Below are 55,067 nucleotides of genomic sequence, written 5' to 3'. Positions count from 1 at the left end.
CTCGTGCTCGCCGTCACGGTGCTGCTCGTCTTCGCGACCGACGCCCTCTTCGCGGGCGGCGGCGGGGTGTTCTCGACGATCGTGTTCTTCGTGCTGCTCCTCGGCACGCTGGTCTCCCCCGCGCTGAGCGCCAACGCGATCAACGGGGAACGCGACTCGGGAACGCTCGCGACCACGCAGGTGACGCTCGTCTCCACGACGCAGATCGTGCTCGGCAAGTGGCTCGCCGCCTGGATCACCGCGCTGGCGTTCCTCGCGGCGGCGGTGCCGTTCCTCGCGTTCGCCGTGGCCCTCGGCGAGGTTCCGGCGGCGACCATCGTCGTCGCGACGCTCGTCACGGCCGTCGAACTCGGCGTGGTGGCCGCGATCGGCGTCGGCCTGTCCGGCGTGCTCACCCGACCGCTGTTCTCGGTGGCGGTGACCTACCTCGTCGTGGCGGCGCTCTCGATCGGCACGCTCATCGCGTTCGGGCTGGGCGGCGCGGCGGTCCAGTCCGAGGTGCGCGCCACCAACCGGTCCGTCGACTGGGCGGCGGTCGAGCGCGACGGGGTGCCCCCGGGCGAGGAGGCGCCCTGCCTCCCGTCCGAGACGTACACCTACCCCACGCCGCGATTCGACTACGTCTGGGGCTTCCTCGCCGCGAACCCGTACGTCGTGGTCGCCGACGCGGCCCCCGGCAGCTTCGACGACCAGGGCAACCCGAACGACGTGTTCGGCTGGATCGCGACGGGTGTGCGCCAGGCGCAGCACGCACCCGAACTCGAGATCGAATACGACGAGTGCGCGGCCTGGACCCCGTCCGGTTCGATCGCGCCCGACGACGACTGGGAGCGGCCGCAGCAGGTCTACGACCGCTCGGTGCCGTCCTGGTTCGTCGGCCTCGGCATCCACCTGCTCCTCGCTGCGGGCGCGCTCGCCTGGGCCGTGCAGCGCACCCGCACCCCCGCCCAGCGCCTCGCGCGCGGCAGCCGGATCGCCTGACCGGGAGCGCCCGTCACGCCTCGGCAGCGCGCACGTCGTCCTGCAGCGAGCGGATGGCGCCGCGCAGCGCCCGCTCGGCGTCGAGGCCCTGCGCGCGGGCGGACGCGACGAGCGCGAGGAGCGTGTCGCCGAGTTCCGCCTCCGTGGTCGGTGCGGTCGCTGCATCCGTCGGCTCACGGCTCACGCCCACCTTCTCGGCCTTGCCGAGCAGCTTCTGCGCGAGCGCGAGTGCGGGCATGCCCTGCGGCACGCCGTCGAGGACGCTCGTCCGGTGCGGCTTCTCACCGGCCTTGAGCTCGTCCCAGAACGCGACCACGTCGGCGGCCGTCTCGGCCTCGCGGTCGCCGAAGACGTGCGGATGCCGCGCGACCATCTTCGCCGTCATGTGCCGGGCCACGTCGTCGATGTCGTAGTCCTCGCCCGGGGTGTGCGTCGCGAGGTCCGCGTGGAAGAGCACCTGGTAGAGCACGTCGCCGAGCTCCTCGATCATCTCCTCGCGCGAGCCGGACTCGATCGCGTCGATGAGCTCCCAGCACTCCTCGACGAGGTACTGCACGAGCGACTCGTGGGTCTGCTCCGCATCCCACGGGCAGCCGCCGGGACCGCGGAGCCGTCCGACCATCGCGACGAGCTCGAGCAGTCCGTCTCCGGACGCGGGGGCCTGCGTCATCCGTCGTCACCTTCCCGTCCGCGTATTGCGGCTCCTCCCAGCGAGCGTAATCGCGGCCCGATAGACTCGATACCCGGGGTGCCGGGAAGTCTGGTCGGCCGACGCGATGCGTCGTTCACGTCCCCGCGCGCCCGCCCGGTCGCGCTCGTCTTCCCCAGAGGTGCCATGAACATCCTCCGCTCCGAGCGCGTCTCCGCGTCGCTCCTGCTGTCCGCCGCCGTGCTCGGCCTGCTGCTGGCGAACCTCGCGTTCGGCCCGGCGCTGATCGACCTGAAGCACGCCTACCTGCAGGTGCCCTTCACTCCCCTGAAGCTCTCGGTCGGACACTGGATCAGCGACGGCCTCCTCGCGATCTTCTTCTTCATCGTCGCGATCGAGCTGCGCCGCGAGCTCGTCATCGGCGAGCTCAACAGCCTCTCGAAGGCCGCGCTGCCTGCCATCGCCGCGATCGGCGGCGTCGCCGTCCCCGCGGGGGTGTTCCTCGTCTTCGCCGGCAACGGGCCGACCTCCGACGGCTGGCCGATCCCCACGGCGACCGACATCGCGTTCGCGCTCGGCGTGCTGGCGATGTTCGGCCGGTTCATCCCGACCCGGGTGCGCGTCTTCCTGCTCGCGCTGGCCGTGCTCGACGACCTCATCGCCATCCTGCTGATCGCCTTCTTCTTCACCGCCGACGCCGACCTCACGTGGCTCGGGTTCGCCGCCATCACCGTGACGCTCTTCGGCATGACCAGCCGGCTCCTCCGCCCGCGGTCGCCGTACGTGCTCGCGCGCCGGGCGCAGTGGCCCGTGATCGTCGCGCTGGTCGTCCTCGGCGTGCTCACGTGGAGCTTCGTCTACCTCTCGGGCGTGCACGCCACCATCGCGGGCGTGATGCTGGGCCTCGTGATGTCGCGGCGTCCCGCCGGCCGGGTCATGCACGAACTCGAGCCGTGGTCGAACGGCGTGGTGCTGCCGCTCTTCGCGTTCTCCGCCGCGCTCGTCGCGGTGCCGCAGGTGCGTCCGAGCGAGCTCGACCCGGCGTTCTGGGGCATCCTCGTCGGCCTGCCCGTCGGCAAGATCGTGGGCGTCACGATCGTCGGCGGCATCGCGACCTGGTTCGTCGGCCGCCGCAAGGGCATCACGCCGTTGACCTGGGCCGACATCGCGACCGTCGGCGCCCTCGCCGGCATCGGCTTCACGGTGTCGCTGCTCATGAACGAGCTCGCGTTCCGCGAGTACCCCGACGTGATCGACCAGGGCACCGTGGCCGTGCTGCTGGGCTCCGGCGCGGCGATGATCGTCTCCGCCGTGCTCGTCACCCTCCGGTCGCGGCACTACCGCCGGCTCGGCGAGCAGAAGGGCGTCGGCGGCGCGATGTCGCGCAACGCCGCTCCGCCGATGGAGGAGGCCGACCGGACCTGACGACGACGGGGGCGGATGCTGCGGCATCCGCCCCCGTCTCGCTGCGGGCCCGCGGGACTCAGCCGGCCGTCGCCGCCGCGCCGTCGGCGACCGGCTGCTCGACCGGGAAGATCACGCCGATGAGGTTCGAGACCCACTCGATGAGGTCGGCATCGCCCGGAGCCTCGCCGCCGGGCGTCGGGAACGGCACGAGGATGACGTCGTTCTGCGCGAACAGCTTCGCGCCCGGGTACATGCGCTCCAGCCGCACACGTCGCGAGTCGGGGAGCCGGGCCGGCGCGATGCGCAGCTTCGAGCCGGTCGCGATGACGTCGGAGAGTCCCGCGAGCTGGGCCTTGCGCCGCAGGCGCGAGATCGCCACGAGGTGCTCGACCGCCTGGGGCGGCTCGCCGTAGCGGTCGACGAGTTCCTCGACCACGAGGTCGATCTGGTCCTCCTTGGCCGCCGGCCCGCTCGCGGCCGACAGCTTCTGGTAGGCCTCGAGCCGCAGCCGCTCGCTGTCGACGTAGTCCTCGGGGATGTGCGCGTCGACGGGCAGTTCGAGCCGGAGCTCGGTCTGCCCCTCGGCGACCTCGCCGCGGAACGCGCTCACTGCCTCGCCGATCATGCGCAGGTACAGGTCGAACCCGACGCCGGCGATGTGCCCGGCCTGTTCCGCGCCGAGGAGGTTGCCGGCGCCGCGGATCTCGAGGTCCTTCAGGGCGACCTGCATGCCGCTGCCGAGCTCGTTGTTGGCCGCGATCGTCTCGAGGCGGTCGTGGGCCGTCTCGGAGAGGGGCTTGGCCGGGTCGTAGAGGAAGTACGCGTACGCGCGCTCGCGCCCGCGCCCCACGCGGCCCCGGAGCTGGTGCAGCTGGCTCAGGCCGTACTTGTCGGCGCGATCGATGATGATCGTGTTCGCGTTGGCGATGTCGAGGCCCGTCTCGATGATCGTCGTCGAGACGAGCACGTCGAACCTGCGCTCCCAGAAGTCGACGACGATCTGCTCGAGCACGTGTTCGTTGAGCTGTCCGTGCGCGACCGCGATGCGCGCCTCGGGCACGAGCTCGGCCAGCTGCGCGGCGACCCGGTTGATGGACGAGACGCGGTTGTGCACGAAGAACACCTGGCCCTCGCGGAGCATCTCGCGACGGATCGCGGCGGCGACCTGCTGGTCGGAGTAGGGCCCGACGTAGGTGAGAATCGGGTGGCGGTCCTCCGGCGGCGTCGCGAGCGTGGACATCTCCCGGATGCCGGTCACGGCCATCTCGAGCGTGCGCGGGATCGGCGTGGCGCTCATCGCGAGGATGTCGACGTTGGTCTTGAGCTTCTTCAGCTGGTCCTTGTGCTCGACGCCGAACCGCTGCTCCTCGTCGATGACGAGCAGCCCCAGATCCTTGAACTTCACCTGCTCGGTGAGGATCCGGTGGGTGCCGATGACCATGTCGACGGTGCCGTCGGCGAGGCCGGCGACGGTCTCGCGCACCTCCTTGTCGGTCTGGAACCGGCTGAGGGCCCGCACGTGGACCGGGAACCCGGCGAAGCGCTCGGAGAACGTCTCGAGGTGCTGCTTGACGAGCAGGGTGGTCGGCACGAGCATCGCGACCTGCTTGCCGTCCTGGATCGCCTTGAACGCCGCGCGGACGGCGACCTCGGTCTTGCCGAACCCGACGTCGCCGGCCAGCAGTCGGTCCATCGGGATGGGCCGCTGCATGTCGGCCTTGACCTCGTCGATCGTCTGCAGCTGGTCGGGCGTCTCGGCGTAGGGGAACGCCTCCTCGAGCTCGTGCTGCCAGGGGGTGTCGGGCCCGAACGCGTGCCCCTTGGCCGCCATGCGAGCCGAGTAGAGCTTGACGAGCTCGACGGCGATGTCGCGGACGGCCCTCCGGGCGCGGCTCTTGGCCTGCGCCCAGTCGCTGCCGCCCATCTTCGACAGCGAGGGCGCCTCGCCGCCGACGTACCGCGAGAGCAGGTCGAGCTGGTCCATGGGCACGTAGAGCCGGTCGCCGGCCTGGCCGCGCTTGGACGGGGCGTACTCGAGCACGACGTACTCGCGCACCGACTTGGGCGCCTGCTGGATGCCGGCCGTGCGACTCGGTCCGGTCGGTCGCGTGCCCGTGGCGACCTCGCGCTGCACGAGCTCGACGAACCGGCCGATGCCGTGCGTGGAGTGCACGACGTGGTCGCCCGGCTTCAGCTGCAGGGGGTCGACGACGTTGCGGCGACGGCTGGCGAGCTTCTTGACCTGCCGGGTGTCGTAGCCGGCCGACCGACCGTAGAACTCGGCTTCGGCGATCAGCCCGACCTTCGCCTCGGGCACCTCGAAGCCGGCCGAGGCCTGGGCCTGCACGAGGAACGCGACGCCGGGTTCGAGCTCGGCGGGCACCTCGTCGACGAGGCGGCCGGCGAGCCCGTGCTCGGCCAGCACGTCCCGGGCGCGCTCGACGAGACCGTGCCCGGCGGCGGCGACCACGAGGCTCCAGCCGTCGCGGAGGCGCTCGCCGACGTGGGCGACGGCGCCCTCGACGTTGCCCTGGAAGCTCGGTACGCTCGCCGCCGCGATGCGGACGTACGCGCCGTCCGGACCGCCGGACGCCTCGCCGATCGCCTCGGCGGCGTCGCCCTGGTCGAAGCTCGAGAAGGTCCACCAGGCCCGCCGCGGGTCGGGCTCGCCCGGTGCGCTGTGCAGCGCCGACTCGCGGAGCTCGCTCAGCGTGAGGAAGTCGCCGGCCTCGAGGTCGATCGGCGCGGCGGCGCCGGCGGTCGCGGCGTTCCATGCTGCGGCGAGGAACTCCCGGTTCGTCTCGGCGAGGTTCACGGCCCGGGAGGCGACGCGCTCGGGCGCGACGACGGCCACGGCGGCGCCCGCCGGGAGGTAGGTCGTCACCGGCACCAGCCGGTCGAGCAGCGCCGGCGCGAGCGACTCCATGCCCTCGACCGGGATGCCCTCGGCGACCTTCTCGAGGATGCCCGAGAGGTTGGGGAACTCATGGACCATCTCGCGTGCCCGCTGGCGCACGGGTTCGGTGAGGAGCAGCTCGCGGCTCGGCGGGAGCTCGACGCGCTCGACCTTCTCGGGGAGCGACCGCTGGTCGGCGACGGAGAAGGCCCGCAGTTCCTCGACCTCGTCGCCGAAGAAGTCGACCCGCACCGGGTGGTCGGCGGTCGGCGGGAACACGTCGAGGATGCCGCCGCGCACCGCGAACTCGCCGCGACGCGACACCATGTCGACGCGCGCGTACGCGAGGTCCACGAGGCGCAACGCGATCCGGGACAGGTCGTACCCGCGCGCGCCCCGGGCGAGCACGATCGGCTCGAGGTCGCCGAGGTTGTCGGCGACCGGCTGCAGCGCGGCGCGCACCGAGGCGACGACGACGAGCGGATGGCGCGCGCCCTCCGCCTCCCACGTGCGCAGCCGGCGCAGGGCGTGCAGGCGTCGGCCGACGGTCTCGGCGGACGGACTCAGCCGTTCGTGCGGCAGCGTCTCCCAGGCGGGGAACTCGAGGAGCTCGCCGTGCTCGAGGTACGGCTCGAGCGACGCGCGCAGGGCCTCGCCCTCGCGGCTGGTCGCCGTCACGGCGAACAGGGCCGGCGCGAGCCCGGCCTCGCGGCGACGCTCGAGCAGCGCGGCGAGCATCGGCGCAGCGAGGCCCGCGGGCGCGGAGAAGTCCGCGTTCCGCTCGGCCTCCGCGAGGGCTCGTTCGATCGTGGAGGCGCGCGAAAGCGCCGTGTTCAAGCCCTGCAGGATCACCGGAGCAGTCTACGCGCGCCCCCTGACAGCCCTCCGATGTCGCAGCGCGCCGATAGCATGGTCGCCGTTCCCGACCGGAAGGACCCGCATGATCATCGCCGCCGCCGACGGATCCGCCCTCGGCAACCCCGGTCCGGCCGGGTGGTCGTGGTACGTCGATGACGGATGCTGGGCCGCGGGCGGGTGGCCGCACGGCACCAACAACCAGGGCGAGCTCACGGCCGTCCTCGAGTTGTTCCGGGCCACGGCGCACCTCGACGAGGAACTGCTCGTGCAGTGCGACAGCCAGTACGTGATCAACGCGCTGACGAAGTGGATGCCGAACTGGAAGCGCAAGGGCTGGCGCAAGGCCGACGGCTCCCCCGTGCTGAACCTCGAGCTCATGCAGTCGCTCGACGAGGCGCTGCGCGGCCGCCGCTACCGGTTCGAATGGGTTCGCGGGCACGCCGGGCACCCGATGAACGAGGCCGCGGACGAGCGTGCGCGCGCGGTCGCGATCGCCTACCAGCGGGGTGGCGACATCCCCACGGGCCCCGGCTGGACGGGGGCGTGCGAACCCGCCGTCGATGCGATCGTCTCCCCCGGGACGATCGACCTCCCGGACGCCGCCGACGCCGACGCGGGCGCGGGCGAGGTGCCCGCCGACGCGGCGCTGTTCGACTTCGACGACCCCACCGCCGACTGGACCACGCTCTCGCTCGAGCTCACGACCGAGGAGCACACGCGGCTCGTCGAGCGCGCCCGCGCCGCCGGCGTCTCACCGGAGGAGTTCCTCCGCGGCCTGATCTAGCGGCTCAGGCCGGCGAGTGGAAGCGCTGCTGCGCGGCCACGAGCCCGTCGGTGACGATCGACTCCACGGCGTCCGCGGCATCCGCCAGCAGGTTCGGCAGCGCCTCGCGCTCGGCCCCGGCGAAGTCGCGGAGCACGTAGTCGGCGGCGTCCATGCGACCCGGGGGTCGGCCGATCCCGACGCGCACGCGCGTGAACTCGGGCGATCCCGCGGCCTTCTGGATGTCGCGCAGCCCGTTGTGGCCGCCGTGGCCGCCGCCGCGCTTCAGCCGCACGGTGTCGAACGGGATGTCGAGCTCGTCGTGCACCACGATGAGCCGGTCGATCGGCAGCGAGTAGAACTTCAGCAGCGCCGAGACCGGCCCGCCCGAGGTGTTCATGTAGCTGTTGGGCTTGGCGAGGACGAGCTTGGGGCGCCCCGGGCCGAGGAACCCCTCGGCGACGCGCGACGGCGTCTTGTGGCTCTTGAACGTCGCGCCGATGCGCGACGCGAGCTCGTCGGCGACCATCTGGCCGACGTTGTGGCGGTTGCCCGCGTACTGGGCGCCGGGGTTGCCGAGGCCGACCACGAGCCAGGTGTTGTCGGACACGACCTCGTCCTTCCGGCGGTGCAGGAGGCGGTCGAGCAGGTTCACGGATGCCTCCGGAGCGGGGGTGGTGGGAACGGCGGAGGGCCTGCGGCCCGCGTCCGAGCGTACCCGGATGCGGCGCCGCAGGCCCTCACGTCGAATCGATCGATCGGGATGCGGTCGACTACTCGGTCGACTCGCCCTCGGTCGCGGCCTCCTCGACGGCGCCCTCGGCCTCGGAGACCTCGCCCTCGGTCTCCTCGCCCTCGGCGGTCTCCTCGCCGAGGTCGACCTTCTGCGGCACGTGCACGTTGATGACCAGCGTCTCGGGGTCGCTGATGAGGGTCGCGCCCTTGGGCAGCTCGACCTCGTTCGCGAGCACCTTGGTGCCGTCCTCGAGGCCCTCGACCGAGACGGTGATGTTCTCGGGGATGTGCGTCGCCTCGACCTCGAGCAGGAGGGTGACGGCGTCGAGGTCGGCGATCGTGCCGGAGGCGGGCTCGCCCTCGACGTGCACGGGGACCTCGACCTGGACCTTCTCGCCGCGCTTGATGACGACGAGGTCGATGTGCTCGATGAGCTGGCGCACCGGGTCCTTCTGGACGTCCTTCACGAGCGCGAGCTGGCTCTTGCCGCCGATCTGGAGGTCGAGCACCGCGTTGGCCTTGCGGATGAGCAGCGCGACCTCGTGGCCCGGCAGCGTCAGGTGGCGGGGGTCGGTGCCGTGGCCGTAGAGCACGGCGGGGATCTTGTCGGCGGCGCGGATCTTGCGCGCCGCGCCCTTGCCGAACGACTCGCGCGGCTCGGCGACGATCTTGTTGTCTTCGTCCATGGTGATGGCTCCTAGCGGGCTCGCGGCCCAGAGTGGGGTTTCTGATGTCGTCTCGAACGCCCGGCACTGCGCGTACGCAGCCAGCGTGAGGAACAGCCGTGAGTCTCGTTCCACCGCGTCGATCACGGATGCCGCACCGGGCGGGCCCGGCTCCGGCGGCATCCCTCGCCGAAGTTCAATCGCCCAGTCTACCGGATGCCGCGGTCGGGGCTGCGCGCGCCGATATCCTCGACCCATGAGCTCCCGCCTGCACGACCTCGTGGTCGACACCCTCGGCCGCCGCGTGGTGCAGGGCGAACTCGCCGAGGGCACGACGATGCTCGCGGAGGAGCTCGAGCGCGAGTTCGGCGTCTCGCGCTCGGTCGTCCGCGAGGCGGTCCGCGCGCTGCAGTCGCTGGGGCTCGTCGAGTCCGCCAAGCGCGTCGGCATCCGCGTGCTGCCGATGGCCCGCTGGAACGTGTTCGACGCCTCGGTGATCCGCTGGCGGCTCGCCGCGGACGCGCACGGCGTCCAGCTGCGCTCCCTCACCGAGCTGCGCGCCGCCGTGGAGCCGGCCGCGGCCGAACTGGCGGCCCGCTTCGGTCCGGATGGACTCGCGGCGGAGCTCATCGCGATCGCGGGCCGCATGCGCGCGGTGGGCCGGGCGGGCGATCTGGCGACGTTCCTCGACCTCGACATCCGCTTCCACGCGCTCGTGCTCGCGGCATCCGGCAACGAGATGTTCGCCAAGCTCGAGGGGGTCATCGCCGAGGTGCTGCGCGGCCGGACCGAGCACGGGCTCATGCCCGACCACCCGCACGAAGAGGCGCTGCAGCTGCACGTCGACGTGGCCGACGCGATCCTCGGACGGCGACCCGATGAGGCCCGCGAGGCCATGGACCGCATCATGCGCCGAACGGTCGACGAGGTCGAGTCCGTGTGGGCGGGCCGGCCGCGCGTCCACCTCGCGTAGCCGGCCCGCCGGTCGGGTCACGAGAAGCGGAGCAGCACCTTGCCGCTCGTGGCGGCATCCGTCGCGGTCTCGAACGCCGCGAGGGCGTCGGCCGCGTCGAACTCGTGGGTGACGATCGGGTCGACGACGAGCGAGCCGTCGGCGAGCGCCGCGACGACCTCGTCGATCTCGTCGTTGAAGCGGAACGAACCGACGAGTTCGAGCTCGCGCGTGATCGCGAGCGAGACGGGCACCGGCTGGTCGCCCGTGGGCAGGAGCCCGACCATCACGACGCGACCGCCTCGGGCGGTGCCGCGGATGGCCGAGCCCAGGCCGAGCGGGTTGCCGGACGTCTCGAAGGCGACGTCCGCCTCGACGGCGGCGATCGCGTCGGCGTCCCGGGCGTCGACCGTCCGAGTCGCTCCCGCCTCGCGCGCGATCCGCAGCGGCAGGTCGTGCACGTCGACCGCGACGATCTCGGCGGCGCCGGCCCGGCGCAGCACGGCGACCGTGAGGGCGCCGATCGGCCCGCTGCCCACCACGAGCGCGCGACGCCCCCGCACCTCGCCGGCGCGGCCCACCGCGTGCCACGCCACGCTCGCGGGCTCCACCAGGGCGGCGTCGCGCAGTGCGAGCCCCGCCGGGAGCGCCCGAAGCATCCGCGCCGGGAGCACCGCATGGCGTGCGAAGGCGCCGTCGGTGTGCGGCACCCGGGCGGCGCTGCCGAGGTAGGTGCACCCCGGCGAGAGGTTCGGGCGATCGGCCGGGTACCGCGCGCCGTCGCCGGGCCCGGGGGTGGCCGGGTGCACGGCGACGGGCGTGCCCGCGGCGGGACCGGTCCCGTCGGCGGCCGCGCGGACGACGGTGCCCACGACCTCGTGGCCGAGCACCATCGGGTTCCGGAGGATCGACTCGCCCGCCGCGCCGTGGCGCCAGTAGTGCAGGTCGGACCCGCACACGCCCCCGTAGGCGATCTCGACCACGGCGTCTCCCGGTCCCGGCGCGGGGACCGGGACCGGTTCGACGCGGAGGTCGCCGGCGCCGTGGGCCACCACGCCCAGCGTGGTCTCGGGGATCTGCTGCTCGTTCATCCGTTCCCTTCCGTCCGTCGCCGTCACACGACCGCGGTCATGCCGCCGTCGACGAAGACCACCTGGCCGTTGACGTAGTCCGACCCGTCCGAGGCGAGCCACACGGCCGGCCCGATCAGGTCCTGGGTGGTCCCCCACCGGTGCGCGGACGTGCGCCCCGTGATCCAGGCGTTGAAGTCGGCGTCGTCGACGAGGTTCTGCGTCATCTGCGTGTGGATGTACCCGGGCGCGATCGCGTTCACCTGCAGCCCGTGCGCGGCCCACTCGGCCGTCATCGCGCGGGTGAGGTTGCGGATGCCGCCCTTGGAGGCGGTGTACGCGCTGATGGTCGGCCGCGCGAGATCGGCCTGCACCGAGGCGACGTTGATGATCTTGCCCCGCCCGCGGGGGATCATGCGGCGGGCCGCCTCGCGACCGACGAGGAAGGCGCTCGTGAGATTGGTGCGGATCACCCGGTCCCAGTCCGCGGGGTCGAGTTCGAGCATCGGGACGCGGTGCTGGACTCCGGCGTTGTTCACGAGGATCCGCAGTTCACCCACGTCGCGCTCGACGCGCGCGATGCCGTCGGCGGCGGCCGCTGCATCCGTCACGTCGAAGGCGACGGATGCCACGCGCCCCGCACCGTACCGGTCGGCGAACGCCTCGTGCGCCGCCCGGAGCCGGTCGGGGTCGACGCCGTGCAGGACGATCGTGGCGCCCGCGTCGGCGAGCCCCGCCGCGATGGCGCGGCCGATGCCGCGGCTCGAGCCGGTGACGAGCGCGACGCGCCCGGTGAGGTCGAAGAGGTCCACGGCCGCCCTCCTAGAAGCCGCTCGCGAGCAGGTAGATCGTGAGGGACAGCGCGAACCCGATGATGCCGACGAGCGCCTGGCCGACCGTCCAGGTCTTCAGCGTGGTCTTGGTGTCCATGCCGAAGAACCGCGAGACCAGCCAGAAGCCGGAGTCGTTGACGTGGCCGGCGAACACGGAGCCGGCGGCGAGGCTCAGCACGATCGCGGCGAGCTCGACCGGGTTGTAGGCGGCGTTGTCGAGGACCACGGGCTGCACGAGCGCGGCGGCGGTCGTGAGCGCGACGGTGGCCGAGCCCTGGGCGAGGCGCACGACGGCGGCGATCACGAACCCGGCGACGATGACCGGCAGCCCGATCGCGTCGAGGGACTCCGCGATGGCGTTGCCGATGCCGCTCGCCCGGAGCACGCCGCCGAACATGCCGCCGGCGCCGGTGATGAGGATGATCGAGCAGACCGGGCCGAGGGCGCTGTCGACGACCGTCTCGACGAGGCTGCGCGGCTTGCGGTTGCGCCAACCGAGCAGCCACATGGCGAACAGGACGGTGATGAGCAGCGCGATGGGCGTCTCGCCGAGCAGGCGGAGGATCTGGACCCACGTGTCCTCGAGCGAGACGAGGCCCGCGGTGGCCGCCATGTTGAGGCCGGTGTTGAGGAAGATCAGGCCGAGGGGCAGGAGCAGCAGGAAGAGGATCGTGCCGAGCTTCGGGGTGGATCGGAACTCCTGCTCGGGCGAGTCCGCCGGGGCGTCGAGGATCATCGGCACGGGCAGGTCGATGCGCCGCCCGAGGAACCGGCCGAAGAGGTAGCCGACGACGTACCAGGTGGGGATCGCGACGACGAGGCCGAGGACCAGCACAAGGCCCACGTCGGCGCCGAGCAGGCCGGTCGCGGCCACCGGGCCCGGGTGCGGCGGGACGAAGATGTGCATGACCGAGAACGCCGTCGCGGCCGGGAACGCGTAGAGCAGCAGCGACCCGCCGAGGCGCCGGGCGACGGTGAAGATGATCGGCAGCATGACCACGAGGCCCGCGTCGAAGAAGATCGGGAAGCCGAACATGAGCGACGCGATCGACAGCGCGAGCGGGGCCCGCTTCTCACCGAACCGGGCGATGAGCGCGTTGGTGAGCACCTCGGCGCCGCCCGAGACCTCGAGCATCCGGCCGAGCATGGCGCCGAGGCCGACGAGGAGTGCGACGCTCGCGAGCGTGCCGCCGAATCCCGTGAGGAGGGTGGGCACGAGCTGGCCGGCGGGGATGCCGGTGGCGATGGCGGTGAGCACGCTCACGATCACCAGGGCGATGAACGCGTGGATGCGGAACTTCATGATGAGCAGCAGCAGCGCGGCGATCGCCGCGGCCGCCACCGCGAGGAGGCCCGGCGTGCCGAGCGTCCAGTTGAGGTCGAGGTCGGTCATCTTCGTCCTTGTTCGAGAGTGGTGGTCGGGGTCGGGTGGTGCTGGGTGGTTCGCGGGCGACCTGCGGCGTCAGCCGTGGTCCGGGGCGCCCTCGTCCAGGACGCCGAGCGCGTCGCGGACATCCGCGACGATCTCGGCGGGGTCGTGGCGGACGTCGACGCGGATGCCGCGCTCGTCCTCCTCGAGGGGCTCGAGCGCGTCGAACTGCGACGCGAGCAGGCTCACGGGCATGTACTCGTGGGTGCGCCCGAGCTGACGGTCCGCGATGAGGTCGGGGTCGCCGACGAGGTGCACGAAGACCGTCGAGGGCGCGTAGGCGACGAGCTGGTCGCGGTACCGACGCCGGAGCGCCGAGCAGGCGACGACGATCGGGCGGCCTTCCGCCAGCTCCGCGCCGATGCGCAGCGCGATGATCTCGAGCCAGGGCGCGCGGTCCTCGTCGTCGAGCGGCTGGCCGGCGGCCATCTTCGCCTTGTTGGCGCTGGGGTGCAGGTCGTCGCCGTCGATGAACTCGACGCCGAAGGCCGCCGCCAGCGCGGCGCCGATGGTCGACTTCCCCGATCCGGAGACGCCCATCACGATGATGGGAGTGCGAAGTGCCATGGTGCTGCTCCTCAGACGCGTCATTACATCTGATTCCAACACCCGACTCGCGGGTTTAAATCAGATTTATTGCAGGTACGATAGCACAGCGTCGGCGCGGACGGTCACGGGGACTCCCGACGACACACGGGGCGGGCGTGTCCTACGCTTGACCCGATCCCCCGACGGAGCGAGGCGCCGCTGCGCGGCGCGAGGAGGAATGATGGCGGAGACCACGGGCACGGCGAACATCGGCGTCGTCGGACTCGCAGTGATGGGGTCGAACCTGGCCCGCAACCTGGCGAGTCGCGAGGGCAACACGGTGGCCGTGTTCAACCGCTCCCCGGAGCGCACGCGCACCCTCACCACCGAGCACCCCGAGGCCGGGTTCGTCGCCGCCGAGGGCTACGACGAGTTCGTCGCCTCGCTCGCGAAGCCCCGCACCGCGATCATCATGGTCCAGGCCGGCCGGGGCACCGACGCGGTGATCTCCGAGCTCGTCAAGCGGTTCGAGCCGGGCGACATCATCGTCGACGGCGGCAACGCGAACTTCCACGACACCATCCGTCGCGAGGCCGAGATCGCGCCGACCGGCATCCACTTCGTCGGCGCCGGGATCTCCGGCGGCGAGGAGGGCGCGCTGAACGGCCCGTCGATCATGCCCGGCGGCTCGGCCGAGTCGTACGAGACGCTCGGCCCGATCCTCGCGTCGATCGCCGCGGTCGCCGAGGGCGAGCCGTGCGTCACCCATGTCGGCACCGACGGCGCCGGCCACTTCGTCAAGATGGTCCACAACGGCATCGAGTACGCCGACATGCAGCTCATCGCCGAGGCGTACGACCTCATCCGACAGGGCACCGGCAAGTCCCCCGCCGAGATCGCCGACATCTTCGCCGAGTGGAACACCGGCGAGCTCGAGAGCTACCTCATCGAGATCACCGCCGAGGTGCTCCGGCAGACGGATGCCGCGACCGGCCAGCCGCTCGTCGACGTCATCCTCGACGAGGCCGGCGCGAAGGGCACCGGCGCCTGGACCGTGCAGAACGCGCTCGACCTGGGCGTGCCCGTGTCGGGCATCGCCGAGGCCGTGTTCGCCCGCAGCCTCTCGTCCAAGCGGGCGCAGCGCGACGCCGCCGCCGACCTGCCCGGCCCCTCGGGCGAGTGGACCGTCGCCCCGGAGGACGCCGACGCCTTCGTCGAGGACGTGCGCCGCGCCCTCTACGCGTCGAAGATCATCGCCTACTCCCAGGGCTTCGACGAGATCGTCGCGGGCGCCGAGCAGTTCGGCTGGGACGTCAAGAAGGGCGAGATCGCGAAGATCTGGCGCGCGGGCTGCATCATCCGCGCACGCTTCCTCAACCGCATCGCCGAGGCCTACGCCGAGGTCCCGGGCCTCGTCGCCCTCGTGACCGCGCCGTACTTCCGCGACGCCGTCGCCGGCGCGCAGGACAGCTGGCGCCGCGTCGTGCAGGTCGCCGCCGGCGCCGGCATCCCCACGCCCGCCTTCTCGTCGTCGCTCGCGTACTACGACGGCCTCCGCGCCCCGCGCCTCCCCGCCGCACTCGTGCAGGGCCAGCGCGACTTCTTCGGCGCCCACACCTACAAGCGCGTCGACAAGCCCGGCGTGTTCCACACGCTCTGGTCGGGCGACCGCTCGGAGATCGAGACCACGCCCTCGTCGCACTGAGCGTCGGGCACGGGTGAGACGGAGCGGATGATGCCGAGGCCGTCGTGGCAGCAGGAGGGGCAGGACCCCGACTACCGGTTCACGCTGGCCAACGAGCGCACGTTCCTCGCCTGGATCCGGACCGCGCTCGCCCTGCTCGCGGGCGGTGTGCTGCTGCACCAGTTCGCCGTCGGGCTCGAACCGCGGGTGGTGCTTGTCATCGTCGCGGTCGGGCTCGGGCTCGTCTCCACCGCGCTCAGCGTCGTCGCGTACACCCGGTGGCGCGCGAACGAGATCGCCATGCGGCACGGACGGCCGCTCCCCTACGGCTGGGCGCTGCCCGTGCTCGCCGCCACGAGCCTCCTGACGGCAGCGGTGCTCACGGTCGTCCTGATCGTGTCGTGAGGCCGCCGAGGTGAGCGCCTACCGCGTGCCGGCGACCGGCGACCCCGGCCTCCAGCCGGAGCGGACCGCGCTCGCCTGGGGCCGGACCTCGCTCGCGATCGCCGTGAACGCGCTGCTGTCGCTGCGCACCGGGCTCGTGCTCGGCGAGCCGTCGCTGGTCGCCATCGGGGCGCTGCTGTTCGCCGCCGCCGGCGGCGCGGTCGCGATCGGCGCCGTGCGGCGCGTGCAGCTCTCCGGCGCCGAGCTGACGATCACCCCGCCCGCCTGGGCGCTGCCCGGCGTCGCTGCGGCGACCGTCCTCGCGAGCGTGGGCGGCATCGCCTCGGTGCTCGTGGAAGGATCGGCGTGATGGACGATTCGCATCCCGAACTCGACGACGACGGCTGGCGCGACGACCGACCGGTGCGCACCGAGCGGCGCCGCCGCGCGCTCCGGATCGTCGTGCTCGTCGCGCTCGCGGGCATGCTGCTCCCCCTCGTCCTCTCGGCGTACGGCGTCGCCCGCGCCGCCGCCGAGCGCGCGTGCGCCGTCTACGCGCTCGACTACAGCGTCAACGCGAGCTCGAGCGTCGGCTTCGACCTGTTCGCCGAGGGCGGCCCGGGCTGGCTCTGCTTCGCCGAGGTCGGCGCGGGCGACCGCGGCATCCTGCTCGGCAACCTCGGCCTCATGCCGGCCGCCCCGCGCCCCGCAGCGCCCGGACGCGACGCGTAGCGCCCTCGGGCGTCCCGCTACCGCACCGCCTCCGACTCGAGCAGGCGCTGCCTGACCTGGCGCCGGATCACCTTGCCGATGAGCGAGCGCGGCAGGTCATCGACCGCGATGACGCGCTTGGGCACCTTGTACGGCGTCAGCCGTTCGCGCGCGAGGGAGCGCATCGACTCGACATCGAGGGTCGCGCCGGCTCGGAGCACGACGGCGGCGACGACCTCCTCGCCCGACCGGGCGTCTGGCAGGCCCACGACCGCGCAGTCCTCGATGTCGGGATGGTGCCGCAGCGCCTCCTCGACCTCGCTCGGTGCCACGTTGAAGCCGCCGGTGATGATGAGTTCCTTGATGCGGTCGACGATGGTGACGAACCCGTCGTCGTCGATCGTGACGATGTCGCCCGTGCGGAACCACCGCGCACCGCCGTGCGGGTCGTCGACGAACACCGCGTCGGTCTCGTCGGACTTGCGCCAGTACCCGGTGAACACCTGCGGTCCGCGCACGACGAGCTCCCCGCGCTCGCCGTACGGCACGTCGCGCATCGGGTCGTCGGGGTCGACGACCCGGACCTCGGTCGACGGCAGCGGGAGCCCGACGGTCCCGGCCTTGCGAGTCGGCGCGACCGGGTTCGCCATGAGCACCGGCGAGCACTCCGACAGCCCGTATCCCTCCACGAGCATGCCGCCGGTCTGCGCCTCCCACGGCTCGACCACCTCGGCCGACAGCGGCATCGCGCCCGAGATGGCGATGCGGATGCCGCGCAACGAGACGCCCCGCTCGACGGCGGCGCGCGTCAGCCGCTCGTAGATCGGCGGCACGGCCGGCAGGAACGTCGGCGGGCGCTTCCGGGCGACCTTCAGCACGAGGTCGGGGTCGAACTTGGGGAACAGGACGAGCCGAGCGCCCATGCTCATCGCGAACGTCAGGCACAGCGTCAGGCCGTACGCGTGGAACATCGGCAGCACCGCGTAGACGACCGACGTGCCGCGCTCGATCTCGGGCACCCACGCCCGGGCCTGCGCGGCGTTCGCGAGCAGGTTCGCGTGCGTGAGCGTCGCACCCTTCGGCGAGCCCGTCGTCCCGCTCGTGTACTGGATCAGCGCGACATCGTCGACGCCGGGTGCCGCGAGGTGCGCATCGACCGGGTCGGATGCCACGACCTCGCGCCACGGCACCGCGCCGCGCACGCGCGTGGTCAGCGCCGCTCGCGACTCGCGCGCCTTCGCGATCGGCAGCCGCAGCAGGGCGCGGGTCGGGAACGGCATGGCCCGCGTGACGTCGACCGACACGACGTGCTGCACGCGCACGTCGTCGGGGAACGCCCGGATGGTCTCCACGACGTTGCTCCAGGCGATCACGACGCGCGCGCCGTGATCCTCGAACTGGTGGCGCAGCTCCCGCGGCGTGTAGAGCGGGTTGTGCTCGACGACGATCGCCCCGAGGCGCAGCACCGCGTAGAACGCGACGATGTGCTGCGGGCAGTTCGGCAGCACGATCGCCACCGGGTCACCCGGCTCCACGCCCAGGCGCCGCAGGCACTCGGCAGCCCGCTCGATCTGGTCGCCGAGCTCCGCGTACGTCGTCACGCGGCCGAAGAACTCCAGCGCGGGCCGGTCCGGGTACTGCTCGACCGACGCGCGGATCAGGTCCCAGAGCGAGCCGTCGGGCGGCGGGAGTTCGTGTGGGACGCCGGGGGCGTAGCTTCGGAGCCAGGGCTTCGCCGTGGCATCCGCCATCAGGCCGCGCCGTCGAACATGCTCGTGACGCTGCCGTCCTCGAACACCTCGTGGATGGCCCGGGCGAGCAGCGGGGCGATGGGCAGCACCGTCAGGCGGTCCCAGCGCTTCTCCTCCGGCACGGGCAGCGTGTCGGTGACGACGACCTGGTCGATGAAGTCGGACTGCAGGATCTCGACGGCGGGGTTGGAGAACACCGCGTGGGTCGCGGCGACCACGACGCCCGTGGCGCCGTTCTTCTTCAACGCCTCGGCCGCCTTCACGATCGTGCGGCCCGTGTCGATGAGGTCGTCGACCAGCAGGCACACGCGCCCCTCGACGGTGCCGACGATCTCGTGCACCGAGACCTGGTTCGGGACGAGCGGGTCACGCCGCTTGTGGATGATCGCGAGCGGAGCGCCGAGCTTGTCGGACCAGATGTCGGCCACGCGAACGCGCCCCATGTCGGGCGAGACCACCGTGAGCGTCTCGGGGTCGAGCAGCTTGCGGAAGTGCTCGAGCAGCACGGGCATCGCGAACAGGTGATCGACCGGGCCGTCGAAGAAGCCCTGGATCTGCGCGGCGTGCAGGTCGACCGACATGATCCGGTCGGCGCCGGCGGCCTTGTAGAGGTCGGCGACCAGGCGGGCCGAGATCGGCTCGCGGCCGCGGCCCTTCTTGTCCTGCCGGGCGTAGGGGTAGAACGGCGAGACCACCGTGATGCGCTTCGCGGACGCGCGCTTCAGCGCGTCGACCATGATGAGCTGCTCCATGAGCCACTCGTTGATCGGCGCCGCGTGCGACTGGATCACGAACGCGTCGGTGCCGCGCACGCTCTCGCCGTAGCGCGCGTACAGCTCGCCGTTGGCGAACGTGCGGGCATCGGTCGGCACGAGCTCCGAGCCGAGCTCGGCGGCGATCTGCCGCGCGAGCTCCGGGTGCGCCCGCCCCGAGATCAGCACGAGCCGCTTCGATCCGGTGGTCTCGATCATGTGTGCAGTCCTTCCCACCGGTGGCGGCGTTCTCTGGTCAGTCCTCGGTCGCCTGGAGGGCGTCGCCCGTGCCGGCCGCCTCGGCCGCCTCGGCGGCCTTGGTGCCGGCCCGGTGCTCCCGGACCCACCCGTCGATGTTGCGTTGCGGGGCGACGTTCACCGCGAGGGCACCGGCAGGAACGTCCTTGCGGACGACCGTCCCGGCCCCCGTGTAGGCGCCGTCCCCAATCGTAACGGGCGCGACGAACACGCCGTGCGACCCGGTGCGGACGTGGGACCCGATCGTGGTGCGGTGCTTGCTCACGCCGTCGTAGTTCGCGGTGATCGAGCCGGCACCGACGTTCGAGCCCTCGCCGATCTCGGTGTCGCCGATGTAGGACAGGTGCGGCACCTTGCTGCCCGCGCCGATGTCGGCGTTCTTCGTCTCGACGAACGTGCCGATCTTGCCGTCGGCGCCGAGCACGGTGCCCGGGCGGAGGTACGAGAACGGTCCGACGGAGGCACCGGCGCCGATGACGGCGAGCGTGGCATCCGTTCGCTTGACCTCGGCGTTCTCGCCGACCTCGCAGTCGACGAGCGTCGTGTCGGGGCCGACCACCGCGCCCGTCGCGATGGCCGTCGCGCCCTTCAGCTGCGTGCCCGGGCGGATCGTGACGTCGGGCTCGATGCGCACGGCGAGGTCGATCCACGTGGTGCCCGGGTCCTCGATCGTGACCCCGTTGAGCTGCCAGCCGCGCACGATGAGCGCGTTCAGCCGCGCCGCGGTCTCGGACAGCTGGGCGCGGTCGTTGATGCCCGCGACGAGCCAGCCCTCGGACACCGGCCGGGCCTTGACCTCGGAGCCGGCGGCGCGGAGGTGCTCGATGACGTCGGTCAGGTACTTCTCGCCCTGCGCGTTCTCGGTCGTGAGGTTCGCCAGCTGGTCGCGGAGCGCGTTCGCGCCGAACGCGTAGACGCCCGCGTTGACCTCGTCGATCGCGAGCTCCGCCTCGCTCGCGTCCTTCTGCTCGACGATGCGGTCGAACGACCCGTCGGCCGCCCGCACGATGCGCCCGTAGCCGGTCGGGTCGTCGTATCGGGCCGAGAGCACGGATGCCGCGAGCCCGTCGGCGCGGTGGCGCTCGAGCAGCTCGGTGAGCGTCGAGGCGTTCAGGAGCGGCACGTCGCCGTTCAGCACCAGGACCTCTCCGGCGAAGTCGCCGGGGAGCGCCTGCACGGCCTGCTCGACCGCGCGGCCGGTGCCCGGGATCTCGTCCTGGTCGACGATGATCGTGCCGGGCAGCTCGGTCTCGATCGCCGCCGCGACGAGGTCGCGCTCGTGGCGCACCACGGCGACCACGTGCGCGGCATCCAGCGCACGTGCCGTGGCGAGCACGTGCGCGATGATCGGCGCGCCCGCGAGCGGGTGCAGGATCTTCGGCGTGGCCGACTTCATGCGGGTGCCCTGACCCGCGGCGAGCACGATGATGGCGAGGTTGTTGTCCATGCTCCGCCACCAGGATTCGAACCTGGTCCTCACAGCTCCAAAGGCTGTCGTGCTGCCGTTACACCATGGCGGACCGCGCCCGGCGGGGGTCCGCCGAGCGCCTACCAAGTCTGCCACGCGGCATCCGTCGGCTCTGAACGGATGCCGCATGCCCGATGCGATACTGGCGACATGACGGCGGACGCGGACGAGGTGGACCGGATCGTCGACGACTGGGAGCGCGAGCGCCCCGACCTCGACTTCGCCCCCCTGCAGGTGTTCTCGCGCGTCGGGCGGCTCGCGAAGCTGCTCGACCGCGCCCGCAAGCAGGCGTTCGAGCGCTCGGAGCTGGAGTCGTGGGAGTTCGACGTGCTCTCCGCGCTGCGGCGTGCGGGGGCGCCGTTCCGGCTGCCGCCGAAGGCGCTGCTCGCGCAGACGCTCGTCTCGAGCGGCACCATGACGAACCGCATCGACCGGCTCGTCGCGCGCGGGCTCGTCACGCGGCAGACCGACCCGCACGACGGCCGCGGCATCCTCGTCGAGATGACGCCCGCGGGCGTCACGCGAGTCGACGCCGCGATCACCCGGCTCGTGGATGCCGAGGCCGAGCTGCTGGCCGGCCTGCCCCCGGCTGAGCAGCGCCGGCTCGCCGCGCTGCTGCGGAAGCTCTCGCTCGGCTTCGCCTGACCCGAGGGGACGCGACGTGCCGCGCCGCCGCGGCGTCCCGCGGCGTGTCGCGTCCCCTCGGCGCGGTCTACCGGCGCAGCACCCGCCGGGCGAGCCAATTGCCGAGGTACTGCACCACCTGCACGAACGCGACGATCAGCAGGACCGCCGCCCACGTGACCACCGGCTCGAACTGCCGGTAGCCGTAGAGCTGCGCGAAGTAGCCGAGGCCGCCGCCGCCGATGAGCCCCGCCATCGCCGACATGTCGATCACCGCGACGACGATGAACGTGTAGCCGAGGATGAGCGGCCCGAGCGCCTCGGGCACGACGACCGTCCCGAGGATCCGCCAGGGTCCGGCGCCCATCGACCGCGCCGCCTCGATCACGCCGGGTCGCACGGTGAGCAGGTTCTGCTCGACGATGCGGCCGATGGCGAACGCCGCGGCGAGCGACAGCGCGAAGATCGCGGCATCCGTGCCGATGCCGACGCCGATCACCGCGCGCGTCACGGGCTGCACCGCCGCGATGAAGATGATGAACGGGATCGGCCGGAAGAAGTTGATGACGACGTTCAGCACGTTGTTCACGACGACGTTCGGCAGGAGCCCGCCGCGGCGCGTGACGTAGAGGCCGACGCCCAGGAGGAAGCCGCCCGCACCGCCGAACAGCATGGTCAGCGCGACCATGTACAGGGTTTCGGCGGCCGCGGTCCAGAACTCGGGCGCCAGTTCGATGAGCCGGTCCATCAGCGGGCCTCCGTCACGTCGGCGTGGCGCGCGACCGTCTCGAGCGCGCGGTCGATCGCGGCATCCGCCCCCCGGATCGCGAGGGTCAGGTGGCCGAACGCGCGTCCGCGGATGTCGTTGATGCCGCCGTAGACGAGCTCGAACTCCAGGCCCGCCGCCGCGAGGTCGATGAAGACCTGCGCCTGCGAGGCGTCGCCGTCGCGGAACGAGAAGGTCACGATCCGCCCCTCGTGGCGCTCGCGGAGCACCGCGAGCTCGGCGGGCGAGGGTACGCCCTTGATGACGGTGCCGACGAACCGCTGCGACGACGGATGCCGCGGGCCGGAGAACACGTCGAACACGTCGCCGTGCTCGATCACCCGGCCGCGGTCCATGACCGCGACCTTCGTGGCGATCGTCTGGATCACGTCCATCTCGTGGGTGATGACGATGATCGTGACGCCCTGCTCCTCGTTCACGCGCTTCAGCAGCGTCAGCACCTCGTGCGTCGTCTCGGGGTCGAGCGCGCTCGTGGCCTCGTCGGCGAGCAGGATGCGCGGGCGGGTCGCGAGGGCGCGGGCGATGCCGACGCGCTGCTTCTGCCCGCCCGAGAGCTGGTCGGGACGCGCCCCCGCCTTGTCGGCGAGGCCGACGAAGTCGAGCAGCTCGTCGACCCGGGCGCGGATGTCGGCGGCGCGCCATCCGGCCACCTTCAGCGGGTACGCCACGTTGCCCCGCACGGTCTTCGCATCGAACAGGTTGAACTGCTGGAAGATCATGCCGATGCCGAGGCGGATGCCGCGGAGCTCGCGCTCGGCGAGCCCGGTGATCTCGCGCCCGTCGATGCGGATCGAGCCGCTCGTCGCGGGCTCGAGCGCGTTGACGAGCCGCACGAGCGTCGACTTGCCCGCGCCGGAGTAGCCGATGATCCCGAAGACGTCGCCCGCCCCGATCTCGAGCGAGACGTCGTCGACGGCGGTGACGGGCTCGGCGCGCCGGTCGGCCGCCGGATACGACTTGGTGACGTGCTCGAGGGTCACGAGCGCCATGGGGTACCTCCTTCCGTGGGCAGGCCGGTGGTCGAGGAGCACGCAGGCGCGTACCGAGACCTCGCTCGGGTCTCGGTACGGGCGCTGCGCGTCCTACTCGACCACCGCGGCCGCCGCCGACTAGCCCTGGGCGCGGGTGTCGTCCTCGACCTCGGCGAGCGAGGACTTCAGGTCGGCGACCGGGATCTCGACCGAGACGCCGGTACCCGCCGAGGCCTCGTCGAGGCCGGCCTGCACGGCCGCGTCGGTCTGGAAGATCTCGACGAGCTTGCGGTACGTCTCGTTGTCGGCCTCGTCGGCGCGCGCCGCGAAGATGTTGACGTAGGGCAGCGCGTTGGGGTCGGCGGGGTCGTCCTTCGCGATGGCGTCCTCGAAGCTGAGGCCCGCGTCCTCCACGAAGTCGTTGTTGATGATCGCCGCGGCGACATCCGGCAGCGACGTCGCCGTGAGCGACGCCTCGAGCGGGGTGACCTTCACCTTCGACGCGGCCTGGTCGATGTCGTCGACGGTCGAGAAGATCGACCCGCCGTCCTCGAGCTCGATGAGGCCCGCCGACTGCAGCACGAGCAGGGCGCGCGCGAGGTTCGAGGGGTCGTCGGGGATGGCGACGGTCTCGCCCTCCTCGATGTCCTCGACCGACTCGTACTTGGTCGAGTACAGGCCGAGCGGGTAGATCTGCGTCGAGCCGACGGGCGTCAGGTCGGCGTCGGCCGAGACGTTGTAGTCGGCGAGGTAGACGATGTGCTGGAACTGGTTGAGGTCGAGCTCGCCCTCGGTGAGCGCCGGGTTCGGCTGGGCGTAGTCGGCGAAGTCGACCAGCTCGATCTCGATGCCGGCCTCGGCGGCGGCCGCTTCGAAGGCGGGCCACTGCGGGTCGGACTTGCCGACGACGCCGATGCGGACGACGTCGTCGCCCTCGGCCGCCCCGGCGGACGAGCACGCGGCGAGGCCGATGACGAGCGGGGCTGCGGCGAGCGCGGCGATGAGCTTGGTTCGGGTGCTGGGCATGGGGTGGTTCCTCTTTCAGGTGGGCGCGCGCGAACGGATGCTGGTGGCGGATGGTGCCCGGCATGACGAAACCCCACCGCTGGTGGCGGTGGGGCGTCGATGCCGCGTTCGTGGACGCACGTCAACGTTAGGCGAAGGTCCTGCGCCCGAATGACCGCATGGTCACCGAGCGTCACAGATCCTGCGGCGTCATCCCTCGAGCTGCTCGGAAACTTCGAGCCAGCGCGTCTCGAGGTCGGTCACGGAGTCCTCGAGCGCGCGCAGTTCGTCGCCGAGCGCGCCGAGTCCGACGTAGTCCGACTGGTCGTGCCGGGCGAGCTTCTCGTGCTGCTCGGCGATCTGCGCCTGCAGCTTCTCGAGCCGACGGTCGATCGACGCCAGCTCCTTCTCGGCGGCGCGGCGGTCCGCGCCCGCGAGCGCCGGGCCACCGGCAGCGGATGCCGCGGGGCCGGTCGCGGACGAACCCGGCGCAGACGCCGGCGCCGTGGCATCCGTCACCTGCCGGCGTCGCAGCTCGAGGTACTGGTCGACCCCCCGCGGCAGGTCGCGCAGGTGCCCCTCGAGGATCGCGACCTGGCGGTCGGTCACCCGCTCGACGAGGTACCGGTCGTGGCTCACCACGAGGAGGGTGCCGGGCCACGCGTCGAGGAGGTCCTCGATCGCGGCGAGCATGTCGGTGTCGAGGTCGTTGGTCGGCTCGTCGAGGATGAGCACGTTGGGCTCCTGCAGCAGGATCAGGAGGAGCTGCAGCCGCCGCTTCTGCCCGCCGGAGAGGTCCTTCACGGGCGTCGCGAGCTGCCGGTTCGTGAAGCCGAGCCGTTCGAGCAGCTGTCCGGGCGTGAGCTCGACGGCCTTCGAGCCCGAGCCGACCACGTAGCTCGTCTTCTGCGCGGCGACCACCGCGCTCACGCGCTCGTCGGCCCATTCGGCGAGCTCCGCGAGCTCCTGGCTGAGCACCGCGATCTTCACCGTCTTGCCGCGCTTGACGCGGCCGGTCGTCGGCTGCACGTCCCCCGTCACGAGCTTCAGCAGCGTCGACTTGCCGGCGCCGTTCACGCCCAGGATGCCGGTCCGTTCGCCCGGCGCGATGCGCCACTCGAGCTCGTGCAGCACGGTGCGGGTCGCCGGTGCGTCGGGTGCGGCATCCTGGACGGGGTACTCGACCGTCACCCCGAGCAGGTCGACGACGTCCTTGCCGAGCCGCGTGACCGCGAGCCGGTTCAGCTCGACCGGGTTGCGCACGGGCGGCTCGTTCTCGATGAGCTGGTTCGCCGCCTCGATGCGGAACTTCGGCTTCGACGTGCGCGCGGGGGCGCCGCGGCGCAGCCACGCGAGCTCCTTGCGCATGAGGTTCTGGCGCTTGGCCTCGGACGCCGCGGCCATGCGGTCTCGCTCGACGCGCTGCAGAACATACGCGGCGTACCCGCCCTCGAACGGCTCGACGATGCCGTCGTGCACCTCCCACGTGGCCGTGCACACCTCGTCGAGGAACCACCGGTCGTGCGTCACGACGACGAGCGCACCGTCGTTCGCCGCCCACCGGGCCTTGACGTGACCGGCGAGCCACGCGATGCCCTCGACGTCGAGGTGGTTCGTGGGCTCGTCGAGGAACAGCACGTCCCAGTCGCCGATGAGCAGGGCGGCGAGCCCCACGCGTCGGCGCTGGCCGCCCGAGAGGTCGCCCACGCGCGCGTGCCACGGCACGTCGGCGAGCAGCCCGGCGATCACGTCGCGCACCTTCGCGTCACCCGCCCAGACGTGCTCCTCGATGCCGCCGACGACGGCGTCGGCGACCGTCGTCGCCGGGTCGACCGTGTCGGCCTGGTCGAGCATGCCGATGCGGATGCCGCGGCGCACCGTCACGCGACCGCCGTCCGGCTCGAGCCGCCCGGCCAGCAGCTTCAGCAGGGTGGACTTGCCGTCGCCGTTTCGCCCCACGATGCCGATGCGGTCGCCCTCGTCGATGCCGAGGGTGACCTCGTCGAAGACGGTGCGCGTGGGGAACTCGAGGTGCAGGCGCTCGGCGCCGAGGAGGTGTGCCATGTCGCGCTCAACCCTAGCCACCCACCCTGTGCGCCCCCGCCGCCCGCCGCTCCTCCTCCCCCTCACCCCATCCGCCCCCCCGTGACGAAGTGATGCCACCTGCACCGGTGGTGGCGCGCGGCGGTGCACCTGGCATCAACTCGCCGCACGGGCGGGCGCGGAGAAGAGGGAGGGTGCGCGCCGAGAGGGAGGAGGGCGCGCGTCAGCGGAGGACGACGCGGGCGCCGTGCACAGGCCCGTGGACGTGGACCGCGGTGAGCCGCGCCGCCGACAGCGCGACCTGCAGCTCGATCGCCGAGTCGGCGCCGTCGACGAGGAACGCCACCGTCGGCCCCGACCCCGAGACGATGCCCGCGAGCGCGCCGTTGCGCTCGCCGATGTCGAGGATGCGGCCCAGGCCGGGCGCGAGCGACAGCGCCGCCGACTGCAGGTCGTTGTGCAGCGCGGTGGCGAGCCGGCGCGGGTCGCCCGCGCGCAGCGCCTGCAGCACCGCGAGGTCGACGGTGGGCGAGGCAGCGGATGCCGCATCCGCGCCGGAGCGCCAGTCCTCCTCGAGGCCGGCGTCGCGCCGGCGGTCGAGTTCGCGGTAGACCGCCGGCGTCGACAGGCCGAACTCGGCGACGGCGAGCACCCAGTGGAACGACCCGGTCGCGAGCGCCGGGCTCAGCCGGTCGCCTCGTCCGGTACCGATCGCGGTGCCGCCGGTGAGCGCGAAGGGCACGTCGGCGCCGAGGGACGCGGCGAGCGAGTGCAGCTCCTCCTTCGGCAGCGCGGTGCCCCAGAGCGCGTCGCAGGCGACGAGGGTCGCCGCGGCGTCCGCCGACCCGCCGCCCATGCCGCCGGCGATGGGCACGTGCTTCTCGATCTCGAGGCGGACCCCACCGGGCACCCCGGCGTGCCGGGCGAGCAGCTTCGCCGCGCGGACCGCGAGGTTCGAGGCATCCGTCGGCAGGTCGGAGGTGTCGACCGTGCCGCTGAACGAGACGGTGATGTCGTCGTCGGGCCACGCGCGCACGTCCTCGTAGAGCGACACCGCCTGGTAGGCCGTCGCGACGTCGTGGTAGCCGTCGGCGTCGAGCGCGCCGACGCGCATGAAGACGTTGATCTTGCCCGGCGCTCGGACGTGCACTGCCTCGTCGGTCGCCGCGATCGTCATGCGTCCACGCTAGGGCATGCGGTCAGCCCACGCGCTCCAGCCACTCGCGCAGCGTCGCCTTCACGTCGGCGACGCGCGAACCGTCCGGCATGCGCCCCCACGTGAGCGAGATCGACGAGCGCTCGTCGCCCCGCGGGCTCGACCCGGCGAGCACGAACTCGCCGCCGTCGAGGTGGAAGCGGGCGGTCGGATGCCGAGCCGACGTGTTGCGCGCGAGCGGCTCGATCGCGAGTTCGGCGGCCACCACGTCGGCCAGCGCGTGGAGGGCCGCGACCGCGTCGAGCGGCACCGTGCGCGAGACGCTCGCCTCGAACATGCCGTCCTGGCGCTGCCCGGGCGAACGGATGCCGCGGGCCTGCTCGTACGCCACGGTGAGGTGCTGCGACCACCACGCGTCGACCCCCTGGTCGGCCGCGAGCCAGGCGGCGATCTCGGGGTGGGACCACTCGCGCGCCCCCGCCTCGTCGAGGATGCCGAACCAGTCCTCGCGTGCGCGCCCGGTCACCTCGCGCACCTTGGCGTCGCCGACGCCGTCGCCGCTCGATCCGATGCCGTCCGTCGTCATGCCCTCACGCTACCCGGGGCGCGGGGGCCCGCCGCAAGGGGGTGGCGTCGGGCCGCTCCTCCGTACTCGGGTCGGTGCGCGGTCAGGCGGATGCCGCGGCGCGCGCCACACGCAGGAAGTCGTCGACGGTGAGCTGCTCGCCGCGGGCCTGCGGGTCGATGCCCGCACGCTCGAGCACCGCCGTCGCCGCGGCCGACGTGCCGCCGAGCACCCCGGAGAGGGACTGACGCAGCATCTTGCGACGCTGCTGGAACGCGGCGTCGACGAGCGCGAACACGGCGACGCGCTCCGCCTCGGTTCCGGGCGGGTCGCCGGGCGCCTCGCCGCGCTCGAAGCCGACGAGCACCGAGTCGACGTTCGGCACCGGCCAGAACACCATGCGGGAGACCTGGCCGGCGATGCGCCACCGGCCGTACCAGGCGGCCTTGACGCTCGGAGCGCCGTACACCTTCGAGCCCGGTTCGGCCGCGAGCCGGTGCCCCACCTCGGCCTGCACCATGACGATGCCGCTGCGCAGCGACGGCAGGTGCTCGAGCAGGTGGAGCAGCACGGGCACGGAGACGTTGTACGGCAGGTTCGCGACGAGCCGCGTGGGCGCTCCGGGCAGCGACGTGACGCGGAGCGCGTCGTCGTGCACGACGGTGAGGCGCGTCCCGGGCTGCATCACGGTGGCGGTGTGCGGCAGTTGCCGGGCGAGGCGGCCGTCGATCTCGACGGCGATGACGTCGGCGCCGGCCTCGAGCAGTCCGAGGGTCAGCGAGCCGAGGCCCGGCCCGATCTCGAGGACCGTCTCCCCCCGTTCGACGCCCGCGGTCTGCACGATGCGGCGCACGGTGTTGCCGTCGTGCACGAAGTTCTGGCCGAGCTTCTTCGTCGGCGTGACGTCGAGCAGCTCGGCGAGGTCGCGGATCTCGGCGGGTCCGAGGAGGCGCGCGGTGCGGTCCGCCCCGTCGGCCTCGTGGCGGTGCGCGTTCACCGGATGCTCCCCCGCACGGTGTCGATGCTGCGGCACGTGGGGGCGACGGTGGTCACGGCGCGCCGGTTCACGCGGATCCCGCCGCGTCGGCAGCGAGGCCGTCGTCCCACGACCCGTAGGCCCGCACGGTGTTCTCGGCGACCTGCGCGCAGAGTCCGTCGAGGTCGGCGTCGAGGGTCTCGGCGAGGAACCGCATGGTGTGCGGCACCAGGTAGGGCGCATTGGGCCGGCCGCGGAGCGGCACGGGCGTGAGGTACGGCGCATCGGTCTCGACGAGGAGCAGCTCGCGCGGGAGGACGCGCAGCGCCTCCCGCAGGTTCTCGGCGTTCTTGAACGTGACGTTGCCCGCGAACGAGCAGTACCAGCCGGCATCGGCGGCGAGCCGGGCGAGCTCGGCGTCGCCCGAGAAGCAGTGGAAGATCGTGGTGTCGGGCGCGCCCGCGCGGCGCAGCGTCGCAACGACCTCGTCGTGGGCGTCCCGGTCGTGGATCTGCAGCGCGATCCCGTGCTGCTTCGCGATGTCGAGGTGCGCCTCGAACGAGCGGAACTGCGCGTCGCGGCCGTCGTCGCCGGTGCGGTAGAAGTCGAGGCCGGTCTCGCCGACGGCGCGCACGCGCGGCTGCGCGGCGAGCTCGTCGATGACGTCGATCGCGGCATCGAGCTCCCCGCGGGCGTCGAGTTCCGGCGCCTCGTTGGGGTGCAGTGCGACGGCCGCGAGCAGGCGGGGTTCGCGGGCGGCCATCTCGGCCGACCAGCGGCTGGTGGCGACATCCGTGCCGACCTGCACCGCACCGGCGACGCCGACGGATGCCGCACGCTCGAGGTGCTCGTGCGGCGTCAGCGGCATCGCGCCGTCGGCGATCTCGAGGTGGGTGTGGTTGTCGTACACCGCGACCGCGAGCGGCTCGGGCGCCGGCGGGTACTCGACGGCGCGTCCGCCGTCGGATCGGGTGCGCAGGTGGTCGGCCGGAGCCGTCACTCGGCGACCTCCACGCGCGGGAACAGCGGCTCGAGCGCGGCGACGCGCGAACCGGGCGTCCACTCGTGGGCCCGGTCGATCGGCTGCTCCTGCACGGTGCCGGGCGCGCCGAGGGCGGTCCACAGCTTCCCGGTCGCCTTGGGCAGCACCGGCGAGAGCAGCACGGCGAGCGTGCCCAGCCCGCGGTAGGCGGTGGCGAGCACCGCCTCGAGGCGGTCGCGCTGCGCCGGGTCCTTCGCGAGCGCCCACGGCTCCTGCTCGGTGAGGTAGCCGTTGAGCGCGTCGACGAGGCGCCACGCGGCGGCGATCGCCTCGTGCACGTGGAGTCGCTCGATCGCCCGCCATGCGGCATCCGTCACCTCGGCCTCGAGCGCCGCGACGGCGGCGTCGGCATCGGTGCGGCCGGCCTCGCCCGACGGGACCTGGCCGTCGCAGTACCGGCCGATCATCGCGATGACCCGAGAGGCGAGGTTGCCGAAGCCGTTCGCGAGCTCGGCCTGGTAGCGCGCTGCGAGGTCCTCCCACGAGAACGAGCCGTCCTGTCCGAAGTGGATGGCCGAGAGGAAGTAGTAGCGGAACGCGTCGGAGCCGAACGTGTCGGTGATCTGCTCGGGCGCGATGCCCGTCAGCTTCGACTTCGACATCTTCTCGCCGCCGACGAGCAGCCAGCCGTGGCCGAAGACGCCGCGCGGCACCTCGAGGCCCGCGGCCATGAGCATGGCCGGCCAGATGACGGCGTGGAAGCGCAGGATGTCCTTGCCGACGAGGTGCTGTGCGGGCCAGCGCCGGGCGAACTCCGCGTCGTCCTGTCCGTAGCCGACCGCGGTGATGTAGTTCAGCAGCGCGTCGAACCACACGTAGACGACATGGGACTCGTCCCACGGGACCTTCACGCCCCAGTCGAACGTCGACCGCGAGATCGACAGGTCGGCCAGCCCCGACCGCACGAAGCTCACGACCTCGTTGCGCGCCGACTCGGGCTGCACGAAGTCCGGACGCGTCTCGTAGAGCTCGAGCAGCCGGTCGGCGAAGGCGGACATGCGGAAGAAGTAGTTCTTCTCGTGCAGCAGTTCGACGGGCTTCGAGTGGATGGCGCACACGAGCTGGCCCGCGTACTCCCCCTCGCCGTCGACGAGCTCGGACTGCTGCTTGTACTCCTCGCAGCCGACGCAGTAGTAGCCCTCGTACTCGCCCGTGTAGATGTGCCCGTCGTCGTAGAGCTTCTGCAGGAACCGCTGCACGTTCGCCTCGTGGCGCTCGTCGGTCGTGCGGATGAAGTCGTCGTTGGCGACGTCGATCGTGTCGAGCAGCGGCTTCCACGCCTCGGCGACGAGCTTGTCGGCCCATTCCTGGGGCGTGACGCCGTTCGCCGTCGCGGTCCGCAGGATCTTCTGGCCGTGCTCGTCGGTGCCCGTCAGCATCCACGTGTCGCGGCCCGCCTGCCGGTTCCAGCGCGCGAGCACGTCGGCGGCGACCTCGGTGTAGGCGTGCCCGATGTGGGGCACGTCGTTGACGTAGAAGATCGGGGTGGTGATGTAGAACGAGGAGCCGTCGGCCATGCCGACAATCCTACGGGCGGCGCACGCCGCGTAACGCCGGGCCGGGGGCGGCCCCGGCCCGGACGATCAGCGCACGGGCGCCGCCGCGGCGGGCGCCCCGACCTGCGGGATCGAGCCCGTGCGCAGCCGGCGCGCGCGGCCGTCGCCGATCACCGGCGGCAGCACGCCCTCGACGCTGACGCGCTCGTGCCGCGTGGGGACGCCGATGGTGACGTCCTGCTGCTTGAGCCGGGACGGCCGCACCTTCTGCCCCTTGTAGTCGACGAGCTTCATGCCGATGACGATCTTGCCCGCCGAGTCCCGCTGGTCGAGCTGCCGGTACGCGTCGGCGATCTCGGACAGGGAGAACACGTCGGCGATGGGGAGCCGGATCTGGCGGTCGGCGACGAGCTGCGCGACGCGCGCGAGCGCGATGGTGTCGCCCGCGTAGAGCTTCACCGCGTCGTGGTCCTCCACGGCGCCCCAGTCGGTCGTGGTGAACACGCGCGTGGACGGCACGCCGAGCGCGGCCGCCTCGTCGGACTCGCCGCCGAGGAAATCGAGGAACGCGGTGACGGGCGCCCTGGTGACGGCGCGGACGCGGACGGCGAGGTCCGGGCCGTAGGAGACCGGCACCACGCCGAACTGCCGGACGAAGTCGAACCGCTCCTCGGTGGTGCTGCCGATGACGACGGCGCCCCGAGCCCGCGCGAACTGCGCCGCCAGGCAGCCGATGCCGCCGGCCGCGGCCGTGATGACGACGACGTCGTTCGCGCCGAGGTTCAGGCCCTCGACCGCGCCGAGGGCGGTGGTGCCGGCCACGTAGAGCGACCCGGCGATCTCCCACGAGAGCGAGATCGGCTTGGGCAGGAGCTGGGTCTCGGGCACGACCACGTGCGTGGCGTGCGCACCGCGGGCGACGTAGCCCATGACCTCCGCGCCGCGGCGGAACCGCGTGACGCCCGGCCCGACCTGGGCGACCACGCCCGCGAACTCGCGCCCCTGTCCGGAGGGGAACTCGACCGGCCACCGGTCGGCGTTGTCGCCGAGTCGCACGGCCGTCTCGACGGGCGAGATCCCGGCGGCGTACACCTCGACGAGCACTTCGCCCGGGCCGGGTGCGGGCGTCGGGATCTCCTGGATCTCGAGCACCTCCGGTCCGCCGAATTCACTGAACCGCACTGCCTTGGCCATGACGCCCTCCCCGGACTCCGTTGTCACGGTCATCGTGCGTCCGGCCGGTGGGAGGCGCTTGGGAAGCACCTGTGATTCCGATGCAAGCGAATGGACTCGCAGGTTCAGTCGCCCCGACGAGCCTCCAGCGCCGCCTCGTACAGGTCGCGGCGCCCCAGGCCGGTCTCGGCGGCGACGGCGGCCGCGGCGTCCTTCAACCGGGTACCGGATGCCGCGAGCGCGACGACCCGCGCCACGGCCTCGCCGGCATCGGCCGGAGCCGGCTCGGCGGCGCCGCCCACCACGATGCAGATCTCGCCGCGCACGCCGTCGGCAGCCCAGGCGGCGAGCTCGCCGACCGGACCGCGGCGGACCTCCTCGTGCAGCTTGGTGAGTTCCCGGCAGACCGCGGCGGGTCGGTCGTCGCCGAACGCCTCGGCGAGCGCGCCGAGCGTGGCCGCGAGCCGCGACGGCGCCTCGAAGAACACGAGCGTGCGACGGTCGGCGGCGAGGTCGGCGAGCCGCCGCATCCGCTCGCCCGCCTTGCGCGGCAGGAACCCCTCGAACGCGAAGCGGTCGGTCGGCAGCCCCGACACGGCGAGCGCGGTGATCACCGCGCTCGGGCCCGGGATCGCCGTCACGTCGACGCCCGCCTCGACCGCGGCCTGCACCAGCGGGAAGCCCGGGTCGGACACCGTCGGCATGCCCGCGTCGCTCAGCACGAGCAGGTCGCCGTCGCGCGCGAGCTCGACGAGGTCGGCGGCGCGCGCCCGCTCGTTGTGCTCGTGCAGGGCGATGAGCTTCGGCCGGTTGGCGATGCCGAGGCCGGCGAGCAGCCGCTGGGTCACGCGGGTGTCCTCGGAGGCGACGACGGTCGCGTCCTCGAGCGCCTGCCGGAGCCGTGCGGAGGCGTCGCCGAGGTTGCCGATGGGCGTCGCCGCGAGGATGATCACCGGTCCAGTCTGACGCACGGATGCCGCGGCGGGCGCGGCTACAGTGGGGCGCATGGGTTCGAACGGGGTCGGCGCCGACGCGCGCGACGCCGCATCCGTCACCCCGCCGGAACCGCCAGAGCGCGCCGCCGAGGCCGAGCCCGGGACCGCGACCGGCCCGGTCGACGCTCCCGCGACCGACCCCGGCCCGCGCGGGTCGCGCCTCGACGAACGCTGGGCGCACCTGTCGCGCACCCCCCGCCGGCGCGCCGTCTGGTACTGGGGCGGCCCCATCGCGGTCGCGCTCATCGCGGCGCTGCTGCGCTTCTGGAACCTCGGCCACCCCCACGAGATCGTCTTCGACGAGACGTACTACGTGAAGGACGCGTGGACGCTCATCGCGAACGGCTACGAATCGGCCTGGCCCGAGGGCGCGAACGAGGACTTCGCGCGCGGCGACACCGACGTCTTCTCCGACGACCCGTCGTACGTGGTCCACCCGCCGCTCGGCAAGTGGATGATCGGGCTCGGCATGGCGCTCTTCGGCGCCGACAGCGCGTTCTGGTGGCGCGCGTCGACGGCGCTCGCCGGCGTCGTCGCGGTGTTCGCGCTGACCATGGTCGGCCGCATCCTGTTCCGGTCCACCTTGCTCGCCGTGATCGCCGGGCTGCTGTTCGCGGTCGACGGCAACGCCATCGTCATGAGCCGCGTGGGCCTGCTCGACAACTGGCTGATGCTGTTCTGCCTGCTGGGCTTCTGGTTCATGCTGCTCGATCGAGCGAAGACCGAGGACCGGTTCTCCGCGCGGCTCGCGGCGCTGCGGGCCGACGGCGCCGAGCCCCGGTCGGGTCCGGTGGTGTGGGCGAGACCCTGGGTGGTCGCGGCGGGCGTCGCGTTCGGCGCGGCGATCGCCGTGAAGTGGTCGGGGCTGTACTTCCTGGCGGCGGTGGGGGTCTACCTCGTGCTCGTCGACGCGCTCGCGAGGCGTCGCGCCGGGCTGCCGTTCTTCGTCGAGGGCGCGGTCCTCAAGCAGGGGCCGGTCACGTTCCTGCTGCTCGTCCCCGTCGCGGCCGCCACCTACCTCGCGTCGTGGACCGGCTGGCTCGTGACCTCGGGCGGGTACTACCGCGACTGGGCCGACCAGCCCGAGAATGCGGCCACCGGGTTCTGGTCCTGGGTGCCGCATCCGCTGCAGAGCCTGTGGCACTACCACCAGGCCGCCTACGGCTACCACGTGGGGGTCCGAACCGACCACCCGTGGGAGGCGAACCCGCTGACGTGGCCGCTCATGCTCCGTCCGACGAACATGTACTACGCCGAGGTCGACGGCTGCGGCGGGGGCGAGTGCGTGTCGTCCATCATCGGCATCGCGAACCCGCTGATCTGGTGGGCGGCCACCCTCGCCTCGGTGTACCTCGTCTACCGCTTCGCACGGTACCGGGAGTGGCAGGCGGGCGCCGTCCTGCTCGGCGTGGGGGCCGGGTACCTGCCGTGGCTGCTCTACGTGGAGCGCACGGTGTTCCACTTCTACACGATCGCGTACGAGCCGTTCGTGCTCCTCGCCCTGACGTACGTGCTCGGCATCGTCCTCGGCAGGCCCGACGATCCGCGGTGGCGTCGCCAGCAGGGCATCGCCACGGTCGCGGTGTTCCTCGCGGTGGTCCTCGTCGTCTCCGCGTTCTTCTTCCCGATCTGGAGCGCGATGCCGACGTCGCCGGAGTTCCGGCAGCTGCACTTCTGGCTGCCCGGGTGGGGATGACGCGCACGTCCGCATGGGGCGAGCGGATGCCGGGCGTCGGCGTCGCGGCGCTCGCCGCGGTCCTCGCCTGGCTCGTGCACCTCGCAGTGCCCGCCGTGCCGCTGCTCACCGTCGCGGTCGCGGCGGGCATCGTCGCGGGCCAGGTCCCGCGGGTGCGGCCCCAGCTCGACGGCGCGCTCCGGCCGGGCCTGGCGTTCAGCGGTCGCACGCTGCTCCGCGCCGGAATCGTGCTCCTCGGACTCCAGTTGGGACTCGGCGACATCGTCGGGCTCGGCTGGGTCACGGTGCTCACGACGATCGGCGTGGTCGTCCTCACGTTCGCCGGCACGTGGTGGCTCGGACGCGCGGTCGGCCTGCCCGGGCATGAACCGCTGCTCGTCGCGAGCGGCTTCGCGATCTGCGGCGCCTCGGCGATCGGCGCGATGGGCGGTGCCGTGCGGGCGCGGCACGAGGAGCAGGCGGTGCCGGTGGCGCTCGTGACGCTGTGCGGCACGCTCGCGATCGCGGTCCTGCCCGCGCTGTGGCATCCGCTCGGCCTGACGGCTGCCGAGTTCGGGCACTGGGTGGGTGCGGGCGTGCACGACGTCGGCCAGGTCGTCGCCACGGCGCAGGTGGCGGGCGCGTCGGCCCTCGCGGTCGCGGTGGTCGTGAAGCTCACCCGGGTGCTGCTGCTCGCCCCGATGGTCGCGATCGCGGCGAGCGTCGAGCGGCGCCGGGTGACGGATGCCGCGGGCCCGCGCCCCGCCATCGTGCCGCTCTTCGTCGTCGGCTTCCTCGCCGCGGTGCTGCTCCGCACGTTCGTGCCGTTGCCCGAGGCGCTGCTCGGCGCCGCGGAGGTGGTGCAGACGACCCTGCTCGCCATGGCGCTCTTCGCACTCGGCTCGTCGATCCGCGTGGGTGCGCTGCTGCACACCGGCTGGCGCGCGCTCGTGGTCGGGCTCTCGTCGTGGGCGCTCGTCGCCGCGCTCGCCTACGGCGCCGTGCTGCTCGGCTGAGCCGGGCGACGTGCGGTGCCTCCCGCGGCGTCCGCTGACGCGCCCGCGGCATCCGGCGCCGACCGGTCGTCGCGCACCCGGATCGCGACCTTGCCCCGGACCCCACCGGACTGGAGGCGTGCGATCGCCTCGGCCGCCCGGTCGAACGGGACGACCTCGTCGACTACGGGTCGCAGCCGCCCCGCCTCGGCGTGCCGACGGAGCTCGTCGAGGTCGTCGCCGCTGCGACGTGCGACGAGGGGCTTCAGGCGCCGGCGCGTGAACGGCGACATGAGCGTGGCGGCCGCCATCCTCGGGATCGGCCCGAGCACCCGCGAGCCGGTGCCCGAGGAGAGCACGAGCGTGCCGCGCGGCGTGAGGATCCGCTTCAGCGCACGGATCGGGTGCGCGCCCGCGAGATCCAGGATGACGTCGTACCGGGCGCTCCCGGTGGTCGGGTCCTCGGTGTGCCGGTCGAGGACGTGCGTCGCCCCGGCGGCGCGGACGTGGTCGGCCTTGGCGGCGCTCGCGACGCCCGTGACCTCCGCGCCGAGCGCGGCCGCGAGCTGCACGGCGAACGTGCCGACGCCGCCGCTCGCGCCGATCACGAGCACGCGGTCGCCGGATGCCACGCCGCCGAGGCGCAGCCCCTGCAACGCGGTCGTGCCCGAGACGGGGATCACCGCGGCGTGCGCGTCGTCGAGGTTCGCCGGGGCCCGGCGCACGTAGGCGGCATCCACCACCGCGGTCTCGGCGAAGCCGCCCTGGTCGGACTCGGCGAACACGCGGTCGCCGGCCGCGAGGGTCGTGACGCCCTCGCCGACGGCGCTGACGACCCCGACGACGTCGCGTCCGACGGGCTGCTTCGGCCGCTTCCGACCGAAGACGGCGCGGAGCATGAGCGGCTCGCCTCGCATGATCCACACGTCGCCGGCGTGGACGCCCGCCGCATGGACCTCGATCGCCACCTGTCCGGGGCCCGGTGGCGCCGGATCGGGCACCTCGGCGACGACGAGGACCTCGGGGCCTCCGTATCCGATCTGGGTGAGCGCCTTCATGATGATGCCTCCTGTGGTTCGGGCACGGGCGCGATCACGACCGTGCCGGCCTTGTGTCCGGTGTCGACGACGGCGTGGGCCTCGGCGACGGCGTCGAGCGGGAGGATCCGATCGACGAGCGGCGCGAATCGGCCGGATGCCGTGAGCGCCGCGAGCTCCTCGAGGTCGGGGCGCTTCGCCTCGGCCGACCGGAGCCCGGTGAACATGATGACGGCGCGACGCCGCCCGAGCCGCGACGTGAGCTGCTGCGGCATGAGCGCCCAGGACGGCACGGTGGTGAGGTAGCGACCGCCGTCGACGAGCACGCGGCGCGCCCGCCGGAACGAACTCGCCCCCACCGCGTCGAACACGAGGTCGTACGTCGTGCCGTCCGCGGGGCGCATCGGGTCCTCGCGCATGTAGTCGATGACCCGCTGCGCGCCGAGTCGCGAGACGAGGTCGGCGTGCCCAGGGCCGCACACGCCGGTCACCTCGGCGCCGAGCCGGGCGGCGAGCTGCACCGCCGCGGAGCCGACCGCGCCCGACGCGCCGTTGACCAGCACGCGCATGCCGGGCCGCAGCCGGCCGCCGTCGCGGAGGAAGGGCAGCGCGGTCATGGCGCCGTCGCAGATCGCGGCGGCCTGCGACGCCGTGACGCCGTCGGGCAGCGCCACGATCGCGCCCTGCTCGCTCACGACGACGGCCTCGGCGTGCGCGCCGCCGTCGGCGCCCGTCGCGCCGAAGACCCGGTCGCCGACGGCGAACCGCGTCACGTCGGCGCCGACCGCGTCGACGACGCCGGCGAAGTCCGATCCGAGCACGGCGTTGCGGGGTCGACGCAGCCCGAAGGCGAGCCGGGCGAACCAGGGCGAACCCGCCCGGCCTGCGGCATCCGATGCCCCGACGGATGCCGCGTGCACCCGCACGCGCACCTCGCCCGGCCCGGGCTCGGGCTGCTCCCGCTCCTCGATCCCGACGACGTCGGGCGATCCGTACCGGTGGTAGGCGGCGATCCTCATGATGCCGACACCTCCTCATGGGGGTACTGGAAGACCTCGTCGAGCGGCACCCCGAACACCCGGGCGATCTGGAAGGCCATCTCGAGCGACGGCGAGTAGCGCCCCTGCTCGATGGCGATGACGGTCTGGCGGGTGACCCCGAGCCGCTGCGCGAGCTCGGCCTGGGTCATCTCGCCGTGCCGGAACCGCAGGGTGCGGATGTCGTTCGTGACCCGCGTCGGCTTCACCATGCGGGCAACCCCCGGCGGTACATGGCGAGCTTCGCGAGGCTTCCGAGCACCGCCGAGAGCACGAAGCCGAGGTAGATCGCGTTGGCGATCCAGAACCAGTGCACCTGCAGCATGGCGAGCACGAGCGCGCCGATGCCCGCGATCACCACGAGCGAGTTGCCCACCTGCTCGCCGGCCCGGTCGATCTGCCGGTCGCGCACGTCGGCGCGGGTGCTCTCGCTGGGGCTCGCGATCTCGATTGCGATGCGCGCGACGATGCCGGCCACGACGGCGCCGCCGATGGTCCAGAGCATGGGGATCGCGTAGTCGACCTCGTCGACGGGCGTGCCGCCCACGATCTGGGAGAGCACGAGCCAGAGGTACACCGCGTACCCCGCGATCGCGACCACGAGGAACGACCACGTGCCCTTCTCCTCGTATGACATCCGCTTCCTCCGATGTGAAGAATGTTTGACACGCCCAGTGTCAACCATTCCCGACACCGTGTCAAGCATGCTTGACACAGCGGATGCCGTGGGGCCGGCGCCGTCGCGTCGCCGCGTGCGTCCGCCCGGCCCGGCCCCGCCGCGGCAGCGCGGGGCGCTAGTGCCCGGCGCCGCCGTCGACGAGCTTCAGGCCGACGACGCAGCCGACGAGGCCCGCGATGAGCGCGAGACGGGCCCACGAGACATCCGTCTCGCCCGTGACCATCGCCCAGATCACCGTGAGCGCGGCGCCGATGCCGACCCACACGGCGTACGCCGTGCCCACGGGGATCTCGCGCATCGCCCAGGCGAGCCCGCCCATCGAGAGCACGAGCGTCGCGCCGAACACGACCGACGGCCAGAGCCGGGTGAACCCCTCGGACCGGCCGAGGGCGGTGGCCCACACGGCCTCGAGCACACCGGAGAGGATGAGGACGATCCACGACATGACGGCACTCCTTCGGCCAGTCTTGTCGCGCTCCGGGTACTGGGTTCCCTCGTCCGGGGCCGCCCCTCGGCGACCTCATCCGAGGCTAGCAAGCGCCCCTGATCACGGCCTGTGCAGCAGACGGCCGGCGGAGGTCGCGCGGCGGCGCCTCAGCGCCCCGCGAGCCCGGTCGGCGACGACCCCGCCGAGATCGCCCTGCCAGCCAGGAACCGGTCCGGCGCCGGCCCGGCGCCGTCGGCGAGATCCGCCAGGATCCGCCCGACGACGGGCGTGAACTTGAACCCGTGCCCCGAGAATCCGGCGCCCACGACGACGGGCCCGATGCGGTCGAGCACGAAGTGCTCGTCGGGCGTCGTCGTGTAGGTGCAGCTGATCGGGTCCACCGTGTCGGCGTCGACGCCCGGGAGCCATTCGCGCGCATAGCGCTGCAGGTCGGCGAGCTGGTCGGGCACGGGCAGGAAGTCGCGTGCGTCGGGGTCGACGACGGGGCCGACGCCGTGCCATCCGGCCTTCACGCCCTCGCCCGGCGTCAGCATGCCGTAGACCGGCGAGCGCCAGTACGCGTAGCCGTCGGCCGCGGCGCCCGGGAAGTGGTTGTAGCTCGGCCACGCGACCGACTCGTCGCGCACGGCGAAGTGCGCGGGCTGCTCCTGGGTGACCACGAGCCGCGGCAGGGCGAGCCCGCCGACGAGCTTCGCGGTCCATGCGCCGAGCGTCACGACCGCGGTCCGCGCCTCGAAGAGCTCCTCGCCGGCGTCGGTCGTGCAGCTCACGCGAACGCGCGCGTCATCGACGACCTCGATGCGCGTCGCCCGCGTGCGATGCCGCACGTCGGCCCCCGCGGCAGCGGCGGTCGCGTGGAGCGCCGCGACCGTGGCATCCGCGTCGACCCGCCCGGCCCGCTCGTTGAACAGCACGCGCGTGTCGAAGCGGATGCCGGGCCAGCGGCGCCCGGCCTCCTCGACGGGCAGGAACTCGGCCGGGATGCCGGCCGCGGCGAGCGCGGCGTGCACGTCGTCGAAGTGAGCGCCGTGACCGTGGTTCGCGACCCCGACGAGGTCGAGCAGGCGGGTACCCGACTCGGCCTCCAGCTCCCGCCACAGCGGGAGCGCCTCGACAAGCAGTCGCACGTAGACGGGATCGTCGTACGCGACGTTGAAGTTCCGCGAGGCGCCGTGCGAGGCGCCGTTGCGGTGCCCCGGCTCGAAGCGCTCGAGCAGGGCCACCTCGCGGCCGCGGCGCGCGAGCTGCCAGGCGGTCGCCGCGCCCATCGCCCCGCCGCCGACCACCACCGTCTCGACGCGAGCGACCGCGGTCATGCCACGTCCCGGAAGTGCTCGACGACGGGGAACGGATCGTAGAACCCGTGCAGCAGCTCCCGCCAGCGCGCATACTCGGGCGAGCCGCGGAACCCCGGATCGTGGTCCTCGAGGCGCTCCCAGTGCACGAGCAGCAGGTATTCGTTCGGGGTCTCGACCGACCGCGACAGGCGCAGGTCGACGAACCCGGGCATCGACGAGATGATGGGCCGCGCCTCGGCGAAGGCCGCCTCGAACTCGGCCTCGCGGCCCGGGACGACGGGGAGGATGGCGTGCTCGAGGATCATCCGGCCCACGCTACCGCGCCGTTGGCAGCCGCTCGCCGAGGAATGGCAGGCGTGGGCCGGGCACGGCGCCGGGCCGCCCGTCACGATGGACCCATGGACTTCGACGACACCGCCGCCCTCATCGTGATCGACGTGCAGCAGGGATTCGACGACCCGTACTGGGGCGACCGCGACAACCCGGACGCCGAGGCGAACATCGCCCGGCTCGTGCAGGCGTGGGTGGATGCCGCGCGGCCGATCGTGCTCGTCCGGCACGACTCGCGCGAGCCCGGGTCGCCCCTCCGGCCCGGCTCCCCCGGCAACGCACTGAAGCCGGTCGTCGCCGACGCGCCGCACGACCTCTTCGTCACGAAGCACGTGAACTCGGCGTTCTACGGCGAGCCCGACCTCAAGGCGTGGCTCGACGAGCGCGGCATCCGTCAGCTCGTGGTCTGCGGCATCCAGACGAACCAGTGCGTGGAGACGACCGCGCGCATGGGCGGCAACCTCGGCTACGACGTGACGCTGCCCATCGACGCGACCCACACGTTCGACATGGCCGGCCCGGGCGGCCTCCGCCTGACGGCCGCCGAGCTCGCGCGGGCGACCGCGGTGAACCTCGACGGCGGCGGGTTCGCGCGCGTGGTCGCGACGGACGACGTGCTCGCCGGGTGATTCCCGAGGGGACGCGACACGCCGCATCGACGCCGCAGCCGGCGGCGAGTCGCGTCCCCTCGGGACGCCGCCGGCCACGCGGCATCCGTTGCCTCTCGTTACGGCGACGAGCGGATGCCGCAGCCCGGCCGACTACCGTGGCCCCATGGCAGACCGCGAATACGGCTTCAAGACCCGCGCCATCCACGCGGGCAACATCCCCGACGCCGAGGCGGGCGCCCGTGCGCTCCCGATCTACCAGTCGAGCGCCTTCGTCTTCGACGACACGGCCGATGCGGCGGCGCGCTTCGCGCTGCAGAAGTACGGCAACATCTACTCCCGCCTGGCGAACCCCACTGTCGCGGCGTTCGAGGAGCGCGTCGCGAGCCTCGAGGGCGGGCTCGGCGCGGTCGCCACGGCGAGCGGCCTGTCGGCGCAGTACATCACCTTCGCGAGCCTCGCGGGCGCGGGCGACCACATCGTGGCCTCCGCGAACCTCTACGGCGGTTCGATCACCCAGCTGGATGTCACGCTCCGCCGCTTCGGCGTCGAGACGACGTTCGTGCGCTCGTCCGACCCGGCCGACTACGCGCCGGCGATCACCGAGCGCACCAAGGCGCTGTTCGTCGAGACGATCGCGAACCCGTCGGGCGAGGTCGCCGACCTCGAGGGGCTCGCCGATGTGGCGCACGCGCACGGCATCCCGCTCATCGTCGACTCGACGATCGCGACGCCGTACCTCAACCGTCCCATCGAGTGGGGCGCCGACCTCGTCACGCACTCGGCGACCAAGTTCCTCGGCGGGCACGGCACGACCCTCGGCGGCGTCGTGGTCGAGTCGGGCCGGTTCGACTGGCACAGCGAGAAGTTCCCCCTGTTCGGCGAGCCCGTGCCGAGCTACGGCGGGCTGCAGTGGTCGGGCAACTTCGGCGAGTACGCGTTCCTCACCCGCCTGCGCGCCGAGCAGCTGCGCGACATCGGCCCGGCGCTCGCGCCGCACAGCGCGTTCCTCCTCGCCCAGGGCGTCGAGACGCTGCCGTACCGCATCCAGGCGCACGTCGACAACGCACGCGTGGTGGCCGAGTGGCTCGACGCCGACCCGCGCATCGAGCGCGTGTTCTGGGCGGGGCTGCCCGACCACCCGCACTTCGAGCGCGCCGCGAAGTACCTCCCGAAGGGTCCGGGCTCGGTGTTCAGCTTCGAGGTGAAGGGCGGCCGCGCGGTCGGCCAGAAGCTCATCGAGTCGGTGAACCTCGCGAGCCACCTGGCGAACATCGGCGACGCGAAGACGCTGATCATCCACCCGGCATCGACCACGCACGCGCAGCTCACCGACCAGCAGCTCGTCGATGCGGGCGTGCTGCCCGGTGTCGTGCGGCTCTCGGTCGGCATCGAGGATGTCGACGACATCATCGCCGACCTCGACCAGGCCCTCTCGGCTGCGACCGCGGGCCTCGCGGTCGCCGGCGCCACGATCGGAGGCACGCGATGAGCACCGCCGTCGACCTCGACACGTCCGGCGCCGAGACGACGGATGCCGCGGCCGGCGACGTCGAGACCGTGCGCCTCGTCAACGGCCTCTCGTGCGAACTGCCCGCGAGCTCGCCGCTCGCGAAGCTGCTGAAGTCGCAGCGCACGTGGATCGGCCCCGACGCGAGGCAGCGGCAGCGGATCCTCAACGCCGCGAGGTCGGTCGCGATCGTCGGCGCGTCGCCGAAGCCGCAGCGCTCGAGCTACTTCGTGGGCACGTACCTGCAGCAGTCGAGCGACTACCGCGTGTACTTCGTGAACCCCAACGAGACCGAGATCCTCGGGCAGCCCGCCTATGCGAGCCTGACGGACCTGCCCGAGGTGCCCGACATCGTGGTGGTGTTCCGGCGCGGCAGCGACATCCCCTCGGTGGTCGACGAGGTCGTCGCAGCGGGCGCGAAGACGATCTGGGTGCAGCTGGGCATCTGGAACGAGGAGGCTGCCTACCAGGGCGAGGAGCAGGGGCTCACGGTCGTCATGGACCGGTGCATCAAGGTCGAGCACGCCCGCTTCCACGGGGGCCTGCACCTGCTCGGGTTCGACACCGGCCAGATCACGAGCCGCCGCGGCGGGCGCTGAGGAACGATCCGCGTCCGGGCGGGTCAGGCGGCGTGCGCGGCGCGACCGGCGTCGGCATCGACGTCGCGGCCGTAGGCCCAGATGAGGATGCTCGTTCCGTCGGGACGCTCGAAGGTGAACTCCCGCTCGAGCAGCCGCTCGAAGCCGAGACGCTCGTAGAGCCGCTGGGCGGCGATCATCTGCGGCCCGGTGTTCAGCACGACGCGGCGGAGGCCGCGGTCCGCCGCGAGCGCGGTCACGTGGTGCACCAGCTGCTCGCCCACCCCGCGTCCGCGCGCCGCCGCGGCGACGCCGAGGAAGCGGAAGTCGAGCTCGTCCCGGTCGCGGGCGACGGCGGAGAGGCGCTCCCCGGGCCGCGGCGTGGTGACGGTGCCGAGCAGCGCGCCGGACGCGGCATCCTCGGCGACCCACACCTCGTGGTCGCGCGCCCGGTCGGCGACGGCCTCGATCTCGGCGAGGTAGTCCTCGGAGAGCTCGTAGTCGCCGGCGTACGCCTGGCGGACGAGGCGGCCGACCGAGGCGGCCTCGTCGTCGCGCATGAGGCGGATGCGCACCCCGGCGGAATCGTTCACGGACATCCGCACGAGTCTACGCCGCGCCGGCTGGGTGACGGCCGTGGCCCCGGGCGAGACGCCCGGGGCCACGACCGGCCGGTCCTGCTCAGGAGAGCAGGCCCTCCTGCCACTCGATGAGGTCGGCGATCTTGGAGACCAGGACCTCGTCCTGCAGGCCGTGCGCCTTGCCCTTCGCCTGGCGGAGCACCGCGATGGCACCCGCGTGGTCGCCCGCGTCGGCCGCCGCCTCGGCGGCGTCGAGGTAGGCCGTGACGTCGGCACCGAGCTTGTCGACGCGGACGGATCCGTCGCCGAGGCCGCCGACGATCTCGCCCACCTCGTTGAACGTGACGCAGTCGCCGCCGCCGGTCACGACGCCCGCGGTCCACTCGATGCCCTTGAGGATGTGCTCGAGGAAGAGCGGGTCGTGCCACGACGCGTCGGTGTGCCCGGCGCCCTCGTACCACGAGCGGCCGCCCTCGAAGTTGTGGCACCACGCGATCGGGTGGTCCGCGCCCATCCGCCCGCTGCCGGGGTTGTAGGTCGACTCGTCGAGCGTGATGAGCACGTGCACGTCCTCACGCGGGTTGGTCGTGAAGTTGTACCACTCGTCGAAGCGCACCCACTCGGTCGGCAGCATCTCGGTCGAGGGGTGCGACGGGTTCTCGACGCGCATGGTCGCGGTCTGCTGCGCCGGGTGGTTGCGGAAGCGCGCGCTGCCGCCCGTGAGCTCGCTGTACCACGGCACCGTGTGCATCGAGTCCGTCGCGGCGTGCAGGCCGACGTAGCCGCCGCCGCCGCGGATGTAGCCCTGGAACGCGGCGAGCTCGGTGTCGTCCAGCAGGCGGGGCCGGTTGGGGTCGAGGTTGTTCGTGGCGTCGACCGGCGAGGCGAAGATGATCGTCGCGTACTTCGACAGGTCGGCCGTGCTCGTGAACGGCGTGCTGGGCAGCGTCAGCGACGGCTGGCCCGGCGAGGTGCCCTGCGGCGGATCCCACACGTCGACGGCGAACCCGTGCTCCTCGCCGAGGGCGATGATCGCGTTGGTGGTGTCGTCGATGTGCGAGTGCCGGAAGCCGAGCGTCTCGCCCACGACGAGCACGCGGTAGTCGTCGTCGGCGGCCTGCGCGGGCATGGCGACGACGCCGAGGCCGAGCGCGACTCCCGCGGCGCAGAGCCCGGTCACCGCGCGTTGGACATGTTGCTTCATAGGTCGTTTCTCCCCTTCGAGTACGGACCGATGCCGCCGGAGCGAATCAATATGTTGCACGCGACGACATATCTTGTCGCAGCCGACCCTATTCCCGACGGCGAGCGGATGTCAACGGCTGGCGTGAATACCTGTCGGTCCGATGCACAACTTCTGCCGTTCGCCGTTAAAAGCACCTGCTCGGTCGGCACAGCGGCATCCGCAGTCGGATCGCGGGTGCGCGCACGATTCTTCGATCGATCGGGGGAACCGTGCGCGTGCTGCGACGTAGGCTGGACTGGTGACAGCGTTCGTCTCAGCCCTCGACCTCTTCTCGATCGGGATCGGGCCCTCCAGCTCCCACACGGTGGGGCCGATGCGGGCCGCTCGGACGTTCGTCGAGACGCTCCAGGCGAACGGCACGCTCGAGCGGGTCCGGCGGGTCAGCTGCTCCCTGTACGGCTCGCTCGGCGCGACCGGACTCGGCCACGGCACGCCCGACGCGGTCGTCGCGGGCCTCGCCGGCCTCGCGCCGCACGACTGCGACCCCGACGACGTGCGCGGGGCCTGGTCGAGGCTCGGCCCCGGCGGGGCCGAGGTCCGGCTCGCCGGCACGCACCCGATCTCCATGACCCGGGACGACGTCTCCCTCGAGCCGCGCACGCGCCTGCCCGGCCACCCGAACGCCATGACGCTGCAGGCGTGGGGCGACGACGACGCACTCCCCCTCGCCGAGGAGACCTACTACTCGGTGGGCGGCGGCTTCATCCGCCGCGAGGGCGACGCCCCGGAGCAGGCGGAGGCGCTGCGGCATCCGCTGCCCTACTCGACCGCGGCCGAGCTGCTCGACCTGTGCGACGCGCACGACGTGAGCTTCTGCGACGTGGCCTGGCGCAACGAGGTCGCCGTGCACGGCGAGGCGGGCATCGTCGCGGGGCTCGACGCCATCTGGGCCGCGATGGCCGAGTGCGTCGACCACGGCCTGCGCACCGAGGGCGTGCTCCCCGGCATCCTCAAGGTGAAGCGCCGCGCCCCCGAGGTCCGGCGCCGGCTCGAGGAGTACGACCGCGACGAGCACGTCCGCGACACCTCCACGGAATGGCTCCACGCGTTCGCGCTCGCGGTCAACGAGGAGAACGCGTCGGGCGGCCGCGTCGTGACCGCGCCCACGAACGGCGCGGCCGGCATCATCCCCGCCGTCGGCCACTACTACCTGCGCTTCGTGCCCGGCGCCGACCAGGAAGGCATCCGCCGCTTCCTGCTCACGGCGGCCGCGATCGCGAGCCTCGTGAAGAAGAACGCCTCGATCTCGGGCGCCGAGGGCGGCTGCCAGGCCGAGGTCGGCTCGGCGTGCGCCATGGCCGCCGGCGCGCTCTGCGCGGTGCTCGGCGGCACCCCGCGCCAGATCGAGAACGCCGCCGAGATCGCCATGGAGCACCACCTCGGCCTCACGTGCGACCCGGTGGCCGGGCTCGTGCAGGTGCCGTGCATCGAGCGCAACGCCATCGCGGCGTCGACCGCCGTGTCCGCCGCGCGACTGGCCCTGCACGGCGACGGCACGCACGTCGTCTCCCTCGACACCGTGATCGAGACCATGCGGCAGACGGGCATCGACATGATGACGAAGTACAAGGAGACCAGCGAGGGCGGCCTCGCGGTCAACGTCATCGAGTGCTGACGCCGGACCCCGCGCGGGTGTCCCCCGGACGGGTCCCTTCTCTCTGGCCGCTCGCTCTGCCAAGGTAACGGGGTGGACCCGAACATCGACCCCGACGTCGTCGCCGGCGTCAGCACCTTCGCGCTGCTGATCGGCGTGATCGTCTACTTCGCGACGATCGCCCTCAGCCTCTGGATCGGCTATCTCATCGTCAAGGCGGCCGTGCGCAACGGCCTGCGCGAGCACACTCTCTGGCTCGAATCCCGCCGGGGGCCGCTGCGCTGACGGATGCCGCGTGCGCCTGCCCGCCGGACGACGCCGGTCAGCAGGCGCACTCGACGGCGTCCGCCGCCGCCGCGACGTTCGTCAGGGGGTCGAGCGGATGCCGCTCCGTGCCGCCGTCGCGCTCGACCGCGAAGCCCTCGCGCGCCCAGTACTCGAACCCGCCGAGCATCTCCTTGACGGGATGGCCGAGGGTGGCGAAGGCGAGGGCGGCGCGCGTGGCGCCGTTGCAGCCCGGCCCCCAGCAGTAGACGACCACCGGGGTGCCGGGGGCGATGAGCTCCGGCGCCGCCTCCGCGATCCGCCGACCGGGCAGGTGCACGGCGCCGGGGATCCGCCCCGCCGACCACGCCGCCTCGCTGCGGGTGTCGACGAGCACGAAGCCGGGTTCGTCGGCGGCGAGCGCCGCGGCGACGTCCGAGACGTCGGTCTCGAAGCCGAGGCGCGCCCGGAAGTGGCGCGCGGCCTCCTCCGGTGCGGCGGCGTGATCGAAGAGTGCGGGTGCGGGGAGCGTCGAGGTCATGCCTCGATGCTCGCACCCGCGGGCCGACGGCGTCGGCGCGGTTCGCGCCGAGATTGCGCGAGATCCCGCCAACCTCGGGTCAGGCGGCCCGCCGGTCAGGCGTGCGACAGGAAGGCGCCGAGCGCCGCGCCGAGCGCCGCGAGGTCGTCGACGTGCGCCAGTTCGCGAGCCGAGTGCATGGACAGCAACGGCGGGCCGACGTCGACCGTGCGGATGCCGAGGCGCGTGGCCGTGAGCGGACCGATGGTCGAGCCGCACGGGATGGCGTTGTTCGACACGAAGGGCTGCATGCCCGCGCCGGCCGCGCGGCAGGCCTCCGCCCATAGGGCCGAGCCCGCGGCATCCGTCGCGTAGCGCTGGTTGGCGTTGAGCTTCAGCAGCGGCCCGCCGCCGAGCACCGGACGGTTCACCGGATCGTGTCGCTCGGGGTAGTTCGGGTGCACGGCGTGACCAGCATCGCTCGAGACGTGCCACGACGCGGCGAACGCGCGGCGGCGCTCCTCCACGCCGGCTCCCAGTCCGGCGCCGATGCGGGCGAGCACGTCGTCGAGGAAGGGGCCGCTCGCGCCCGAACGGGACTCGGAGCCGAGCTCCTCGTGGTCGAACGCGGCGAGCACGCTCACGTGACCGGCGTCGGCCGGGGCATCGAGCAGGGCGGTGAGGCCCGCGTGCACCGAGCTGAGGTTGTCCATGCGGCCGGAGGCGAGGAACACGTCGCCCCGACCGAAGCGCGCCGGAGCGGCCGCATCGACGACGTGCACGTCGTGGCCGACGACGTCCTCGGGCGTCACGCCCGCGAGTCCGGCCAGGTGCGCGACGATGTCGGCCGGCTCGGGGCCGCCCTCCACGCCCCAGATCGGCTGCACGTGCCGCTGCTTGTCGAGGGTGAGCCCGTCGGCGTTGACGCCGCGGTCGAGGTGGATCGCGAGCTGCGGGATCCGCAGCAGCGGCCCGGTCGCGACGAGGTGCTCGGCGCCGTCGCGGGTGACGAGGCGTCCCGCGAGGCGCAGCTCGCGGTCGAGCCAGGAGTTCAGCAGCGGGCCGCCGTAGACCTCCACGTTCGCCTGCGACAGTCCGGCCGCCGCGCTCGACGGGTTCGGCTTGAGCTTGAACGACGGTGAGTCCGTGTGCGCGCCGACGATCCGGAACGGGGTCGTGGCGCCCGCCGACTCGGGCTGCACCCAGGCGATGACGGCGCCGTCGCGCACCACGACCCGGCGGCCCGCGCCCGTCGGCCAGGCGTCCCGCTCGTCGAGCCGCTCGAACCCGGCGGCCTCCAGCCGCCGCGCGACCTCGGCGGCGGCGTGGTACGACGACGGCGATGCCGTCACGAATGCGGTGAAGTCCTCGATGTACGCGTCGACGTCAGGCATGCCCATCCCCCCATCCTCCCCCACGGGCGCCGCACGTCGGGACGCGATCAGGCGAAGCGCACCGTGGCCTGCAGCCGCGCGCGCACCTCCATGGAGTCCACGCCGCCGAGCTGCGGCGACCCGGGGATCCCGTCGCGGATGGCGCTCGCGAGCCGCGACCGGCGCACGAGGGCGACCGCGGCGCCGCGGTTCGTGCCGCCCACCTCGAGGGGCACCGCGGCGTGCTCGTCGGGCACGACCACGAGGAGCGCGGTCGGCTTCACCTTCGCCGGCCGGGTGACGGCCTTGGCCCGGGCGGCGAGCGCGCGGATCGGCCGTTCGCCGGCGAGCGCGTCGCCGACGAGTTCGCCGCGCTTCAGCGCGACCGGACCACCCCAGTCCTCGGACTGGATCGCGATGAGCCCGGTGGGGCCGAGCACGAGGTGGTCGAGCTTCGGCGGCAGCCCCGGTCCGCCGGCGTCCGTCGCGAGGTCGTGCCAGACGGTGTACGCGATGCCGAGCGTCGAGAGCGCGCGGGCCGTCTCCTCCTCGGCGAGCGCGTCGGCGAGCACGTGACGGATGTCGCGCGGCGCGCTCCGCACGAGCGCCGGGTCGTACGGGTCGTCGAGCGTGACGCCGCGGCCCGCCCACTCGCGGATAAGCGCGAGGTACTGCTCGCGCGAGAACCCGCCGGGGTGCCCGTACGAGCGCGCGAGCGGCCGCGAGTCGCGGCGGGGCCGCGGAGCGGCCGGCGCGAACGGGTCGTGCGGGGCGTCCGAGGGCGCCGTCGTACGGACGCCCCGGTCGAATGCGGCGCGCGCCTCGGGCGTGCCGACGAGCTCCCACGCGGCCTGCACGGCATGGAACCTGGCCGCGTCGCCACCTGTGTCGGGGTGGGCGTGCCGCAGGGCGCGGCGGTACGCCAGGCGGAGCTGGGCGGCATCCGCATCGGCGGGCACGCCGAGCACCTCGTACGGGGAGGCGGAGAGGGGGCTGTCGGGCATGGGCTCGCTTTCGGTGGGCGAGCACGAGAATACCGCCGCCCGCCGGAAGCACGCCGAATGCGGTCGCCCCGGGGGCCGCGCCCGCTCAGCCGACGGGTCGCAGCAACCCGCCGGCGACGAGCTCGCGCACGGCCGGGCCGAGCTCCTCCCACAGCTCGGTCGGATCCACCTCCAGCAGCTGGGCGATCGCGTCGGAGAGGACGCCGCCCGGCAGCTCCCCGTCGGCGGCGCCGACGAGCGCCGCGAGACCCGTGCCCGCGTCGACCGTGCGGGCGAACCCGCCGCCCTGGTGCAGCAGGATGACGGCCGGCTGCTCGGCGCCCGGCCAGTGGTGCCGCTCCTCGGTGACGTCGGGCGCGACGGCGATCCGGACCGCCCGCAGGCCGACGTCGTCGAGTCCGGAGATGCGGTCCATGGCGGCGAGGCAGTCGGCCAGGTGCGACGCCAACCCGCCCGAGCCCTCGCCGAGCGATCCGTGGAGGCGCTCCGCGCGGGCGAGCCGCGGCGTCGCGTTCGCCGCGGGCCGCCGGAGCAGGAGGTATCCGAACCCGACCGATTCGACGCCGCGGGCGGCGAAGTCGTCGAGCCAGGCCGAGTACATCGCCTCAAACCCGGGCGTGCCCGGCCGCGTGCCGCCGTCGCGGATCCACGTCTCGGCGTACTCGCCGGGGTCCTGCCGTTCGCGCTCGACGACCCAGTACTCGAGTCCCACTTCGGCGAGCCAGCCGGTGACCCGCTCGAGCCCGTCGGCGAGGCCGTCCGCGGTCCGCCGGTACTCCCAATTGCCGAGGAGCTGGGCGACGCCGCCGGGGCGCAGGTGCTGGGCCGTCCCGCGGAGGACCGCTTCGACGAGCCCGTCGCCGACCATGCCGCCGTCGCGGTACTCGTACACGGGCACGCCGTCGCGTCGCGGCGTGATGACGAACGGCGGGTTGGACACGATGCGGTCGAAGTGCTCGCCGGACACCGGCTCGAACAGGCTGCCGAGGCGCAGCTCCACGCGCTCGATCCGATTGAGCGCGAGGTTGAGCCGGGCGAAGCGCAGCGCCCGCTCCGAGACATCCGTCGCCACGACGCGGTCGCTGAACCGCGCCGCGTGCATCGCCTGGATGCCGCAGCCCGTCCCGAGGTCGAGCGTCGCCTCGACATGCTGCGGCAGGAGCAGCCCGCTCAGGGTCAGGGAGGCGCCGCCGACGCCGAGGACGTACTCCTCCGGCAGCGCGCCGCCCGTGGCGAGCTCCCCGAGGTCCGAGGCGATCCACCACTCCACCTCGCCGCCCGTGTCGCCGAAGGCGTACGGCCGCAGGTCGACTCGCGGCGAGGCGACCTCGCCGTCGACCGCGACGAGGCCGAGTCGCTCGGCGCCGTCGAGGTCCAGGGCCGGCAGTGCCGAGGCGAGGGCGTCGGATGCCACCGGCATCCCGAGCACGAAGCAGCGCACGAGCGTCGCGAGGCCCTGTTCGTCGGATGCGGCGTGCTCGAGGGCGCGCAGCGCGGGCACGCGGTGTCCGCGGCGGAGCGCCGATCCCGGGTGCGTCGCGTCGGACCGGGCGCCGCGGTCCCACAGCGCCTCGATCGCGGAAACGGTGAACCGGGCGGCGGCGAGGTCGCGCGCGAGGGCGTCGACCGCGCCGAGGTCCGGTCCGTCGGCGGGGACGCCGGGAGGCGCGGGGTCGGTGCTCACGCCCCCCATTCAACCAGCCGGCCGCGACGTTCCCGGATCGTCATCTGAGCGACATCCGCCGTCAATGCCGGACGTCGGCGCGTAACCCCGCCGACACACGCGCCGCGTACGGTCGGTTACCATCGGACGAGCGAGGGGAGGTCGCATCATGGCGGAGCCGACGACGCTGGAACGCCTGCGACAGGACGCACGCGACGAACTCGCCGCGCTCATCGAGCTGCGCTGCCGCATGGGCGAGGACCCCTGGACCTTCCTCCCGGAGCTGCCGTCGGTGGACGAGCAGGTCGTCGCGACGCTCCGCGAGGAGCGGCTGCACTCCGAGCGCTGGAGCCCGGCCCGAGCGCGCGCCTATCATCCGACCGCTCGGCGCGGCGACGTGGCGCGCTTCGAGTTCGAGGTGCTCCGCGACATCGCGCTCGACCACCCCGAGCTGAGCCGCGCGGTGTGGAGCATGCTCGAGCGGGTGCCCTCGACCTGGTGAGGTTCAGCCCGCCGCGCGGCGTGCTCGTTGCCGTGCGACGAGGGCGGCCACGGCGCGCCAGCCGACGAGGAGCATCCCGAGCGTCAGCGTCGCGACGATGACGAACGGCACCGCGGTGCCCTGACCGCTGGCCGCGCGCAGCAGCATGCCGATCGCGACCGCGCCGACCCACGCCGCGACGCCGGTCGGCCACGGCGCCGTCGGCCGTCGCCATGCCCGTGCGGCGAGCCACCCCGCGGCCCCGCCGACCAGGAACGGCCATGCGGTGGCCCAGATCCCGGCCGCGTCGAGCGTTTCGGCGTGGCTCGACCGGCCGGCGATCGCGAACGCCACGATGAGCACGGCATCGACGACCGCCGCGAGCGCGATTCGGGCGGGCGCGGTCCGGGCGCGCGCGTCGGTCGTGGTCACCCGTCCATCGTACGGATCAGGGTTCGGCGTCGCCGAGCGCGGCGAGTTCCTCGCCCGTCGACACGGGCAGCGCGCACACGAACGCGCGGCAGCGGTACGCCGCCCCGCCGCCGTCGCGGGCGGTCCGCCCGTCGAACAGCTCGAAGCCGGCCTCCGCGAAGCCCCTCGCCTGGGCTTCGGTGACGAACGCCGAGACGGATGCCGCCTGCCGCCGCGCGACGCGGACGAGCTCCCCGTCGCGCGCATCGGTCCCGTCGCTCGTCACGGTGACGAGTTGCACCAACGGGGTGGCCAGTCGGGTCATCACCTCGAGCGCGCCGCCGAAGGCGATCGGACGCTGCACCGCGATGCCCGCGACGGAGCGCATGGCCTGCTCGGCGAGATCGCGGTAGCGGTCCCCGGCACCGAGCGCGAAGAGCTCGAAGGCTGCCGCGGCGCAGGCCGTCATGCCGGACGGGGCGGCCCCCTCGGCCGGGTCGGCCGGAAGCGCGAGACCCCGCGCGCGGAGCACCGGGTCGGGTCCGCCCGGCGCGGCGAACGCGTCGTCGTCACCGGATGCCGCGGCCGCCGCGTCGACCAGCTCGCGCGCCGTGGTCGCGTACCGCACGTCGCCGGTCGCCGTGGACAGCGCGATCAGGCCGCCCGCCAGCATCCCCGTGTCCTCGAGGGTGGCGACCGCGTCCGAGAGCTCGCCGTCGAGCGAGGCCCGGGCAAGGCGTCCGTTCGCCTGCAGGTGGGTGGCCAGCACGAAGTCGGCGGCGCGGCCCGCGGCCGAGATCGCGCGTGCATCACCGAACACCGATCCCGCGCGGGCGAGGGCGCCGATGGCGAGCCCGTTCCAGCCGGTGAGGACCTTCGCGTCGAGCGCGGGCGGTTCGAGCTCGGCGCGCCCGGCGGCATCCCGGCGGTAGTAGCCGCCTTCGCTGCGCTGCCCGTCGATCACGCTCTCCGAGTCCTGGGCGCTCGCGAACCCACCGCTCGGCAGCTGCATCCGCTCGATGAGGAAGTCGATGAGGCCACCCGCCAGTGACTCGGCGAACGCCGGGGCGTCCCGTCCGGTGGCGAGTTCGGCGGTGACCGAGAGCAGGAGCGCGTTGTCGGTGAGCATGCGCTCGTAGTGCGGGTCGCTCCAGTCCGCCCGGGTGGCGTAGCGGAAGAAGCCGCCCTCGACCGGGTCGCGGAGCGGCGACGCGCCCATGCGGCGGAGGGTCCGGGCGGCGAGCTCGCGCGCGTCGCCGCCGGCTCGGGTGAGGAAGGCGAGCACCGGCGCCACGGGGAACTTCGGGGCGCTCCCGAATCCGCCGAACTGCCGGTCCTCCCCCTGCGCGAGGGCGGCGACCGCCTGCTCGAGCGCGGCACGGCCGGGCAGGTCGCCTTCGGTGCGGGCGACGGATGCCGCGGTGAGCGCCTCGCCGACGGCGTCCGCCGTCCGATCGAGGTCCTCGCGCCGCTCCCGCCAGGCTTCGTCGACCGCGGCGAGCACGTCGGCGAACGACGGGATGCCCTGGACGGCCCGGGGCGGGAAGTACGTGCCCGCGTAGAACGTCCGGCCGTCGGGCCGGGTGAACACGGTGAGCGGCCAGCCGAGATCCCTGGTGAAGGCGGATGCCGCGGCCAGGTAGCTCGCGTCCACGTCGGGGTGCTCTTCGCGGTCGACCTTGATGGCGACGAACCGGTCGTTGAGCACGCGGGCGATCTCGGGATCGCTGAAGCTCTCGCGCGCCATGACGTGGCACCAGTGGCACGTGGCGTAGCCGACGGAGACGAGCACGGGCACGTCCCGCCGTCGCGCCTCCTCGAAGGCGGCTTCGCCCCACGGATACCAGTCGACCGGATTGCCGGCGTGGGCTCGCAGGTACGGGCTGAGCGCGTCGCCGAGTCGGTTCCCCATCGACCCAGCCTAGGCATCCCGCGGGCGCTCGTCAGGACCTCACGGGTTAAATGCAGAAGAGCCGCCCAACTCTGGGCGGCTCTTCCGTGAAGTATGTCCGGCGGTGTCCTACTCTCCCACAGGGTCGCCCCTGCAGTACCATCGGCGCTGCGAGTCTTAGCTTCCGGGTTCGGAATGTGTCCGGGCGTTTCCCTCGCGCTATGGCCGCCGAAACTC

54 protein-coding genes, 1 tRNA gene, 1 rRNA gene and 1 riboswitch (1 of these 57 running past the window's edge) are annotated in these 55,067 nt (G+C 73.0%); of the genes, 17 read left to right on the top strand and 39 right to left on the bottom strand.

Going from position 1 to position 55,067, the window contains the following annotated elements; genetic code table 11:
- Nucleotides 1-981, top strand: partial view of an ABC transporter permease gene (locus tag AVP42_RS13625; RefSeq protein ID WP_067949953.1) — the 3' portion only. It extends 102 nt beyond the left edge of the window; only the last 981 of its 1,083 coding nucleotides appear in the window; its start codon lies off the left edge, out of view; the stop codon is at nt 979-981.
- Between the two features lie 13 nt (nt 982-994).
- Here AVP42_RS13625 and AVP42_RS13620 read toward each other — a convergent pair whose 3' ends face one another.
- Nucleotides 995-1,651: a MazG family protein gene (locus AVP42_RS13620; protein ID WP_067949951.1), complete on the bottom strand. Its 657-nt coding sequence runs from the start codon at nt 1,649-1,651 to the stop codon at nt 995-997.
- A 165-nt stretch (nt 1,652-1,816) separates the two neighbouring features.
- Here AVP42_RS13620 and nhaA point away from each other — a divergent pair, with 165 nt between their 5' ends.
- Complete coding sequence (gene nhaA, locus AVP42_RS13615) at nt 1,817-3,055, top strand: Na+/H+ antiporter NhaA (protein WP_082847279.1); 1,239 nt, start codon at nt 1,817-1,819, stop codon at nt 3,053-3,055.
- A 58-nt stretch (nt 3,056-3,113) separates the two neighbouring features.
- Here nhaA and mfd read toward each other — a convergent pair whose 3' ends face one another.
- Nucleotides 3,114-6,785 (bottom strand): transcription-repair coupling factor, encoded by a 3,672-nt coding sequence (gene mfd, locus AVP42_RS13610; RefSeq protein ID WP_067949949.1) that lies wholly within the window; start codon nt 6,783-6,785, stop codon nt 3,114-3,116.
- An 88-nt stretch (nt 6,786-6,873) separates the two neighbouring features.
- On the opposite strand from mfd, the gene AVP42_RS13605 reads away from it, so the two are divergent.
- Nucleotides 6,874-7,575, top strand: a complete 702-nt coding sequence (locus AVP42_RS13605) for an RNase H family protein (RefSeq protein ID WP_067949946.1) — start codon at nt 6,874-6,876, stop codon at nt 7,573-7,575.
- A gap of 4 nt (nt 7,576-7,579) precedes the next feature.
- Here AVP42_RS13605 and pth read toward each other — a convergent pair whose 3' ends face one another.
- Together pth and AVP42_RS13595 are read right to left on the bottom strand one after the other, a co-directional pair.
- Nucleotides 7,580-8,164: an aminoacyl-tRNA hydrolase gene (pth, locus tag AVP42_RS13600; protein WP_067950002.1), complete on the bottom strand. Its 585-nt coding sequence runs from the start codon at nt 8,162-8,164 to the stop codon at nt 7,580-7,582.
- Between the two features lie 163 nt (nt 8,165-8,327).
- Nucleotides 8,328-8,975: a 50S ribosomal protein L25/general stress protein Ctc gene (locus tag AVP42_RS13595; protein WP_067949944.1), complete on the bottom strand. Its 648-nt coding sequence runs from the start codon at nt 8,973-8,975 to the stop codon at nt 8,328-8,330.
- Between the two features lie 235 nt (nt 8,976-9,210).
- Here AVP42_RS13595 and AVP42_RS13590 point away from each other — a divergent pair, with 235 nt between their 5' ends.
- Nucleotides 9,211-9,927 carry a FadR/GntR family transcriptional regulator gene (locus AVP42_RS13590; RefSeq protein WP_067949942.1) on the top strand — a complete coding sequence of 239 codons (717 nt, stop codon included), beginning with the start codon at nt 9,211-9,213 and terminating at the stop codon, nt 9,925-9,927.
- Between the two features lie 17 nt (nt 9,928-9,944).
- Here AVP42_RS13590 and AVP42_RS13585 read toward each other — a convergent pair whose 3' ends face one another.
- The 4 genes from AVP42_RS13585 to AVP42_RS13570 form a co-directional block, all read right to left on the bottom strand.
- The gene (locus AVP42_RS13585) at nt 9,945-10,997 is read right to left on the bottom strand and encodes an L-idonate 5-dehydrogenase (RefSeq protein ID WP_067949941.1); all 1,053 of its coding nucleotides are present in this window, start codon (nt 10,995-10,997) and stop codon (nt 9,945-9,947) included.
- A 23-nt stretch (nt 10,998-11,020) separates the two neighbouring features.
- On the bottom strand, nt 11,021-11,788 hold the full coding sequence (locus tag AVP42_RS13580; RefSeq protein ID WP_067949939.1) for an SDR family oxidoreductase: 768 nt from the start codon (nt 11,786-11,788) through the stop codon (nt 11,021-11,023).
- 10 nt (nt 11,789-11,798) lie between these two features.
- Nucleotides 11,799-13,202, bottom strand: a complete 1,404-nt coding sequence (locus tag AVP42_RS13575; RefSeq protein ID WP_067949937.1) for a GntP family permease — start codon at nt 13,200-13,202, stop codon at nt 11,799-11,801.
- Nucleotides 13,203-13,271: 69 nt separating this feature from the next.
- Nucleotides 13,272-13,805 (bottom strand): gluconokinase, encoded by a 534-nt coding sequence (locus AVP42_RS13570; RefSeq protein WP_067949935.1) that lies wholly within the window; start codon nt 13,803-13,805, stop codon nt 13,272-13,274.
- 202 nt (nt 13,806-14,007) lie between these two features.
- On the opposite strand from AVP42_RS13570, the gene gndA reads away from it, so the two are divergent.
- Genes gndA through AVP42_RS13550 form a run of 4 tightly spaced genes read left to right on the top strand, consistent with a single transcriptional unit; the run spans nt 14,008 to nt 16,566 of the window.
- Nucleotides 14,008-15,471: an NADP-dependent phosphogluconate dehydrogenase gene (gene gndA / locus AVP42_RS13565; RefSeq protein WP_231878633.1), complete on the top strand. Its 1,464-nt coding sequence runs from the start codon at nt 14,008-14,010 to the stop codon at nt 15,469-15,471.
- Between the two features lie 30 nt (nt 15,472-15,501).
- On the top strand, nt 15,502-15,855 hold the full coding sequence (locus tag AVP42_RS13560) for a YidH family protein (protein ID WP_067950000.1): 354 nt from the start codon (nt 15,502-15,504) through the stop codon (nt 15,853-15,855).
- A 10-nt stretch (nt 15,856-15,865) separates the two neighbouring features.
- Nucleotides 15,866-16,204, top strand: a complete 339-nt coding sequence (locus AVP42_RS16940; RefSeq protein ID WP_067949931.1) for a DUF202 domain-containing protein — start codon at nt 15,866-15,868, stop codon at nt 16,202-16,204.
- Complete coding sequence (locus tag AVP42_RS13550) at nt 16,204-16,566, top strand: hypothetical protein (RefSeq protein ID WP_067949929.1); 363 nt, start codon at nt 16,204-16,206, stop codon at nt 16,564-16,566. Before AVP42_RS16940 ends, AVP42_RS13550 begins: the two co-directional genes overlap by 1 nt.
- A 17-nt stretch (nt 16,567-16,583) precedes the next feature.
- Here AVP42_RS13550 and AVP42_RS13545 read toward each other — a convergent pair whose 3' ends face one another.
- The 4 genes from AVP42_RS13545 to AVP42_RS13530 all read right to left on the bottom strand — a co-directional run bounded on the left by AVP42_RS13545 (nt 16,584) and on the right by AVP42_RS13530 (nt 20,826).
- Nucleotides 16,584-18,296 carry a long-chain-fatty-acid--CoA ligase gene (locus AVP42_RS13545; RefSeq protein ID WP_067949927.1) on the bottom strand — a complete coding sequence of 571 codons (1,713 nt, stop codon included), beginning with the start codon at nt 18,294-18,296 and terminating at the stop codon, nt 16,584-16,586.
- The gene (locus AVP42_RS13540) at nt 18,296-19,267 is read right to left on the bottom strand and encodes a ribose-phosphate diphosphokinase (RefSeq protein WP_067949925.1); all 972 of its coding nucleotides are present in this window, start codon (nt 19,265-19,267) and stop codon (nt 18,296-18,298) included. Before AVP42_RS13540 ends, AVP42_RS13545 begins: the two co-directional genes overlap by 1 nt.
- A 37-nt stretch (nt 19,268-19,304) precedes the next feature.
- On the bottom strand, nt 19,305-20,753 hold the full coding sequence (gene glmU, locus AVP42_RS13535) for a bifunctional UDP-N-acetylglucosamine diphosphorylase/glucosamine-1-phosphate N-acetyltransferase GlmU (protein ID WP_067949923.1): 1,449 nt from the start codon (nt 20,751-20,753) through the stop codon (nt 19,305-19,307).
- A gap of 1 nt (nt 20,754) precedes the next feature.
- Nucleotides 20,755-20,826 (bottom strand) — tRNA-Gln (locus tag AVP42_RS13530).
- Nucleotides 20,827-20,924: 98 nt separating this feature from the next.
- On the opposite strand from AVP42_RS13530, the gene AVP42_RS13525 reads away from it, so the two are divergent.
- Nucleotides 20,925-21,419 (top strand): MarR family winged helix-turn-helix transcriptional regulator, encoded by a 495-nt coding sequence (locus AVP42_RS13525; RefSeq protein ID WP_067949920.1) that lies wholly within the window; start codon nt 20,925-20,927, stop codon nt 21,417-21,419.
- Nucleotides 21,420-21,486: 67 nt separating this feature from the next.
- On the opposite strand, the gene AVP42_RS13520 is transcribed toward AVP42_RS13525, so the two are convergent.
- From AVP42_RS13520 to rsmI, 11 genes are all read right to left on the bottom strand, one after another.
- On the bottom strand, nt 21,487-22,146 hold the full coding sequence (locus AVP42_RS13520; RefSeq protein WP_067949918.1) for a methionine ABC transporter permease: 660 nt from the start codon (nt 22,144-22,146) through the stop codon (nt 21,487-21,489).
- Nucleotides 22,146-23,174 (bottom strand): methionine ABC transporter ATP-binding protein, encoded by a 1,029-nt coding sequence (locus AVP42_RS13515; RefSeq protein WP_067949916.1) that lies wholly within the window; start codon nt 23,172-23,174, stop codon nt 22,146-22,148. Before AVP42_RS13515 ends, AVP42_RS13520 begins: the two co-directional genes overlap by 1 nt.
- 120 nt (nt 23,175-23,294) lie before the next feature.
- Nucleotides 23,295-24,182: a MetQ/NlpA family ABC transporter substrate-binding protein gene (locus AVP42_RS13510; protein WP_067949914.1), complete on the bottom strand. Its 888-nt coding sequence runs from the start codon at nt 24,180-24,182 to the stop codon at nt 23,295-23,297.
- A 189-nt stretch (nt 24,183-24,371) separates the two neighbouring features.
- The gene (locus tag AVP42_RS13505) at nt 24,372-26,225 is read right to left on the bottom strand and encodes an ABC-F family ATP-binding cassette domain-containing protein (protein WP_067949911.1); all 1,854 of its coding nucleotides are present in this window, start codon (nt 26,223-26,225) and stop codon (nt 24,372-24,374) included.
- A gap of 202 nt (nt 26,226-26,427) precedes the next feature.
- A complete protein-coding gene (locus AVP42_RS13500; protein WP_067949909.1) occupies nt 26,428-27,381 on the bottom strand; it encodes a 4-(cytidine 5'-diphospho)-2-C-methyl-D-erythritol kinase in 954 nt (317 codons plus the stop codon).
- Nucleotides 27,382-27,403: 22 nt separating this feature from the next.
- Nucleotides 27,404-27,946, bottom strand: coding sequence for a hypothetical protein (locus AVP42_RS13495; protein ID WP_067949907.1), 543 nt, complete (start codon nt 27,944-27,946; stop codon nt 27,404-27,406).
- 82 nt (nt 27,947-28,028) lie between these two features.
- Nucleotides 28,029-28,922 (bottom strand): 16S rRNA (adenine(1518)-N(6)/adenine(1519)-N(6))-dimethyltransferase RsmA, encoded by an 894-nt coding sequence (gene rsmA, locus AVP42_RS13490; RefSeq protein ID WP_067949906.1) that lies wholly within the window; start codon nt 28,920-28,922, stop codon nt 28,029-28,031.
- Nucleotides 28,923-28,989: 67 nt separating this feature from the next.
- Nucleotides 28,990-29,901, bottom strand: a complete 912-nt coding sequence (locus AVP42_RS13485) for a TatD family hydrolase (protein ID WP_067949904.1) — start codon at nt 29,899-29,901, stop codon at nt 28,990-28,992.
- Nucleotides 29,898-31,460 (bottom strand): methionine--tRNA ligase, encoded by a 1,563-nt coding sequence (gene metG / locus AVP42_RS13480; protein WP_067949902.1) that lies wholly within the window; start codon nt 31,458-31,460, stop codon nt 29,898-29,900. The genes AVP42_RS13485 and metG overlap by 4 nt, the downstream gene beginning before the upstream one ends.
- A 66-nt stretch (nt 31,461-31,526) precedes the next feature.
- Entirely contained in the window at nt 31,527-32,633 is a 1,107-nt protein-coding gene (locus tag AVP42_RS13475) for an NADP-dependent oxidoreductase (RefSeq protein ID WP_067949900.1), read from the bottom strand.
- A gap of 104 nt (nt 32,634-32,737) precedes the next feature.
- The gene (rsmI, locus tag AVP42_RS13470) at nt 32,738-33,565 is read right to left on the bottom strand and encodes a 16S rRNA (cytidine(1402)-2'-O)-methyltransferase (RefSeq protein ID WP_067949898.1); all 828 of its coding nucleotides are present in this window, start codon (nt 33,563-33,565) and stop codon (nt 32,738-32,740) included.
- 52 nt (nt 33,566-33,617) lie between these two features.
- Between rsmI and AVP42_RS13465 the strand changes: the two genes are divergently transcribed.
- Together AVP42_RS13465 and AVP42_RS13460 are read left to right on the top strand one after the other, a co-directional pair.
- Nucleotides 33,618-35,303, top strand: coding sequence for a dolichyl-phosphate-mannose--protein mannosyltransferase (locus AVP42_RS13465; protein WP_082847277.1), 1,686 nt, complete (start codon nt 33,618-33,620; stop codon nt 35,301-35,303).
- Entirely contained in the window at nt 35,300-36,298 is a 999-nt protein-coding gene (locus tag AVP42_RS13460; RefSeq protein WP_067949998.1) for a YeiH family protein, read from the top strand. The genes AVP42_RS13465 and AVP42_RS13460 overlap by 4 nt, the downstream gene beginning before the upstream one ends.
- Here the strand turns inward: AVP42_RS13460 and AVP42_RS13455 are convergent.
- The 7 genes from AVP42_RS13455 to AVP42_RS13425 form a co-directional block, all read right to left on the bottom strand.
- On the bottom strand, nt 36,274-37,335 hold the full coding sequence (locus tag AVP42_RS13455; RefSeq protein ID WP_082847276.1) for an NAD(P)-dependent alcohol dehydrogenase: 1,062 nt from the start codon (nt 37,333-37,335) through the stop codon (nt 36,274-36,276). The two genes, AVP42_RS13460 and AVP42_RS13455, sit on opposite strands and share 25 nt — an antisense overlap.
- Nucleotides 37,332-38,333 carry an NAD(P)-dependent alcohol dehydrogenase gene (locus AVP42_RS13450; RefSeq protein WP_067949896.1) on the bottom strand — a complete coding sequence of 334 codons (1,002 nt, stop codon included), beginning with the start codon at nt 38,331-38,333 and terminating at the stop codon, nt 37,332-37,334. Before AVP42_RS13450 ends, AVP42_RS13455 begins: the two co-directional genes overlap by 4 nt.
- The gene (locus tag AVP42_RS13445) at nt 38,330-38,563 is read right to left on the bottom strand and encodes a helix-turn-helix transcriptional regulator (RefSeq protein WP_067949894.1); all 234 of its coding nucleotides are present in this window, start codon (nt 38,561-38,563) and stop codon (nt 38,330-38,332) included. Before AVP42_RS13445 ends, AVP42_RS13450 begins: the two co-directional genes overlap by 4 nt.
- Nucleotides 38,557-38,988, bottom strand: a complete 432-nt coding sequence (locus AVP42_RS13440; RefSeq protein WP_067949892.1) for a hypothetical protein — start codon at nt 38,986-38,988, stop codon at nt 38,557-38,559. The genes AVP42_RS13445 and AVP42_RS13440 overlap by 7 nt, the downstream gene beginning before the upstream one ends.
- Nucleotides 38,989-39,145: 157 nt before the next feature.
- Entirely contained in the window at nt 39,146-39,475 is a 330-nt protein-coding gene (locus AVP42_RS13435) for a multidrug efflux SMR transporter (RefSeq protein WP_067949890.1), read from the bottom strand.
- A gap of 11 nt (nt 39,476-39,486) precedes the next feature.
- A riboswitch (guanidine-III (ykkC-III) riboswitch) is annotated at nt 39,487-39,553 on the bottom strand.
- Nucleotides 39,554-39,624: 71 nt separating this feature from the next.
- Nucleotides 39,625-40,794 carry an FAD-dependent oxidoreductase gene (locus AVP42_RS13430; RefSeq protein ID WP_067949888.1) on the bottom strand — a complete coding sequence of 390 codons (1,170 nt, stop codon included), beginning with the start codon at nt 40,792-40,794 and terminating at the stop codon, nt 39,625-39,627.
- On the bottom strand, nt 40,791-41,081 hold the full coding sequence (locus AVP42_RS13425; RefSeq protein ID WP_067949886.1) for an antibiotic biosynthesis monooxygenase: 291 nt from the start codon (nt 41,079-41,081) through the stop codon (nt 40,791-40,793). Before AVP42_RS13425 ends, AVP42_RS13430 begins: the two co-directional genes overlap by 4 nt.
- Before the next feature lie 93 nt (nt 41,082-41,174).
- Between AVP42_RS13425 and AVP42_RS13420 the strand changes: the two genes are divergently transcribed.
- The 3 genes from AVP42_RS13420 (at nt 41,175) to AVP42_RS13410 (ending at nt 43,823) form a co-directional block, all read left to right on the top strand.
- On the top strand, nt 41,175-41,735 hold the full coding sequence (locus AVP42_RS13420) for a cysteine hydrolase family protein (RefSeq protein ID WP_067949884.1): 561 nt from the start codon (nt 41,175-41,177) through the stop codon (nt 41,733-41,735).
- A gap of 145 nt (nt 41,736-41,880) precedes the next feature.
- Entirely contained in the window at nt 41,881-43,206 is a 1,326-nt protein-coding gene (locus tag AVP42_RS13415) for an O-acetylhomoserine aminocarboxypropyltransferase/cysteine synthase family protein (protein ID WP_067949883.1), read from the top strand.
- Complete coding sequence (locus tag AVP42_RS13410) at nt 43,203-43,823, top strand: CoA-binding protein (protein WP_067949881.1); 621 nt, start codon at nt 43,203-43,205, stop codon at nt 43,821-43,823. The genes AVP42_RS13415 and AVP42_RS13410 overlap by 4 nt, the downstream gene beginning before the upstream one ends.
- A gap of 23 nt (nt 43,824-43,846) precedes the next feature.
- On the opposite strand, the gene AVP42_RS13405 is transcribed toward AVP42_RS13410, so the two are convergent.
- Both AVP42_RS13405 and AVP42_RS13400 read right to left on the bottom strand, forming a co-directional pair.
- Nucleotides 43,847-44,401 (bottom strand): GNAT family N-acetyltransferase, encoded by a 555-nt coding sequence (locus AVP42_RS13405; RefSeq protein ID WP_067949879.1) that lies wholly within the window; start codon nt 44,399-44,401, stop codon nt 43,847-43,849.
- A gap of 82 nt (nt 44,402-44,483) precedes the next feature.
- Nucleotides 44,484-45,587, bottom strand: a complete 1,104-nt coding sequence (locus AVP42_RS13400; RefSeq protein WP_082847275.1) for a ThuA domain-containing protein — start codon at nt 45,585-45,587, stop codon at nt 44,484-44,486.
- Between the two features lie 280 nt (nt 45,588-45,867).
- Here AVP42_RS13400 and AVP42_RS13395 point away from each other — a divergent pair, with 280 nt between their 5' ends.
- Together AVP42_RS13395 and AVP42_RS13390 are read left to right on the top strand one after the other, a co-directional pair.
- The gene (locus AVP42_RS13395) at nt 45,868-47,244 is read left to right on the top strand and encodes an L-serine ammonia-lyase (protein WP_067949875.1); all 1,377 of its coding nucleotides are present in this window, start codon (nt 45,868-45,870) and stop codon (nt 47,242-47,244) included.
- Nucleotides 47,245-47,316: 72 nt separating this feature from the next.
- On the top strand, nt 47,317-47,508 hold the full coding sequence (locus AVP42_RS13390; protein ID WP_067949873.1) for a hypothetical protein: 192 nt from the start codon (nt 47,317-47,319) through the stop codon (nt 47,506-47,508).
- Nucleotides 47,509-47,545: 37 nt separating this feature from the next.
- Here AVP42_RS13390 and AVP42_RS13385 read toward each other — a convergent pair whose 3' ends face one another.
- From AVP42_RS13385 to AVP42_RS13370, 4 genes are all read right to left on the bottom strand, one after another.
- Nucleotides 47,546-48,028 carry a rhodanese-like domain-containing protein gene (locus AVP42_RS13385; protein ID WP_067949871.1) on the bottom strand — a complete coding sequence of 161 codons (483 nt, stop codon included), beginning with the start codon at nt 48,026-48,028 and terminating at the stop codon, nt 47,546-47,548.
- Between the two features lie 95 nt (nt 48,029-48,123).
- A complete protein-coding gene (locus AVP42_RS13380) occupies nt 48,124-49,401 on the bottom strand; it encodes a M18 family aminopeptidase (RefSeq protein ID WP_067949996.1) in 1,278 nt (425 codons plus the stop codon).
- 47 nt (nt 49,402-49,448) lie between these two features.
- On the bottom strand, nt 49,449-50,384 hold the full coding sequence (locus tag AVP42_RS13375) for a DnaJ domain-containing protein (protein WP_067949869.1): 936 nt from the start codon (nt 50,382-50,384) through the stop codon (nt 49,449-49,451).
- Nucleotides 50,385-50,469: 85 nt separating this feature from the next.
- Nucleotides 50,470-52,068, bottom strand: coding sequence for a methyltransferase (locus AVP42_RS13370; protein WP_231878632.1), 1,599 nt, complete (start codon nt 52,066-52,068; stop codon nt 50,470-50,472).
- 148 nt (nt 52,069-52,216) lie between these two features.
- Here AVP42_RS13370 and AVP42_RS13365 point away from each other — a divergent pair, with 148 nt between their 5' ends.
- Nucleotides 52,217-52,549, top strand: a complete 333-nt coding sequence (locus tag AVP42_RS13365; protein ID WP_067949864.1) for a hypothetical protein — start codon at nt 52,217-52,219, stop codon at nt 52,547-52,549.
- A 3-nt stretch (nt 52,550-52,552) separates the two neighbouring features.
- On the opposite strand, the gene AVP42_RS13360 is transcribed toward AVP42_RS13365, so the two are convergent.
- The 3 genes from AVP42_RS13360 to rrf all read right to left on the bottom strand — a co-directional run bounded on the left by AVP42_RS13360 (nt 52,553) and on the right by rrf (nt 55,063).
- Nucleotides 52,553-52,960 carry a DUF3054 domain-containing protein gene (locus AVP42_RS13360; protein WP_082847274.1) on the bottom strand — a complete coding sequence of 136 codons (408 nt, stop codon included), beginning with the start codon at nt 52,958-52,960 and terminating at the stop codon, nt 52,553-52,555.
- A gap of 16 nt (nt 52,961-52,976) precedes the next feature.
- A complete protein-coding gene (locus AVP42_RS13355; protein ID WP_067949862.1) occupies nt 52,977-54,851 on the bottom strand; it encodes a thioredoxin domain-containing protein in 1,875 nt (624 codons plus the stop codon).
- A 95-nt stretch (nt 54,852-54,946) separates the two neighbouring features.
- A 5S ribosomal RNA gene (gene rrf, locus AVP42_RS13350) occupies nt 54,947-55,063 on the bottom strand.
- Between the last annotated feature and the right edge of the window lie 4 nt (nt 55,064-55,067).

It is taken from the genome of Agromyces sp. NDB4Y10, from assembly GCF_001620055.1.
Lineage (GTDB): Bacteria > Actinomycetota > Actinomycetes > Actinomycetales > Microbacteriaceae > Agromyces > Agromyces indicus.
Note: the sequence above shows the minus strand (reverse complement) of the source record. Positions and strands in the feature narration are given on the sequence as shown.

Coding starts and splice junctions, on each gene's coding strand:
- AVP42_RS13455 (WP_082847276.1), bottom strand. CDS start 37,335: ATGAAGGCGCTCACCCAGATCGGATACGGAGGCCCCGAGGTCCTCGTC.
- AVP42_RS13410 (WP_067949881.1), top strand. CDS start 43,203: ATGAGCACCGCCGTCGACCTCGACACGTCCGGCGCCGAGACGACGGAT.
- AVP42_RS13500 (WP_067949909.1), bottom strand. CDS start 27,381: ATGACGATCGCGGCGACCGACGAGGCAGTGCACGTCCGAGCGCCGGGC.
- AVP42_RS13585 (WP_067949941.1), bottom strand. CDS start 10,997: ATGAACGAGCAGCAGATCCCCGAGACCACGCTGGGCGTGGTGGCCCAC.
- AVP42_RS13375 (WP_067949869.1), bottom strand. CDS start 50,384: ATGCCCGACAGCCCCCTCTCCGCCTCCCCGTACGAGGTGCTCGGCGTG.
- AVP42_RS13430 (WP_067949888.1), bottom strand. CDS start 40,794: ATGACCGCGGTCGCTCGCGTCGAGACGGTGGTGGTCGGCGGCGGGGCG.
- AVP42_RS13460 (WP_067949998.1), top strand. CDS start 35,300: ATGACGCGCACGTCCGCATGGGGCGAGCGGATGCCGGGCGTCGGCGTC.
- AVP42_RS13515 (WP_067949916.1), bottom strand. CDS start 23,174: ATGGCGCTCGTGACCCTCGAGCACGTCACCAAGTCGTATCCGGCGGCC.
- AVP42_RS13415 (WP_067949883.1), top strand. CDS start 41,881: ATGGCAGACCGCGAATACGGCTTCAAGACCCGCGCCATCCACGCGGGC.
- AVP42_RS13620 (WP_067949951.1), bottom strand. CDS start 1,651: ATGACGCAGGCCCCCGCGTCCGGAGACGGACTGCTCGAGCTCGTCGCG.
- AVP42_RS13510 (WP_067949914.1), bottom strand. CDS start 24,182: ATGCCCAGCACCCGAACCAAGCTCATCGCCGCGCTCGCCGCAGCCCCG.
- AVP42_RS13590 (WP_067949942.1), top strand. CDS start 9,211: ATGAGCTCCCGCCTGCACGACCTCGTGGTCGACACCCTCGGCCGCCGC.
- AVP42_RS13420 (WP_067949884.1), top strand. CDS start 41,175: ATGGACTTCGACGACACCGCCGCCCTCATCGTGATCGACGTGCAGCAG.
- AVP42_RS13540 (WP_067949925.1), bottom strand. CDS start 19,267: ATGATCGAGACCACCGGATCGAAGCGGCTCGTGCTGATCTCGGGGCGG.
- AVP42_RS13525 (WP_067949920.1), top strand. CDS start 20,925: ATGACGGCGGACGCGGACGAGGTGGACCGGATCGTCGACGACTGGGAG.
- AVP42_RS13605 (WP_067949946.1), top strand. CDS start 6,874: ATGATCATCGCCGCCGCCGACGGATCCGCCCTCGGCAACCCCGGTCCG.
- AVP42_RS13435 (WP_067949890.1), bottom strand. CDS start 39,475: ATGTCGTGGATCGTCCTCATCCTCTCCGGTGTGCTCGAGGCCGTGTGG.
- AVP42_RS13575 (WP_067949937.1), bottom strand. CDS start 13,202: ATGACCGACCTCGACCTCAACTGGACGCTCGGCACGCCGGGCCTCCTC.
- AVP42_RS13465 (WP_082847277.1), top strand. CDS start 33,618: ATGGGTTCGAACGGGGTCGGCGCCGACGCGCGCGACGCCGCATCCGTC.
- AVP42_RS13365 (WP_067949864.1), top strand. CDS start 52,217: ATGGCGGAGCCGACGACGCTGGAACGCCTGCGACAGGACGCACGCGAC.
- glmU (WP_067949923.1), bottom strand. CDS start 20,753: ATGGACAACAACCTCGCCATCATCGTGCTCGCCGCGGGTCAGGGCACC.
- AVP42_RS13495 (WP_067949907.1), bottom strand. CDS start 27,946: ATGACGACGGACGGCATCGGATCGAGCGGCGACGGCGTCGGCGACGCC.
- AVP42_RS13560 (WP_067950000.1), top strand. CDS start 15,502: ATGCCGAGGCCGTCGTGGCAGCAGGAGGGGCAGGACCCCGACTACCGG.
- gndA (WP_231878633.1), top strand. CDS start 14,008: ATGGCGGAGACCACGGGCACGGCGAACATCGGCGTCGTCGGACTCGCA.
- AVP42_RS13355 (WP_067949862.1), bottom strand. CDS start 54,851: ATGGGGAACCGACTCGGCGACGCGCTCAGCCCGTACCTGCGAGCCCAC.
- AVP42_RS13505 (WP_067949911.1), bottom strand. CDS start 26,225: ATGGCACACCTCCTCGGCGCCGAGCGCCTGCACCTCGAGTTCCCCACG.
- AVP42_RS13550 (WP_067949929.1), top strand. CDS start 16,204: ATGGACGATTCGCATCCCGAACTCGACGACGACGGCTGGCGCGACGAC.
- AVP42_RS13425 (WP_067949886.1), bottom strand. CDS start 41,081: ATGATCCTCGAGCACGCCATCCTCCCCGTCGTCCCGGGCCGCGAGGCC.
- AVP42_RS13380 (WP_067949996.1), bottom strand. CDS start 49,401: ATGCCTGACGTCGACGCGTACATCGAGGACTTCACCGCATTCGTGACG.
- AVP42_RS13570 (WP_067949935.1), bottom strand. CDS start 13,805: ATGGCACTTCGCACTCCCATCATCGTGATGGGCGTCTCCGGATCGGGG.
- AVP42_RS13475 (WP_067949900.1), bottom strand. CDS start 32,633: ATGGCCAAGGCAGTGCGGTTCAGTGAATTCGGCGGACCGGAGGTGCTC.
- AVP42_RS13445 (WP_067949894.1), bottom strand. CDS start 38,563: ATGGTGAAGCCGACGCGGGTCACGAACGACATCCGCACCCTGCGGTTC.
- AVP42_RS13440 (WP_067949892.1), bottom strand. CDS start 38,988: ATGTCATACGAGGAGAAGGGCACGTGGTCGTTCCTCGTGGTCGCGATC.
- AVP42_RS13385 (WP_067949871.1), bottom strand. CDS start 48,028: ATGACCTCGACGCTCCCCGCACCCGCACTCTTCGATCACGCCGCCGCA.
- metG (WP_067949902.1), bottom strand. CDS start 31,460: ATGGCCGACGGCTCCTCGTTCTACATCACCACCCCGATCTTCTACGTC.
- AVP42_RS13450 (WP_067949896.1), bottom strand. CDS start 38,333: ATGAGGATCGCCGCCTACCACCGGTACGGATCGCCCGACGTCGTCGGG.
- AVP42_RS13400 (WP_082847275.1), bottom strand. CDS start 45,587: ATGAAGCAACATGTCCAACGCGCGGTGACCGGGCTCTGCGCCGCGGGA.
- AVP42_RS13405 (WP_067949879.1), bottom strand. CDS start 44,401: ATGTCCGTGAACGATTCCGCCGGGGTGCGCATCCGCCTCATGCGCGAC.
- nhaA (WP_082847279.1), top strand. CDS start 1,817: ATGAACATCCTCCGCTCCGAGCGCGTCTCCGCGTCGCTCCTGCTGTCC.
- AVP42_RS13595 (WP_067949944.1), bottom strand. CDS start 8,975: ATGGACGAAGACAACAAGATCGTCGCCGAGCCGCGCGAGTCGTTCGGC.
- AVP42_RS13545 (WP_067949927.1), bottom strand. CDS start 18,296: ATGGCGGATGCCACGGCGAAGCCCTGGCTCCGAAGCTACGCCCCCGGC.
- AVP42_RS13520 (WP_067949918.1), bottom strand. CDS start 22,146: ATGGACCGGCTCATCGAACTGGCGCCCGAGTTCTGGACCGCGGCCGCC.